The sequence below is a fragment of the Ruegeria sp. AD9 genome (genome assembly GCF_056542305.1).
Genome location: NZ_JBQFZP010000021.1, coordinates 1 through 45146, shown reverse-complemented (window position 1 = coordinate 45146; position 45146 = coordinate 1). Strand labels below are relative to the sequence as shown.

The window sequence follows — 45146 nt, the reverse complement described above, 5'->3', positions numbered from 1 at the left end:
CGCAGAGCCAATGATCCCAAACGCATGTTCAATACCATGCATCTGCAAAACCTTAACAAAGGCCTCTTCCGTCGTCATCTTCATAGGGGTGTTTCCTTATCTTCAGAACGCTAAAGCGTTGGTAAATTACAGTATTTCGTCTCTGAGGTAATAGCCGACATAGGCTATGCGCTGGCCGAGGCGGCGGAAGGGTGTCAGGATGCCATGGCTAGGCAGCGGGGACGTGAAGATCGGCAGGGCAAAGGCCTTGTCTTTCTTGCCCGCGATCAGCTGTGCCATACGACGCCCGGCCTGAGCCGAGTACATCACGCCGTTGCCACCATATCCCATCGCGTAGAACACGCGCTGTTCCGGGTCCGGTTGAAAGATACGCGGCATCATATCGTGGCTGACATCGACCCAGCCCCACCACGAGTAATCGAGGTTGATATCCGTCAGCGCCGGAAACTTTCGGGCGAGGCCCTTTTTTAAAAGCTCCAAGTGTTTTTCGTTCTCGGCGTCTCGTCCTGTTACCGCGCTGCGGCTGCCGATCTGCATCCGGTTGTCAGGCAATAAACGATAATAATGGCGCAGGGTGCGCGTGTCCGTCAGGGGCGATTTGGTCTGAATGCCACACTCATCCAGCTCGGCCTGGGTCAGCGGCCGTGTCACCATCGAGTTGGACAGGATAGGCATCAAGCGGTGCTTTGTGCGCGTGTTCAGACCCGGCGGGGTATAGCCCGCGGTTGCCAAGGCCACCGTTTTGGCGCGGACGATGCCGCCCGGTGTGCGCAGGTGATGCACGCCGTTCTTCGTCTGCCATCCCATAACCGGGCTGCCGGTGTGAATTTTCACCCCCAGACGACGCGCCATGTTGACATAACCGAACGCCAGTTTACCCGCATGGATACAGGTCCCGTCAGGTTCCCACATGGCGCCTGCGGCTTCCATATCGCGCACGTGTTTTTCATGTAGTTCTTCCCGGGAGAGGATGCGCGAACCATAGCCGAACACATCGTTGAGCAGCTTGCTCTCTTTCTTGAGGGACGGCATGACCTTGTCGCGATGCGCGATGTAGTAGTGGCCACCCGGCTGGGGGTCGCAATCGATATCGTCGGACGCAATCAGATCGTTGAACAGCTGAAACGCTTCTGTGACCTCGGCATGCATGCGCTTGGCCACGTCCGTTCCCCACCGTTCGATCCATTGCGACCGCTTGAGCCGCCCGGATGAGATCTGGGCCTGCCCGCCATTGCGGGTGGAGCAGCCCCAGGAGACGGTATTTGCTTCTAAAACAACGGCTTGAATGCCGTATTCCTTGGCAAGATGAATGGCGGTCGACAGACCGGTATACCCCGATCCGATCACCACCACATCCGCATCCATATCGCTGGACACAGGTCCATCATCGGCCGGAGGTGTTCCGGCCGTTCCAATCCAATACGTGGGCGCGTGGTCGCGATTGTGACCCGGACCCGCATCAATGATCGGGTCATATTTGGGGTCATAACTGGCCTTGGGCCAGTGACGCGGGATGCTGTTATCCACCATTCTTGTTTTTCTCCGAGGCTGCGCGCAGGGCGGCGGATCAGGCTTTGGACATTGGGCGCGCTTTGCGAAGCGCCTGTTTTACAATGATTTTACCGTCACGAACGGTGAACAGATCCGCACCTTCGGCTTCGATCCGCATTCCGTTTGCGTCGGTTCCCGAGAAGGTCCACTCGGATACGGCACGATCACCGTGGACAAAGTGGCTGTGATGGTCCCAATGGGCGTCTTTCATGCCTGCCCAGACGCCCGAAAACGCGGCGGCGATGGCTTCGGCACCTTCAACCTTGTTGCCATATTTCTCGTCACCGGCCACGGTGTAGAACACGCAGTCGTCGGCGAAGTGGGTCATCACGCCGTCGATGTCGTGGCGGTTGAACGCGTCGAACGTGTCCGCCAGGTCCTGCGCGGTCAGGGTTTTGTTCATTTTGTACTTCCTTGTCAGTGGGGTTGTTACATTTCGTCCGGGTTCGGAACGATCAGTGTCGGGATCCTGGAGCGCCGCAAAACGCGTTTTGCGACCGTGCCCAGGAAGGTGTGCGAAAAGCCGTGATCATGCGCGCCCAATACGATCAGGTCGCAACCCAGTTCGACCGAGCGGCGCAGGATCACTTCTGCCGGATGGCCGTCAGTCACCTCGACCGAGGTGACCTGATCGCGAATTTTCCCGTCGTCGCCGTCGAACTGCGCCCAGAACTTGGCTTGCCGTTCGGCCAGAACCTTGCGCACCATCTCGTGACGACGCTCAATGGCGGTCTTGCGGGTCTCTTCGTTCATGATGAAGATTTCCATCGTGATCTTGGCGTCGTCCGACAGGGGTTCATTCACGTGCAACACGTGAATCTCCGCCCCGGTGGCCTGCGCGATGCTTGCGGCATGGCGCATGGCGTGACCCGAGTTTTCGGACAGGTCGGTGGCAAACAGGATGTTGGAGACCATCTGTTTCATGTCGTCATCCTTTCAGATCAGTAGCCAAACAGCCGTGGGAGCCACAGCGACAGTTCAGGGAAGAAGGCGATTATGAAGATCGCCACCGTGTTTGCCGCCGCAAAAGGCAGCGCGCGCAACGAGATCTGTTCGATCGAGATGTTCGAGATACCCGATGCGATGAACAGGTTCTCGCCCAGCGGCGGGGTCTGGAACCCGATGCCCAGCGTACAGACCATCACCACGCCAAAGTGGATCGGATCGATACCCACCGAATAGGCCACCGGCAGCATTACCGGAACAAGGATCAGGATGGTGGCCAGTGTTTCCATGAACATGCCGACGAACAGCAGGAAGAAGATGATCAGCGCCCAGATCACATAGAGGTTGTCGGTGAAGCTGAGCATCGAATCTGCGATGATCGCCGGGATCTGGTTTTCCACCAAAAGACGTCCGAACACCGTAGCGGTGAACAGGATCAGCAGGACGCGACCGGTCAGCCATGTGGTGGCTTCAAGCGACTGGAACAGCGACTGCCAGGTCAGTTCGCGATAGATGACTACCCCCACGAACAGGGTATAGAAGATCGCGACGATTGCAGCCTCGGTCGGGGTGAAGAAGCCGGTATAGATACCGCCCAGGATCACCAGCGGCGCCATCAAAGACCAGAACCCGCGATACATTTCGCAGCCTACATGGCGGATCGACCAGCCTTCGGCGACGCCTTTGTAGCCGCGCTTTTTCGACATGAAGTAGTTCAGGATCAAAAGGCTAGTGGCGATCAGGAAGGCGGGTACGAACCCGGCAATGAACAGTTTCGAAATCGAAACCGACTGGAAGGTGCCGAATTTCTCGACCGCTTCGGGCGGCGGGGCCATACCGAGCGCGGCAATGCCGAAGATCACCATCGGGATGGAGGGAGGAATGATAATCCCGAGGCCGCCAGAGGACGCAGTGATCGCCGAGGCATAGCCGCGCTCATAGCCGCGGTCGATCATTGCCGGGATCATCAGCATCCCAACAGCCGCGGTTGTTGCCGGGCCCGAGCCCGAAATTGCACCAAAGAACAGACAGGCCATGACCGTTGCGGCCGAAATACCACCGGTGAAAGGACCGGCCAGACTTTCGGCAACGTTGATCAGGCGTTTTGAGATACCGGCAGCCTCCATCAGGGCCCCGGCGAGGATAAAGGCTGGCAGCGCCATCAGCGGGAACGAGCCCACGGATGTAAAGGCGATCTGCACGAATTTGATCGGGTTATCGCCCAGATAGAGAAACGAGATCAGCGACGCGACACCCAGCGCCACCGTGATCGGCGCGCCAATGAGCAGCAAGAACAGAAATGATCCAAACAGGACCGTGACGATTTCGGATTCCATGATTTAACCCCCTGCCCTTAGAATTTCTTTGCTGCTTCGGTCGCAGCTTTGATTTCGTCGAGGTCGATCTGATCGGGATCGTGAATGTCCTCGCCTTTGACAAGGCGGAGGTAATTCACCTGAATGATGCGGACGGTCATCAGCGCAAACGCGATGGGCAGCACCATGTAGATATACTTCATCTCGACACCCAGGGTCTGGGATTTCCAGAACTTGTTCATCTTGTTGAAGACAAAATCTGTCGCCAGATAGAGGAAGTAGACATTGAAGAAGAGCCAGAAGAGATCGGCGAAGGCTTCGATGTACTTGATCGCCCCCTCAGGCAGGAACTTGAACTGGAATGTCACGCGGTTATGCGCCCCTTTCAAGGCGGCGTAACTTGCGCCGAAATAGACGAACCATACGAACATGTAGACCGAGAGTTCTTCGATCCAGCTGACCGAAAAGCCGAAGACTTCGCGCGCGATGATCTGCACGAATAAAAGGCAGACAAAGCCGGATAAGAGTATCCGGCAGATGACACTTTCTATGTTGTCCAGAAATTTCCAGAACATGTGGTTTCACTCCTCCCTGAGATGAGAAGAGCGCCGTGGCGCTCTTCCCGGTATCGCTCTGCGGCGATTATTGCTGCACCGGCTCGCGGCCAATGGCTTCCAGAACGGTGTTCAGTTTTTCGACGCCACCGATGGAGTCGTAGAACTGGGGCCATACGGCACCTGTCGCCAGTTCGATGAACTCGGCTTCGTCGTTTTCGGGATCAATGATCTCCATACCTTTGGCGGTCAGCTCTTCCTTGATGGCGGCTTCGGAATCCCGCAGGAACTGTGCGGATGCCAGGGTGGCTTCCTGTCCCGCTTCAAGGATAATTGCCTGATCTTCTGCGGACAGGTCCTGGAAGACCGCTTCTGAAACGATGAGCGGTTCGATCGAGAAGATGTAACGCAGGTTGGTGACGTGGTCCTGAACCTCGTAGAACTTCATCGCGTTGATGGTCAGGTAAGGGTTGTCCTGCCCGTCGACCACCTTGGTTTGCAGTCCGGTGAAGGTTTCCGACCAGGCCATTGGCGTCGGGTTGATGCCCCATGCTTTGTAGGTTTCGATCATGATCTCGTTCTTGGGAACGCGGATGACCAGATCCTGAAGGTCAGCAACCGATTTGACCGGTTTTTTCGAGTTGGTCAGGCGGCGGAAACCGGTATAGGTCCAGCCGATGATGCGCACGCCGGCATCACGGATGGTGTTTTCGACCAGTTCCTGACCGATTGGGCCCTGGGTCAGCTTTTCGGCATCTTCCAGGCTGAGGATCACGTAAGGCAGCGTGAAAACACCGACCGAAGGCGAGAAGGGCGTGATGTTGTTGATTGCCAGCAGCGACATATCCAGCGTGCCGATCGCCGCCTCGTTCACGGTGTCCTGTTCGGACCCCAGCTGACCGTTCAGGAACAGCGTTGCGGTGTGGGCACCGCCCGATTTCTCTTCCAGCGCCTTGACGAAGGCGATGCCCAGAGCTTCCTGTGCGCTTCCTGCGCTATCGCCCACCGCGATCTTGAAGTTCTTCGCATCAGCCGTGCCTGCAACCATCAGTGCAGCAACGGAAACGGCGGCGCTGATGGTGCCAAGCTTTTTGATAAATGACATGGATGTCCTCCCATTTGTCGTGTTTCGAGGTGCGCGATGGCCTGGGGAGAAGGTGGCCAGTCCGATTCTGCCTCGGCCACAAGAGGCTATCTTGCCAACATGGTTTCGTCGTTGTTAATATTTGCGCGAAAGGTTTCACAAATGTCGAACTTATAATATGAGACAGAACCCACTGGCCACCCGCATCGGGGACACGGACATTCGCCTTCTTCGGGTTTTCAAAACCGTTGCGGAAAGCGGAGGGTTTTCGGCAGCAGAAATTGAGCTCAACATCGGGAAATCAACAATCTCGAAACACATATCGGATCTGGAACTTCGGCTGGATCTGAAGCTGTGCAACCGTGGCCCGGCGGGTTTTTCCCTGACTGAAGACGGCGAGAAAGTGCTGGCCGCGACAGAAGACCTGCTGATTTCGGTTTCGCAGTTCAGAACCGAAGTCAACGAGATCAAGCAGCAACTGGCAGGAAGTATCCGCGTGGCGCTGTTCGATCAATGCACCACGAACCCCGAAGCGCGCCTTGCGCGCGCCATTCACAGCTTCAACGAAGCCGCCCCTGCCATCCAGATCGAGTTGTCGATTGAACCGCCCAACGTCATTGAGACCATGGTTATCAGCGGGCAGCTGGATGTCGGGATCATCGCCCTGCACCGCCCCTCGGCAAGCCTGCATTATGCGCCGCTTTATGGGGAAAACATGTTTCTGTATTGCGGGCAGGCCAATCCGTTGTTCAGCCAGTCCGCTGACACGCTGAGCCTGCGGGACATTCAGGCGTTCAACTATGCGGGTCTGAACGTGAACTCGCCCAACCTGATCTACGGCCAGCAACTGGGGTTTCGGCGCGCCGCCAAAGTGCAGAACGAACAAGCCCTTGCAATACTTATTCTGTCGGGCAGCTATCTGGGCTTTCTTCCGGACCATCTGGCGCAGGAATTTGTTGATAAGGGGCTTATGAGGCAGGTGATGCCGCAGGACATCAAATACAGAACGCGCTTTGCGGCGGTGACGCGGAAACAGCCGGATCCGACACGCGCGGCCAAACTGTTTCTGGAAACCCTGCTGAGCGTCCATTCCGAAGTGCCCTGAGCCCGGCCTCGTCGCCTGTTTGCGCGAGGGCACCCCGTTTATTAACCGAAGACATGCGCCAGCCGGGGGCGCACGGCCGCGCTTGTCGTGTCCACTAGGGCGAAAGGCACGGGGAAAATTGGTCGAAAACGTCTGATTGAAAACAAATTTGACTTGGCAATTCCAGTTTGATTTCAATCGGCGAAGACCATCACCTCTTGCCCCCAGATAACCGGAGAGCTGCATGTCATCCGACCCTGTTGCCGCCTTGCGCAATCAAACTGATCACGAGGCGCAATCATGAGCCGCGATGCCTTGCTGCAACCTTATCAGCTAAAGCACCTGAGGCTGAAAAACCGGATCATGACAACCAGTCATGAACCCGCCTATCCCGAAGGTGGGATGCCGACGGAACGCTATCGTGCCTATCACGAGGTGCGGGCCAAAGCGGGGGTTGCGATGACCATGACGGCGGGGTCGGCCGTTGTCAGCCGCGACAGCCCGCCTGCGTTCAACAATATCCTGGCATACAAGGACGAGGTGGTCCGCTGGATGGCGGAGCTGACGGATGCCTGCCATGCCCATGGCTGTGCGGTGATGATCCAGCTGACCCATTTGGGGCGGCGCACGGGCTGGAACAAGGGTGACTGGCTGCCGTCCCTGTCGCCGTCGCACGACCGGGAACCAGCGCACCGGGCCTTTGCCAAGAAGATGGAAGATTTCGACATCGCGCGGATCGTGACCGATTACGCCGATGCCGCCGAACGGATGCAGGCCGCCGGGCTGGATGGAATTGAATTGCAGGCCTACGGTCATCTGATCGATCAGTTCTGGTCGCCGATGACCAATCGGATGGAGGCGCCCTTTGGAGGCAATCTGGACAACCGGATGCGCTTTGGTTTCATGGTTCTGGACGCAATCCGCGACCGCGTCGGGAGCGATTTCATCATAGGGGTCCGTTACACCGCCGATGAGGTGGAAAAGGGCGGCATAACCGAAGCGGAAGGGCTGGAGATTGCCCGAAGGCTGCGCGACAGCGGTCAGGTCGATTTCCTGAACATCATTCGCGGGCGTATTCATACCGACCCGGCCATGACGGACGTGATCCCGGTTCAGGGCATGAAAAGCGCACCCCATCTGGATTTTGCCGGGCGGGTTCGGGCCGAGGTTGGGATGCCGACCTTTCACGCCGCGCGCATTCCCGATGTGGCGACGGCGCGGCATGCGGTGGCCTCGGGCCTGCTGGACATGGTCGGCATGACCCGCGCGCATATGGCAGATCCGATGATCGTTGCCAAAATCCGGGCTGGACGGGAAGAGGACATCCGGCCCTGTGTCGGTGCCACTTACTGTCTTGACCGCATTTATCAGGCGGGTGAGGCGCTGTGTGTCCACAACCCGGCCACCGGGCGCGAATTGTCGATGCCGCATCTGATCCCCGCCGCTGAAACGCGCCGCCGCGCGGTGATTGTGGGCGCAGGCCCCGGCGGGCTTGAGGCGGCGCGGGTCGCGGCCGAGCGCGGGCATGACGTCACCGTTATTGAGGCCGCCCCCGCACCGGGCGGTCAGGTGCGGCTGACCGCGCAGTCCCCGCGCCGGGCCGAGATGATCGGGATCATCGACTGGCGCATGGCCCAATGCGCCGCACGCGACGTGACATTTTGTTTCAACACCTTTGCGGACGCCGATGCTGTAACTGCGCTTGCGCCGGACATGGTGGTGATCGCAACCGGCGGATTGCCCGAGGTGACGGTTCTGGAGGCGGGTAACGATCTGGCGGTTACTGCCTGGGATATCCTGACCGGTGATGTGCGCCCCGGCGACAATGTCCTTATCTATGACGATGCAGGGGATCACCCGGCCCTGATGGCGGCTGAGGCTATCGCGCAAGCGGGGGGGCGGGTAGAAATCATGACCCGAGACCGCAGTTTTGCCCCCGAAATCATGGGGATGAACCTGGTGCCCTACATGCGCGCCCTGCAAAAGACCGGTGCCGAGTTCACAGTCGCCCGGACGCTGAAATCATTGGTGCGATCAGGCAATCAGCTGGAGGCAGCCATTGGTACGGATTACTCGGACCTGATAGAAAAGCGCCTGTATGATCAGGTGGTTGTCAATCAGGGTGTTTTGCCGCTGGATGATCTGTACTTCGATCTGAAACCGCTGTCGCGAAACTTGGGCGCCGTGGATTATGAAGCGCTGGTCGGCGGGTCCGGCCCCGTGTTTCCGCAATCTGTGCCAGAGGCGGGGTTTGATCTGTACCGGATCGGCGATGCCATTTCATCGCGCAACACGCATGCCGCCATTTATGATGCGCTGCGCTTGGGGCTTCGATGGTGAGGCCATTGAAACACCCCCCGGCCAAGCACGCCACAAACAGCTTTTCACCTGACAGTCAGTCAAAGGACCGGACATGAGCAATACAGAGGTCATCGAAACCGTTTGGATTCCCATGCCGGACGGCGCTAAACTTGCGGCACGGCTTTGGCTGCCCGGCTCGGCCCGAGCAACGCCTGCTCCCTGTGTTTTGGAATACATCCCCTATCGCCGCCGGGATCGCACCCGGATGCGAGATGAAAGCATGCATCCGCATTTCGCCGCGGCGGGCTATGCGTCGATCCGGGTAGATATCCGCGGTTATGGCGACAGCGACGGGATTCCCGAAGACGAGTATTCGCATCAGGAGATTCAGGATGGGCACGACATCATCCAGTGGATTGCCGATCAGGACTGGTGCGACGGAAATGTCGGAATGTTCGGCAAAAGCTGGGGGGCGTATAACGCCTTTCAGGTGGCCGCGACCCGCCCGCCTGCGCTGAAGGCGATTGCGCCGGTGATGGGAACGGATGACCGCTGGCGCGAGGATATTCACTTTTACGGCGGCTGTCTGGCCAATGACAATTTCTGGTGGGGCTCGATCATGCAGCTGTACAATGCCATGCCGCCCGACCCCGAGATTGTGGGCGCGGATCGCTGGATCGACATGTGGCGCGCACGGTTGGAGGGGGTCGAATTCTGGCCCGCCATGTGGCTGGAACATCAGACCCATGATGACATGTGGCGGCGCGGCTCGATCTGCGAAAACTATGCGGATGTCGATGTGCCGGTGTATTTCTTTGGCGGATGGATGGACCTGTATCGCGACACGCCGTTCCGCATCGCGGAACACCTGAGCGGGCCGGTCAAGATCCTGATGGGCCCCTGGGCGCATCTGTATCCGCAAGAAGGGGTGCCGGGGCCCCGGGTCGATTTCGTCGGCGAGGTGATCCGGTTCTGGGACCATTGGCTGAAGGGGATCGACACCGGCCTGATGGACGAGCCGCCGCTGCGGTTTTTCCTGCAAGACAGTGCCGCCCCGTCCGGAACTCATGTACACCGCGAGGGGCGGTGGATCGAGGAGCCGAACTGGCCGTCGCCAAATGTCAGGGACCAGCCCTTGTGGCTGAATGACGGAACGCTGGACGCCTCCGCCGGGTCGGGCGGGGAGATGTCGGTCTGTTCGCCACAGAATTTCGGGGCCGCAGCGGGCGACATGTGTTCCTTTGCAATACCCGGAGATATGGCAGCAGATTGCCGGATCGAGGCCGCAGGGGCGCTGCAATTCAAAGCAAAGCCCTTGGAAAAGCCCGTTGATATTCTGGGCCAGCCCTCGGTAGACCTGACAGTTTCTGCCGATCGGGCGCAGGGCTTTGTTGCGGCCCTGCTGGTGGATGAGGCCCCGGACGGCGCACAGACATTGATTGCACGCGGGTTCTGCAACCTGACGCACCGGATCAGCGACACTGAACCGACACCGATTACACCCGGCGAAGATTTGCACGTGACTGTCCCGCTTTATGGAACCGGTTATCGGGTATTGGCGGGTCATCGCATCGTTCTGCAAATCGCGTCTGCCTATTGGCCGGTTCTGTGGCCAGCGCCGGAGCCGGTTACGCTGACGATCCGACCCGGCACGTCGCGGCTGATCCTGCCCACGCGCAGCCAGCGAGATGACGCGCCAGCCCCACGCCCGCTGCCGGAACCTCAGGGTTCCGACGTCGCCCCGCGGAAGACGAACGTTCGCTCCGGCTCGATGGAGCGTTCGGTTCACACCGATCTGACCAATGGCGCGGTGACACACAGGTATTTCCTTGACGGGGGTGTCTTTGGGCCGGTGGGCGATATTCGCCTCGACGATATCGGCACGGTGCTGAGCGATATGTCGGATCGACGCTATACCATCCAGCCGGGTGATCCGTTGTCGGCAGTAGCCACAATGGAGCAAACCGCCGGTTTCGACCGCGAGGGGTGGTCCGCCAAGATCTGGGCCTGTTCCGAACAAAGGGCGACTGCGACCGAGTTTCACCTGACCGCGCGCCTAAAGGCGTGGTCGGGTGACGATCTGATCTTTGAGGACGAACAGTCTTATGTCATCCCCCGCAACGGGATGTAGGTGTAGAAAGGTTTTCAGCCCTGCCGTCTTGTGATGCGTGGGCTGGTGTTCCCCTCGCGGGATCGAAACTGTTCAGGGCGCTCATCCGGGGACAACTTGCATCAATCGGAACCGATCTTTGAGCGAGATTGCAAAATCCTGTAGCAAGGGCGCAAGAAAGCAGGATGAAGGAGTGTTGCCATGACGAGTTTTTCCGAAAACCTGCGCGCCCTGCGGCATGAGTTTCACTGTAACCCCGAGCTTGGCTTTCAGGAGGACTGGACCAAGGCCCGGATCGCCGATCACCTGAGAAGCCTTGGCATCGAGGTGCATGAAGGTGTCGGCGTTGTTGGTGTTCTGCGCGCGGGCCATGGCAACCGGTCCATCGGTCTGCGCGCGGATTTCGACGCGCTGCCCATTACCGAAGCCAACAGCTTTGCCTACAAGTCTCGGAACCCGGGCGTGATGCATGCCTGCGGCCATGACGGCCATACGACGATGCTGCTGGGCGCGGCCGAGCTTTTGGCCAGGGATCAGGGCTTTGACGGCACCGTTGTCTTCCTGTTCCAGCCCAATGAGGAGCACGGGCTGGGCGCGCGGGCGATGATTGAGGAAGGCGTCCTGCGGGATTTTCCGATTGACGAAATCTATGGCGCGCACAATCTGCCGGGCGAACCCGTCGGGCGGGTTTCAACCCGCGCCGGTGTCATTTGTTGCAGCGAAAGCCTATTCGAGGTCACCATCACCGGTCAGGGCGGCCATGCCTCGATGCCCCATGTCGGGCGCGAGACAATCACGCCCGCAGCAGAGCTTGTTCTGGCCTTGCAAACCATCGTTTCGCGAAAGCTTGCCCCATTGTCTGGCGCGGTCGTTTCCGTGACCGAGTTCATCACCGATGGGCAGCGCAACGTCCTGCCGGGTCGAACAGTGTTGAAAGGGGACGCACGGGCGATGTCCCCCGATGACCGCGCGCGGATTGAACACCATATGCGGCAGATCGCGGCGGGCGTGGCGGAAAGCCACGGTGTCGCGGTGACGGTGGAATTCCGGACCGAATTCATCGAGGCAATCAACGATACCGACGCCGCAACCCATGTGGTTTCAGCAGCAAAAACGCTGGGTCTGGAGGTTGACGGCGACCGGACCGCCATGTCGTTTTCCGAGGATTTCGCGGAATTTGCGGCTGCGGTTCCGGGGTGTTTTCTGCTGATCGGCAATGGAACCGAGGGGTCGAATGGCCGCCCCCTGCACGCGGACGATTATGATTTCAACGACGCGCTGCTGCCATTGGGGGCAAACCTGTGGGCCGAACTGGTGCGGCAACGTCTGCCAGTGACCACCTGACTGCGCAGGACGATCCGTGGATGTTTCGGATCGCTTCCTCTGGTCGCCTCAAACATTCGCCCACGGATGCCGGACTTTTCCAGAATGATCAGCGTGCCGCTTCGGTGGACACGCGTGCCGAACCCGACCATTCAGCACCGGATGCGCCGGTCAGGAACCCATCGCTTAGCCTTATATCGGGATCGGCGGCGCGCAGCGCATGTTCCAGATCGCCCCGGTCAAGTTGCCCATCCAGCCGCTGTCGGTAGAGCGCGCAGAGCCTTGGGAACCCCTGAGATTGCGGCGACAGGCGCAGGGCCGCGACGCCAGCACTTTGCAGCAACTCGATCTGATGATCCGTGCAGGCATAGCTGTCTGACAGGGTCTGCACACCGTTCATGGCCATGAACGGCTGTCCATCGCCGGTCAGCACTTCCAGCCCGTCGGGATCGTTTTCGCAGGCAAACTGGCAATTATCCTTGCTGCGCCCATGCAGGCGCGCGTGGTAACACCGGCCGGAGATGGCCAGCGGCAGGCGACCGTGGCCCCAAACCTCGACCGCGACACCCAGACCGGCGGCGGCTTGTGCCAGAACCCTGACCGAGGCGATTGGCAGTTCCGGCGGCAGGCATATGCGACGCGCCCCACGTGACGCCAGCCATGCCAATGTGCCTTCGTTATAGACATTGATCAGCGGTCCGACATCGAAATCGGTGTTTTCGGGCAGATGCGCCAGCGCAGTCAGATCGTTGATCTCGACCGTGACCCCCAGATCCGCCAGATCGGCGGTCAGCTTGCGTTCACGCTTGAGCGTCACCAGTGCAAGACTGGTCAGCGCAACCTGTTTGCCTGCCTCAACCAGCCGGGCAATCGCGTCGGGAATCCGGTCCTGATAAAACGGCAGGCGCTTGGAACAAACCAGCTCGCCCAGCACGATGCGGTCGACGGGGGTTTGGGCCAAATCCTCGTAAAAGGATGTCCAGCTATCGGCGGGCCAGAAAAACTGGTTGGGGCCAACGGTCAGTTCCATCGCGCTATCTCCAGGTTTTTTTGTATGAGCCGGTTGTCATGGCCTGCCCTTCGGACAAACGGGCCAGCATCCCCTCGGGCAGAGGGCGCCCGGCCTCAAGCGCGTCGACAGCGGCACGGAAGTTCCGAACCACCTGCGCAACGTAGGATTTCGAGCGCTGGCGCCCTTCGATTTTCAGCGCGGTGACACCGGCCTTCTGCAATTGCGGGATCAGCCGTTCCGCATTCAGGCTGACGGGGTCTTCGAACAAATGGCCCGTCTTTTCACCTGCGGAAAAGCACCCTTTGCACAATGTCGGATAGGGTGCAGGCTGATTTCGTTCGACCCGGTGGATCAGGTAACCGCCCAGGCGCGTGTTCAACGCGCCCTGATCGTTCTGGTATTCGACATGGCTGGCGGGCGAACAGACGCCATTCATGTTCGGAGACAGCCCGGTGGCATAAGAGGACAGCGAACAGCGACCTTCGGCCATCACGCAGAGCCCGCCGAACACAAATACCTCGGTCTCGACTTCTGTTTCGGCGTTGATGGCGGCGATTTCGGGAACCGACAGCACGCGCGGCAGGACCACACGTTTGACGCCGAAGGTTTCGGCATAGAAGTTGATCACATCGGCATTCGCCGCCGCGGCCTGCACGGACAGGTGCCTGCGCAACCCCGGATGGTTGCGCGCGGCATAATCCAGCAGCCCGATATCGGCGAGGATCACGGCATCCGCGCCGCAGGTTTCCGCGTCGGCCACCGCGCGATGCCAGATTGCTTCGCTGCCGGCGCGGGGAAACGTGTTGATCGCAACCAGTACCTTGGCCCCGTGGTCATGGGCAAAGGCAACACCCGCGCGCATTTCGGCCCGGTCGAAGTTCAGGCCCGGAAAGTTGCGCGCGTTGGTTTCGTCATTGAAGCCGCAATAGACTGTATGCGCCCCGGCCTTGACGGCTGCGCGCAAGGCGGCGGGCGTTCCTGCCGGGCAGACGATTTCCATCACCATAGTACAGCATCTTCCGGTCGAGTCAGGTACAGGCCGGTTCGACGTTCCACCAACGCGATCAGCTGCTTCAGCGGGCGCGCAAGCGGGCCGGAGAGGGCTGCGGCCTCGTGTGCGAGGTCCAGTTCCGCGTCGTCTATTGCGTTGCGCAGGGCCAGCGCCGCGGCCGTATCGCCCTCGATCACCAGATCACGTGAGAAGAACAGTGCATCGCCGTCAAATGCACCGTGAACCAGCCCAAGAAGGGCCGCCAGAGGGCCGGAAATACGCGCAACCCCTGACCCGCTGCGCCGGGTCAGTGTCACCTTTGGGGCACCGCCATTCGGATCAAGCAGCAGGACAACAGGCAAATCCGTCGGATCAAGAACGAAAACTGATCTTCCGTATGCGCCAAGCCGTTGAAACATTTCCGGGTTTTTCTTTGCGACCCGGCGCGTGAAGACCGTCAGCGACAGCGACAAGGGGCCAAGCGGCACTATCCGAAACATGGCCGCCAAAGCCGCCGGGCAGCGCGGTATCGGGTTCTGAGGAACGGGCAATGAGACCTCCTGCTGTCACAACATTATGACCTTGGATGCCTTCCTAGGGCGATCGCGGCTGGGGTGACTTGACGGTTGTCAATTCGACCCCTCGCTTTCGTTGCTAGAGGGTGGAAACCACCGTCGGAGCAGTCCCATTCGCACCCTGCCGCAATATCCCAGCCTTCGGCATTTTCTGAAATGGTGCGAAGACACCGGACAGTTCAGGCGCATCCCTGATCCGGTTTCCGTACGCCATCAGATGACCGCTGTTCACCGCGCCGTGCTTGAGGCGGGCGGGCCGGTTCTGCAATTTGACCACCCGACAGACGTGTCCACTGATCGGTTCGATACCCCCGTCGTCGTCAACCTGTTCGGAACGGCGGAACGGGTTGCTGCCGGGCTGGGTGTCACACCCGCCGGGCTTGACGATCTGGGGGCCTTTCTGGCCGCGCTGCGGTCCCCGACGCCGCCGGACGGAGTGCGGGACGCGCTGGCCAGATGGCCGATGCTGAAGGCGGCCCTGTCGACCCGACCGAAACTGGTCAGAACCGCCCCGGTGCAAAGCCTCTGCCACAGCGGAGCGGATGTGGACCTGACCGCGCTGCCAATCCAGACCCACTGGCCCGGCGATGCGGGGCCGCTGATCACGTGGCCCGTGGTTCTTACCCGGCCCTACGGCAGCGATGCCAACGCGGCGCAAGGCTATAACGCGGGGGTTTACCGCATTCAGGTGCTGAACCGGAACCGTGTCATCATGCGCTGGCTGCCTCATCGCGGCGGCGCGGCGCATCACAGGAGCTGGGCGAGGTGCGCCGAAAAGATGCCCGTCGCCATTGTGCTGGGCGCAAACCCCGCGACTTTGTTATCGGCGGCCTTGCCCTTGCCAGAAACGGTATCCGAGCTGACATTTGCCGGTGCCCTGAACCAGAAGCGCCCACATCTGATCCCGGCCAGAACCATCCCCATGTTGGTCCCTGCTGACGCCGAGATTGTTCTGGAAGGTTGGGTTTCACCAAGCGAGACCGCCCCCGAGGGGCCTTTTGGGGATCACACCGGCTATTACAACCCGGCTGAACCCTTTCCGGTGATGCAGGTCAGCGCTGTCACCCATCGGGACGCGCCGCTGTATCTTTCGACCTATACCGGGCGGCCACCGGACGAACCGTCAATCATTGGCGAGGTGTTCAACCGCCTGGCCCTGCCGACCATCCGCGCGCAGATCCCCGAAATCCACGATCTTTGGCTGCCGCCCGCCGCCTGTTCCTATCGAATGGCAATCGTTGCCATCGACAAACGGTATCCGGGGCAGGCCCGGCGCGTGATGATGGCCCTGTGGGGAATGCTGCCGCAATTCAGCTATACGAAAATGATCATCGCGGTCGATGCCGATATCGATCCCCGAAACTGGGAGGATATTGCTTGGGCGCTTGCCACTCGCATGGACCCGGGCCGGGACGTGATGGTGCTGGACAGGACACCTATGGATTATCTGGATTTTGCATCACCCGAACCCGGTCTGGCCGGAAAAATCGGCATCGACGCGACGACGAAACTGGGCAGTGAAACGCTGCGGGAATGGGGGACTGTGATGCACACCGCGGATGGAGATCACGCCTTTGCAGAAGACCTTGTAAACCGATTGATGCCGGAGCTGAGAGCATGACAAACGCCCGTGTTGTTTTGGGGGTATCCGGTGCGTCAGGCGCGGCGTTGAGCCTTGCCGTGGCCCGGTGCCTGGCGTCATCGGATATCGAGGCCGATCTTGTGGTCAGCGCAGCCGGGATGCGGACACTTGCGCAGGAATGCGGCCCGGACGCTTTGCAAAACCTGCGGCAACTGGTGACGCGGCATCACCCGAGCGCCGATATCGGTGCCAGCATTGCGTCCGGGTCGGTTCCGGTATCCGGCATGATCGTTGCGCCCTGTTCCATGCGAACGCTTGCCGCGATTGCGCATGGGCTGGACGATAACCTGCTGACGCGCGCCGCCAGTGTTCAGCTCAAGGAACGCAGGCCGTTGGTTTTACTGACACGAGAAGCACCGCTGACCCTGGCCCATCTGCGCAACATGACGGCGGCGGCAGAAATGGGGGCCATCATCCTGCCCCCGGTTCCTGCGTTTTATCTGAAGCCTGACACCCTGATGGATATCGTGTCCCAGGTCGCTGCACGCGCGGTGGACTGCCTGCGCATTTGTGACCCGGTGGCGCAGCAATGGCGCCCGCAATGCGCAGGTGAGTGAGTTCGGACGCCTCCGGCGGGAGTATTTGGAAAAAGATGAAGTCGCCTGAAGTCCTGAGACGAGACATCTTTTGGAGCGTCTTATTGGCCTTGCCTGCCTGTAGACGGGTTTTGAGCGTTAACACCGCAGTCTGGCGCCTGTCGGGTCAAACGGTGCCTCGGCCAGTACGCGCGCCTTGTGCGGTTTGCCGATGACCTGAATGACCACCTCATCGCCCGGCTGTGCCGTGTTTGGGTTGCGGAACCCCAGCGCCAGCGATTTCCCGACCGAATAGCCGTATGCCCCTGAAGTGACACGGCCCAGGGGCGTGCCATCGGGGGTAAAGATCGGCTCACCCCCGGTTGCGTCGGCATCTTCGGTCACATCCAGTTCGAAGACGGACAGCACCTCGCGCGCGGGGTTGTCCTTGACGGACAGATAGGCGTCTTTGTGCAGGAAATCCTTGTCCAGTTTGATCAGACCCGCCAGCCCGACCTCTTGCGGCCAGTATTCCTGAGAATACTCGCGACCCCACGAGCCATAGCCCTTTTCGATCCGTAGCGCCCCCAGTGCGCGCCCGCCCACCGGACCGCCACCACAGTCTTTAGCGGCTGCAAGCAGGGCGGTGTAAAGCGCAACCTGATCCCCCTCGGCGCAGTGCAGTTCCCAGCCCAGATCGCCGGTAAAGCTGACCCGGATGGCCACGCATTCGACGCCAGCGACCGTGATTTTCTGCGACCGCATGAAGCGGAACGCCTCGTTCGACAGATCGGCATTGGTCAGGCGCGCCAGCGCTTCGCGTGATCTGGGACCTGCGATGTTGAATCCTGCGATGCGGTCGGTGGCGACTTCAAGCGTGGTGCCTTTGGGCATATCGACCATGTTGAAGAAGCGCTGATGATAGCGTTCGGCCATGCCGGAGCCAATCATCATGTATTCGTCTTCGGCCAGCTTGGTGATGGTGAAATCGCCCGCCACGCCACCGCGAACCGAGATCAGCGGCGTCAGGCAGCTGCGCCCCACTTCGGTGGGCACCCGATTGGCCACCAGACGGTCCAGCCAGTCATGGGCATCGGGGCCCTTGATCACGTAATTGGCGAAGTTCGAAATATCGATCACGCCCACGCTGTCGCGCAGCATCTGCACCTCACGGCCTACGGGCTTCCACCAGTTCTGGCGGGTAAAGCCGGTGGTCTCTTCCACCTCGGGTTCATCGGCGAACCAGAGCGGATGTTCCCAGCCGCAATTGAGGCCAAAGACGCAGCCCATCTGCTTCTGCATCTCATAGGCGGGGCGCACACGGGCCGGGCGGCCTGCACTGCGTTCTTCGTTAGGGAAATGGATCTTGAAGCGGTGGGTGTAGGCATCCTGAACGCGGGCCTTGGTGAATTTCTTGTCGGCCCAGTCGCCAAAGCGGGCCAGATCCCAGGCGAACATGTCATATTGCGGCTCGCCCTCGATCATCCATTGCGCCGCCAGCAAGCCCAAGCCCCCGGATTGCGAGAAACCGGGGATCAGGCCGCCGCAGAGGAAATAGTTCTTCAGCTCGGGCACCGGCCCCCACAGCATGTTGGCGTCGGGCGACCAGATCATCGGCCCGTTGATCACGCGTTTCACCCCGGCAGTAGCCGCGACCGGCACGCGTTCGGTGGCGCGGATCACGTTTTCCATGATCCGGTCCAGATCGTCGGGGAACAGATCATGGGCAAAATCCAGCGGCGTGCCGTCTTCGGCCCAGAATTTCATATCTTTCTCATAAGCTCCGATCAGAAGGCCGTTGCCCTCTTGCCGGAAGTAATATTCGCCGTCGCGGTCAGCGATCGAGGGCAGACGGCGCCCCAGGCTGGCGACCTCGTCGATGCTTTCGGTCACGAAATACTGATGTTCGGTCGGTTGCAGCGGCAGGGTCAGGCCCGCCAGCGCCGCCACCTCGCGTCCCCAGAGACCGGCGGCATTGACAACCCACTGGGTGTGAATGTCGCCTTTGGGTGTGCGCACGATCCAGCTGCCGTCGGGTTGTTGTTCGGTTCCCGTCACCGGGCAGAAGCGTTCGATGGTGGCCCCCATGGCGCGGGCCCCGGCGGCATAGGCGTGCGGCACGCCCGACGGATCGACATTGCCGCCATCGGGTTCATACATGATGCAGCGGATGTCATCGAACTGCGCCAGCGGGTGCAGTTCCTTGGCTTCTTCACGGCTGACTTCGTAGAAGTTCAGACCATAAAACCGGGCTTTCGCCTCTTGCAGGCGCAGCTGGTGCTCACGCTCTTCGGTCTGGGCCAGATAGAGCGAGCCGGGCTGGAATACGCCGCAGCTTTGGCCGGTTTCCTGTTCCAGCTGTTTATACAGATTCATCGTATAGTGCTGGATGCGGGTGATGTTGTTGTTGTCGTGCAGCCCGTGGATATTCGCCGCTGCGTGCCAGGTCGAGCCGGAGGTCAACTCGTTCCGTTCCAGCAAGACAACGTCGGTCCAGCCAAGCTTGGCCAGATGGTACAGGATCGAACAGCCGGCAAGGCCCCCTCCGATCACGACAGCTTGTGCATGGGTTTTCATGAGTGCTTGTCCCTTGGTCCGCCGCAGCTCAGGCGGCGATTTCTTTCATGACAGCCAGAAATCTGGCGACTTCGCCGATCGAGTTGTAGTGGCACATCGAGACCCGGACGCAGGCGTCATAACCCAGCGGTGTCAATATGTTGCCAGAGTAATGGTCGGCCTTGCGCAAATGGGTGCGAATACCCTCATCGTTCAGCCGTTTGACGACATCCGCCGAGGCCACGCCCTGCACGCGCAGCGACACCAGCCCTTCGCGAGCGGGGTTGTCGGCACCGCCCAGAATGGTGACCTTCTCCATCTCGGCCAGACCGCTCAGGTTGCCGGTGCCGTGGATCATCGCGTCGGTCAGTGCCTTTTCCTGCGCGTGGATGGCTTCGCCCGCTGCCAGAAATCTGGCACGCCGGTCGGTGGCGTCGCTGACCTGACTGCCAAGCCATTCGAAGTAAGACACAACGTCGGACATGGTCGCATAGGCCCCTGTATCGCGCGTGCCCAGTTCCCAGTTATCTGCCGGACCGTCCAACAGGGCATTGTGTTCAAGCCGCGTCAGCCGGTCGGAAATCCACGCAATGCCGTAGCCATGGCGCGAAAACACCTTGTAGGGCGAGATCACGTAGCCGTCGACGTCATACGCGCGGAGGTCGATCTGGCCATGGGCGGCGTGCTGGATGCCATCGACAATGATGAAACAGTCTGACGCCACGGCACGGATCGCCCGCGAAACTGCGGCCACATCGACGCCCATGCCCGTCACGGGTGAGGTGTGCAGGATTGTCGCCACTTTGGTGTCGGGGGTGACGGCCGCAGCATAGGCGTCGGCAGTCACGGTGCCGGTGTCGTCATCGTGGGGCACCAGCACATGGGTCTGCCCGGCAATACGGGCCCAGCGATCACAGGCTGACCGTGTGGCGGGGTGTTCCAGTGTCGACCCCAGCACAATCCCCGGACCGGTTCCCAGACAGGCGTTCATGATCAGCCGGAACAGAAGTTCGGTGCCGCTTTCACCGACAAAAAACTGACCACCGGGTGCATTCATGAAATCCCGCATATCGGCCTTGGCCGCGTTGATCGTGGCAACCAGCGCATGAGACCCCGGATTGTCGCGCCCCTGATTGTCGGGGATTGCGGCGTGACGTGCCGAGCTGTCCAGCACGGATTTCAGTGTCAAAGCCCCGCCGGCGTTTTCGAAAAATATCCGCTCGCCCTGTTCGGGGCAGTGATCGATCTGGGCAAAACGGTTGCGGATCTGGTTCAGCAGGTTTTCCGAAATTTGACTCATGAAAAGAGGCACCTTTGTGTTTTGTGAACGTATGATTTTTCAGACAAGCCTAAGATGGTTTCCCCGCAGGGCTGGCCAAATCTCCCGTAACCGTGCGGATGGTTCAACATGTGCTTCATTCCCGAGCGGCCCTTATTCCGACTATGGCGTCGAGGGCGCGGTATCTTGTTCTTTTGCGACGTAAATACAGTCACGTCTGCGACACGGCGTGTTGAGTAGGCCAGAATACCCGCCCCATGTGTCGGGGCGAACCTGCCTTTGAGGCAGGCAGCCATCCGACGTGGGTTCCATGCTTTTGCCTGATCCGCGGCTATAGCAGATCAAACAACCGCCCCGGAACATTTCTGTGCCTTGGCAGGTCAAGCGCCCGCATTAGGGCAAACATCATGGCCTGATTGGACGTCACAACAGGTTTATCAAGGGCCGCTTCGATCCGGTCTATGGCCTCGACCGCGCGCATGTCGGTGCAGCTGAGTATGATGGCCTCGGCCTTTGGGTGGTCGGCCTGCATGGCAAGGTCGAAAACCTCGTCCGGGGTCAGTTCGCCCTGCCCGTAATTGCCCAGCTCGCGGCCGATATCGGCGCATTTCACCGTTGCGATCCGGTTCTGCGTCAGAAAATCCATGGCCTGCGTGTTGATCTCGCCCAGATAGGGTGAGGAAAAACCGACCCTGGACACGCCAAGCGCATGGACCGCGCCAACCAGCGCCCCTGCCGCGGTAATACACACGGCGCCCGACGCGGCCCTGATGTCCTGCGCCAGCTTTCGATCAAAGGACGAGCCATGGGTCAGCGTGGCCGAGGTACAGCCATAGAGCACCACATCGGGCCGAACGCCCGAGATCATCTTGAGGTCATGGCTGATATCCGAGGCCCCCAGACCCGCCATTTGATCTGATCCGGGGATCTCATCCACGTCATAGCCACCCATTCGCTGAAAATGCACCGTCGTGTCCGGGCAGCGCATCAGTATCATGTCAGCTTCGAGATTGGTGTTGGTAAAGGGCACCAGCACTCCGATTTTGGCCCGTGTCCGGGTTTCAAAGGTCATGACGTCACCTCTTTCAGAACAGTCAGGCAGCGCTCCATCACTGCCGTGTCGCAGATCGTTGCGCGCAGGCAATCCGCGAGGCCATAGCCGCCCATTCCGCGCATGAGCAAACCCGCTTTGCGCAACGCGGTATCTGCATTTTGCGCCGTCGCGGCATCGGCAAAGCGGATCAGGACAAAATTGGTGTGGCTGCGCGGAACAGATAATCTCAGCGCCCGGCACTCATCGGCAAAGCGATCCCGGATGGCGGCAGTTCTGGCAACCGTGTCGCGCATGTGGGGCTGATCCTGCATCGCTGCTGTTGCCATGGCCTGAGAGGGGGTTGATACGTTGTTGGGGTTGAGCAATTTTCGCAGCTCAATCACGACCTCAGCCGGGAACAGACCCCAACCCACGCGCGCGCCCGCCAGACCGTAAGCCTTTGAGAAGGTGCGTATGACCACAGTATCCCCGCGCGCGACGAGGGCAAAGATTTCAGCCGGGTCGTGATCGTGATCGGCGAATTCGGCATAGGCCTGATCGACCACCAGCAGCACGTTCCCGGGCAGGGTGTCGCGCAGGCGGATGATCTCGGCATTCGGGATCAGGGTGCCGGTCGGGTTGCCGGGGTTGCAGACAAAGACGATCCGGGTTTCAGGCGTGACAGCCGCCAGAATGTCATCGACCGAGACGGTCAGATCAACCTCGCGGGCCTTCACATAGTCTGCCCGCACCTGCGCCGTCGCTGATGCCACATACGCATAGCCGTAATCCGTGCCCAATACATGGTCGCCCGGCCCTGAATAGGCGCGGATAAGGCAGCCGATCAACTCCATCGATCCGGCACCGCACAGGATGTTGTCGGCTGACACCCCGTGCACCTGAGCGATGGCGGCGCGTAGGTCCGACCAGTCGGGATCGGGGTAAAGCGGCATCCGGTGCAATGCCACCTTCCCCGCCGCAATTGCGGCAGGGCTGACCGGGAAAGCGCTTTCATTCTGGGCTAGAGATACAGTGTCCGGCCCGCCCAGATCGGCCAGCGCATAGGCCGCCATGGCACGAATGTGATCAACCGCGCGGATCATGAGGCACTCCCATAGGCTTTGGCCCCTTCTTCCGTGACCAGCCCGCGCCTGAGGTCCAGCGCCAGCGCCTTTGGGTCGCGCGCGGCCGGATCGCCAAAGCCGCCGCCACCGGGCGTGTCGAAGATCAGGTAATCGCCGCTTTCCACACGCAGCTCGCCCTTGCCCGGAATGTCGCCACTGCCATCGCGGAACCGGATACGTCCCGGCGCGCCGGCCAGGCCGCCCATGCGGCCCAGAGCGGGGAATTTCAGACGTTCGACCGACAGGAAGACGATGAAGGGGGCATCGTTGGCGGACGTCATCTCGATCCGCTGCCCCAATCCGCCCCTGAACTGGCCTGCGCCGCCCGAGTCGGGCAACAATTCGCGTCGCCACATGATCACCGGTGCGACACTTTCGGTTATTTCGACCTGCGAGCCGAACACCCCCGAAGGATAGGCTGTCGCAGACAGGCCGTCCGCATGGGGTCGCGCCCCGGTGCCGCCGTTGTGAACGGGTTCGATGGCAAATTCACGCCCGCCATTCGCCGCCACTTCGGGCGCGTGGCGCATTGGCAGATCGAACATGCACGAGGCCCCTTCGGCGGGCACCTGATCGGGCAGCGCCTGATGCAGGCAGCCCAAAACCAGATCCGGTGTAACCTGCCCCAGCGTATGCCGCATGGCCACAGGCACCGGATGCTGGGCGTTCAGGATGCAACCTTTGGGGCCGTCCACCGTGAAAGGTTCCAGCGAGCCCGCGTTGTTCGGGATATCCGGCCCGACGATGCAACGCAGGGCAAAGACCGTATAGGCGGTCGCATAGTTCAAAGGCACGTTGATGCCCTTCTTCGAACACCCTGACGTGCCCGTGAAATCGACATGCATCCCTTCTTTGGTCACAGTGAGCGTTGCGTGCAGCTCCAGCTCGGCCTCATAGCCGTCCATGCGCAGCACGTTCTTGTAAACGCCCTCGGGCACCTCGGCGATGGCCTGCAACGCACCTTTACGCGAGGTGTCGATGATATAGGTTCCAAGCCTGTCCAGATCATCGATCCCGAACTCGTCCATCATCGCAACAAGGCGGTTCACCCCGGCCTCGCAACAGGCGATCAGGGCGTAGATGTCGCCCTCATTCGCCACAGGCTCGCGCGAGTTGGCGCGGATGATATCCATCAGCAGCGCATTGGGCGTTCCGGCCTCGACCAGTTTGCAAGGCGGGATCAGCAGGCCTTCGTCATAGATGTCCGAGCCTTCAGGCCCCATACCCAGACCGCCCAGATCCACCAGATGCGAGGTGCAGGAGGTAAAGCCCACCACCCTGCCATCCTTGAACGCGGGCATCATCAGCAGGAAGTCGTTCAGATGCCCCGAGGCCAGCCATGGGTCGTTCGTCATGTAGATGTCGCCGAGGCGCATGTCCTGCACCGCGAAACGGGCGCGCAGGTGCAGCACGGCCTCGGCCATGGTGTTGATATGGCCCGGTGTTCCGGTCACGGCCTGCGCCAGCATCCGGCCATTCACGTCGAATATCCCCGCGGAAATGTCGCCGCATTCGCGCACGATGGGCGAGAAAGCCGCGCGGATCAGGGTCTGGCCCTGTTCTTCGACCACAGCCAGCAAGCGGTTCCACATCACTTGCAGGCGGGCGGGGGACAGATCAGCGGTCATCATGCGCCTCCTTTCTGGTCCTGTATCAGGACAAGGTTGCCGATTGCATCCATCTGGGCCGAGAAATCGGCGGAAACGAGTGTGGTTGTTTGCGGTTCATGGATCAGCGCGGGGCCTGCCACATGGTCACCGGGGCGCATATCGGCGCGGGCGAGAAAGGCGGCCTGTTTTACCGTGCCATCCAGATCACAGGTGATGGGGCGTGTTTGCGTGACCTGAAATGCGGTTTTGCCCGGCGTTTCTGACACCGTGGGCACCGCTTTGTCCGGGGTGGCAACGCGAACGGCCCAGTTGAGGATCTCGATCTTCATCCCCGGAACAGGGCGTGAGAATTGTTTGCGGTATTCCTCTTCGAATGCGGCTGTCAGCGGGGCGATATCCTGGCGTGTCAGGGCGCGGTCCGGCAAGGTAATCTCGATCTCATGCCCTTGCCCGCTATAGCGCATGAAGGCGGTGCGCAGGGTTTCGGTGGGTGCATCCCCTGCCCCTTGGGCGACGACCTCTTTTGCTTCGGCAATCATCGTATCGAACAGGGCGTTCACCCCGTCCATGTCCATGCTGTCGAGCAGGGAATAGCGCGAGCGGACGATTTCGAAGGACACCGGGGCAAACAGGAACCCAACCGCCGAACCGACGCCGGGATTGGGCGGGATCACGATATGCGAAACACCGGCGGACCGGGCGACGCGGGTGGCATGCAGCGGCCCGTTGCCACCAAAGGCAATCATGGTACGCGGGCCAAGGTCTTTGCCGCTTTCGACCGCGTGCCTCCGCCCGGCGCTGGCCATGCTTTCGACAACGATGCGGCTGACCCCATCTGCCGCACCTGTCGCATCCAGCCCCAGTTTATCCCCGATCACACGTCTCAGGGCAGCCTTGGCGCCAGCAGGGTCCAGCTGGATATGCCCCTCGGCAAAGGTGTCGGGCACGATATAGCCCAGAGTGATGTCACTGTCGGTCACGGTCGGATCGATGCCGCCGCGCATGAAGGCGACCGGTCCGGGTTCCGAGCCTGCCGACTTCGGCCCGACTGTCAGACGCCCGAGACGGTCAACACCCGCGATCGAACCACCACCAGCACCAATTTCTATCATCTCGATCACCGGAATGCGCACCGGCATTCCCGACCCCTTGATAAACCGTGCCGCGCGGGCGATTTCGAAAGAGCGGGATGTCTGAGGGCGCGCCTTGTCGATCAGGCAGAGCTTGGCCGTGGTGCCACCGACGTCAAATGACAGGACCTGATCCAACCCGGCACGCGCGGCGATGCGGGCGGACAGAATAGCCCCACCGGCAGGGCCGGATTCCACCAGACGAATGGGGAAACGCGTGGCGGTGTCGATCGTGCACATACCACCGCCTGCCGTCATCATCAGGATCGGACAGGTTACGCCCTCGGCCGTGAACTGATCCACAAACCGGGTCAGATAGCTATCCATCAGCGGCTGAATATAGGCGTTGGCCACAGTGGTGCAGAGCCGGTCAAACTCACGCGCTTCGGGGCTGACATCGGACGAGATCGAGACGGTCAAACCGGGGCGGTGTCGCGCCAGAAGATCGCGCAAACGCCGTTCGTGGGTCGGGTTGGCGTAGGAGTGCATCAGGCAGATGGCCGCCGCCTCGGCCCCGCTGGCGTCAATCTCGGCCAGCAACCGGTCTACTTTCCCTTCATCGAGTTCAATCAGCACCTCGCCTTCTGCCGACATGCGTTCGCGTATGGTCAACGAGCGTTCGCGCGGCACCAGCATATCCGGCTTTTCAAGGTTGATGTCGTATTGAGAATACCGACGTTCGTACCCGATATCGAGAATATCGCGGAACCCTTCGGTGCAGACCGTGGTCACGACCGCCCCGCGCCGTTCGATTAGCGCGTTGGTTGCCAGAGTTGTTCCGTGAATGAATCCGGTGACATCCTTCAGCAACCGGCCAGTCTGCGCCATGACGCGCCGCGCGCCTTCCAGTGCGCCTTCTGCCGGGTTCTGGTGGGTGGTCAGGGTTTTGGTGGAGGCAAGTATCGTCTCATCACCCGAGACGAGGACCGTGTCGGTAAAAGTGCCGCCAATATCGATGGCGAGGCGCAGAGCGGTTGTCATGAGGTATTCCGTTGTCGTCTGAAAGCAGGCAGGCAGAACGGCCCCGCAGGGCGGTTACCGGCGCGTCGCGACCAGATCACAGCCGGTCGCACGGCGATCAAGACGGGTGGGGATACACTGACAGGTCATACAGTTTTGTCCCCTACTGCGCCCCGCTTCACTAGCAGATTTACGACAGATTGGCCCGCAAGCGACACATTTGTCGCCGCAGAGGGTTCTGCCCTGAACCTGCCTGGTGTCAGTCTAAGGGCGCTTTAGGTGAACCGTTTCGCCGGTTTGCAGGGCCTGCTGCGCTGCCAATCCCATTCGCACCGCCCACAAACCGTCATGCACTGTCACATCCGGTTCGGCCTTGTGCCCGCGCACCAGATCCAGAAACCCCTTGTGCTGATAATAGGTCGAGCCGTTGTGATCTCCGGCAGCCAGCAAACGGGGATCGACAGGGATATCCTGCGACATTGGCCCCTTGGGGTCCCGCGGGCTGACGATGACCTGCGGCACGGGCGGCGTTCCCAGATGGTCGGGCCAGAACCGTCCCGGCCCCGGCACCAGAGCCTCGACCTTGGCCTTGGGTCCGATGGCCGAAATCTCCTCCTGATAGCGGGCGCCTTCGGCGAACATGCACAGCTCGAGCATCGCGCGCGCGCCATTGGCGAAATCGACCAGAACATAGCCATGATCCAGTATATCGGGTGTTTCACCCCCGTAGGTTTCGTCCAGATGATTCACCGCCTGCCCACCGCTTGCGGTGATCCGCACAGGGTCAGATTGCAGGATCAGCCGCATCAGATCGAAGAAGTGGCAGCATTTCTCTACAAAGGTGCCGCCGGTGTTGCGGTTGAACCGGTTCCAGTCGCCGACTTTCCGCAGAAACGGAAAGCGATGTTCGCGGATCGACAGCATCCTGACCCCGCCTGTGTTCCCGATCTTGTCGATCAGGGTCGCGATGGGCGGCATATAACGGTATTCCATCGCAACCCAGATCGGGTGTGGATAGTCACGCTGTACCTTCGCTAGCCTTGCGGCGTCCTGGGGGTTGGTGAACAGGGGCTTTTCCACCAATAGCGGCAAGGGGCGCGTTTGCGCGATTTCACAGATCTGGTCGACATGCAGGTGATTTGGGCTGGCTATGACAAGGCAGTCCAGGTCTTCGATATCCAACACCTCTTGCACCGAGCGTGCCATAACCGCCCCCGGCGCGATCGCCTGCGCGGCTTTTGCCATCCCGGGATCGGGTTCGAATATCGCCGCGACACGCGTGCCGTCCAGCAGGGCGATGTTGTGCAGGTGTTCCTGCCCCATCATGCCACATCCGATCAGCCCGTAATTGATGGTCCGGGTCATGCGCGTTTCCTTTTACTTCAGACGTTGGACATAGGTGGCCCGGTCCGGGTCGAACCAGGTCTTTGAAAATTCGACAGGTTCGGCCTTGTCCGACCAGCTGAACCGTTCGATATAGCCCACCGTTTCACCGGCGGCTTTGGTGAACGCCGCGGGCGTCCAATCGGGCAGCTGGCCAATCGATACGCGATCTTCGGCCCGTGATATCCAGAAACCCAGCTGGTGCTGATAATAGCGGTAGAGCGAGTCCGACAGCAGGCTTCGCTTGATCAGGCCGGCTGATTCGTCCAGCCAGATTTCCTCGACCGCGATGATTGTGTCATTCAGATAGCGCATCCGACGTACGCGCGATCCGGTGTCTGAAGTGCCAAAATCCGGCAGATCGGAAGGTTTCTTCAGATGATCGACGGACAGGATATCCGCACGCGGCAACCCGCCCCCTTGGGGCAATTCCAGCCGGAACATCGCGTAGACGCTGTTCTGAGTTCCGGTCTCGCGGATGTAATTTCCTGACCCCTGAATACGCTCCAACATGCCTTTTTTCTCAAGCTCTGCGAGAGATTTTCGCAGCGTGCCGACCGACACGTTCAGCTCGGCCGCCATGTCGCGTTCTGGGGGCAGACGCTCACCATCGATCAAGCGGCCCGCAGCGACATCGCGGATCAGCAGCTCGGCAATCTGAACGTAGATAGGCAGGGCATTGGGGTTTCGGGTGTTGGGGGGCATTTCAGGCGCTTCATTCGGTCGCAGGAAAAATTGATACACTATTGATCTACATCAATGTGATTGCTACGCAAGAGGAAAGTAAAAGATGCACGGAGCGTGAATCAAATGACCATCGTCCCCATCACATCCCCTGATCTGGATGCGGCCGAGGTTTCGTGGTTCGCCGCCTTATGTTCGGACGATTATCAGTTCCTGGGTGTGCCCGATGGTGATCTGCGGTCCAGCTGGGAGCATTGCTCGGCCATCGTGAAAGAGGCCGAGGCACAGGGGTTCCGCAACATCCTGTGCCCGTCATCGTATCAGGTTGGGCAGGACACGCTGAGCTTTGTCGCCGGGTGTGCGCCTATCACGCAGAAGATCAACCTTTTGGCCGCCGTGCGCTGCGGCGAGATGCAGCCGATCATGCTGGCCCGCACGATCGCGACTTTGGATCACATGTTGAAGGGGCGGCTGACCGTCAACATCATTTCATCCGATTTTCCCGGCGAAAAGGCCGACAGTGCCTATCGTTATCAACGGTCGCGCGAAGTGGTCGAGATCCTGAAACAGGCCTGGACGCAGGAGGAGATCAACCATGCGGGCGAGGTCTACAACTTTACAGGTCTGACAACGGACCCGGCGCGGCCCTATCAGACTGGCGGGCCGCTGCTGTATTTCGGCGGTTATTCGCCCGCGGCGCTGGAGCTGTGCGGCGAGCATTGCGATGTGTACCTGATGTGGCCGGAAACCAAGGATCAACTGGCCGAGCGGATGAAAGCTGTTCATGCAGTGGCCGAAAACTATGACCGCACACTCGACTATGGCCTGCGGGTTCACATGATCGTTCGCGATACCGAAGCCGAGGCGCAGGAATACGCAGATTACATCGTCTCGAAACTGGATGACGACTATGGCCGCGCGATCCGCGAGCGGGCGTTGGATGCGACCTCGCTGGGGGTGGCGCATCAGACCAGGAACCGTGATCTGGCGGATGAGTATGGCTATGTGGAACCTGGTCTGTGGACAGGTGTCGGCCGCGCCCGTTCGGGCTGTGGTGCGGCACTGGTGGGATCAACCGATCAGGTCATGTCAAAGATCGAAGACTACCGGAAGATGGGCATTCGCGCCTTCATCTTCTCGGGTTATCCGCACATGGATGAGGCCAAGCATTTCGGTGCTCGTGTGATGCCGCATCTGAAAACGTGCTCGCTGCCCGAAGCGTACGGGCGTGTGCCCAAGACACCCCCGGCCACGCCGCTGGGCAATGGAGTGCGCCGCTGATGCAACGTGTGAAACTATCCCCGACGCTGGAAATGAGCCGCCTTGTCTATGGCATGTGGCGGCTGGGTGACGATAGCGACACCTCGGCAGGGCATGTCGAGGCCAAGATTCAAGCCTGTCTTGATCAGGGCATCACCACCTTCGATCAGGCCGACATATATGGCGGATACGCGGCCGAAGCCGTTCTGGGCAACGCCTTGCGCGCCAATCCCGGCCTGCGCCAGAAGATGGAGATCGTCACCAAATGTGACATCGTCGCGCCCGTGGGGCGGCATTCCGATGCGAAGGTCAAATACTATGACACCTCGCGCGCGCATATCCTGAAGTCCATCGACACGTCCCTGTCGGAAATGGCCATCGACCACATCGATCTGTTGCTGATCCACCGCCCTGATCCGTTCATGGACCACCACGAAACCGGGGCTGCGCTGGATGAGGCAGTCGCCAGCGGCAAGGTGGGCGCGGTTGGTGTTTCGAACTTCCGTCCGTGGGACTGGACCTTGCTGCAATCGGCGATGAAAACCCGGCTGGTCACCAACCAGATCGAGATTTCACTGGGCGAGATCACCCCTTTCACCAACGGAGATCTGGCGTTTCACCAACAGCACGGGCACCACCTTATGGCGTGGTCGCCGCTGGGGGGTGGGCTGTTGATGGCCGGAAACCCGCCCGTTGGGGTTGTCGCTGATGAAATCGCAGAAGAGTTCGGTGTAGACCGGGCCGCTGTGGCCGTGGCCTTCCTGCTGGCTCATCCGGCGGGCATTCTGCCGGTTCTGGGCACCAACAACCTGAACCGTATCAAACGCATCTCGGACGCGCTGAAAGTCACAATTGATCGCGAAACCTGGTTCCGCCTGTACGAGGCGGCGCTGGGGCATGAGGTAGCATGATGAACGCAATCTCAAGGAACATGACCCACACCTTTGTGCCACATAAGGACGACACCCGGACCCTGCGGGATGCTTTTGGGCGGTTTGCAACTGGCGTTACCATTGTGACATGCGACAGCGGTGACGGCCCGATCTGCATCACAGCCAACAGCTTTTCTTCACTGTCGCTGGACCCGCCACTGATCATGTGGGCCGGCGACCGCAACTCGCGCCGGTTCCCCTATTTTCGCGCGGCACCGCATTTCACGGTGCATGTGTTATCGTCGGCGCAGGCCGAGCTGTGTTTTGGCTGCTCGAAAGATGCCCATGCCCTGCGCGACATCCGGCACGAGCGCTGTGCAAACGGCACCCCGCTGCTGTCGGATTGCCTGGCACGATTTGAATGCGAACAACATGCCTATCACGACGCGGGCGATCACGTGATCGTGGTGGGCAAAGTCCTGAAGGCCAGCATGAGCGACGGCGACGCGCTGACGTTCTACGCCGGGAAAATGGGCCAATTCGCGCAGCACTAAGCGCGATCTGACGACCGCGGGACACACCTGCGGCTGAACAAGGGAGGATCCGCATGGGCGGACTGGCATCGGTGCTTGCGCCGATTGCATTCGTGAACGAAACCGCGCTGCGTCTGGGCCGCGCGGTTGGCGTTGTTGCGATTGCTTTCATGGTCATCGCAATCCTGATTCAGGTGTTCTTCCGATACGTTCTGGGCAACGCCCTGCCCTGGCCGGATGAGGCCGCGCGGTTCTGCATGTTGTGGATGACCGGGTTGATGGCACCGACGGCCTTTCGGCGCGGCGGTTTTGTAGCTATCGACATGCTGCAACGGTTTCTGCCGCGTATGCTCGGCCTGTCACTCAATCTGTTCCTCCTACTGATATCGCTGGCCGTGCTTTTGGTTGCGGTCAAAATCGGCTGGTCCGAGGTCACGGGCTTTGGCGGCAGGTTTGCAACCGCCGCCCTGTACCTGCCGACATCGCTTGGGTTTGACGAGTGGTACCGCATTCCGCGCAGCTGGATGATGGCCTCGCTGCTGGTGGGGATCATTCTGCTGATCTCGGTCAATATCGAGCTTATCCTGCGTTCCGTGGTCACCTTGCTTGGCGGCGCGCATCTGTTGCCGGACATTCCCGACGCAGCCGTGGGGGCCGAATAGATGCTGATCTGGTTCCTCCCTACGTTCCTGATTTTCCTGCTGATTGGCCTGCCGGTCTTTTTCGCGCTTCTAGCGGCACCCGGCATCTTGCTGTGGCTGAACGGACAGACGAACGACATCACCCTGCTTTATCGTAATGTCTACAACGGCATGGACAGTTTCCCGCTGATGGCCATCCCGTTCTTCATGCTGGCCGGTGAAATGATGAACCGCGGCGGCATCACCATCCGCCTTGTCGAATTCAGCCAGGCCCTGATGGGCCACCTGCGCGGCGGACTAGCGCATGTAAACGTTCTGAGCTCGATCCTGTTCGCGGGCCTTTCGGGATCTGCGGTGGCTGACACATCCGCCCTGGGGTCGATGCTGATCCCGGCGATGGAAAAACAGGGCTACACCCGCAAATTCGCCGCCGCCATCACAGCCGCGAGTTCGGTGATCGGGCCGATCATCCCGCCCTCGGGCATTATGATCATCTATGCCTATGTCATGGGTGAAAGCGTGGCCGCCTTGTTCCTTGCGGGGATCGTGCCCGGAATCATGGTGGGTGTCGGCCTGATGGTGATGATCAAGTTCATGGCCGACAAGTACGATTTTCCCGTCGCCAGCCGGAAATACACATGGGATGAGCGGCGCAAAGCCAGCCTCAAGGCGTTCTTCCCGCTGATGACGCCTGTGATCATTCTGGGCGGCATTCTGGGGGGCATCTTTACTCCGACCGAGGCCGCCGCTGTTGCTGTGGGCTACGCCTTTATCATCGGATTTTTCGTTCTGCGTACACTGACCCTGAGGGAAATTCCGGATGTTCTGAGCAATGCAGGTATGACGTCGGCTGTGGTGCTGCTGCTGGTTGGCGCAGCAATGGCGTTCAAGACCGTGGTCAGCCTGAGCCACGCCCCGGAACAATTGGCCTCGTTGATCCTCAGCCTGTCGGAAAATCCGCTGATCCTGTTGTTTCTGATCAACCTGTTGTTGTTTATCGTCGGTATGTTTCTGGACGCAGGCCCCGCGATCATCATCCTTGGCCCGATCCTTGGTCCCATTTTCACTGGCCTCGGCGTAGACCCGATCCATTTCGCCATCATCATGAGCGTCAATCTGACCGTCGGCCTTGCAACGCCCCCCATGGGGCTGGTGCTGTTCGTGGCCGCCGCCGTGTCGCGGGAGCGGGTCGAGACGATCGCCAAGGCGATCCTGCCGTTTCTGGCGGTCGAAATCATCGTGATCTTTCTGATCACCTACATTCCCGCATTATCCATGACGATCCCGAGGATAACGGGATTTGCAAACTGACTGAGTATCACAGGGAGGAAACGCATGCTCGGAAACTTCATCAAAACAGCGGCGATTGCCACATCGCTTGTGGCCGCGTCTGCGGTCGCTGCGGTGGCTGCGGACTATACGCTGCGCGCCACTGCCAATTCGAACGAAAATGACGAGGATTACGACGGTCTGATCGTTTTCAAGAACTATGTCGAGGCGGCGTCGAACGGCGCCATCGAGGTTGAGCTGTTCATCGGCACCCAGCTGTGTTCGAACGGTGCAGAATGCCTACAAGGCGTGGCGGATGGCACCATCGATATCTATATCTCTACCTCGGGCGGGGCCTCGGGCATCTTCCCCTATGTGCAGGTTCTGGACCTGCCCTATCTGATGGCCGATGACCGGATCGCCGAGCATGTTCTGTCGGGCGATTTCACCCGCAAGATGCGCGACATGGCGCTGGAGGATTCAGGTGGCGCGATCCGCCTGATGACCATCGGCAACACCGGCGGCTGGCGCAACTTCGCCAATACAAAACACCGGGTGGCCGAGCCTGCCGACATGGAAGGTCTGAAAATCCGCACCGTTGTCGCCGACCTGCCACAGGAACTGGTCAAGGCACTGGGCGCGTCACCTACACCGATCCCGTGGCCGGAACTTTTCACCAGCTTCCAGACCGGCGTTGTCGAGGGGTCAAAGAACGGCATCACCGACATCATGGGCATGAAGTTCCCGGATGCCGGCCTGCAATATGTCACGCTGGACGGGCACGCCTATATGGGTGCGCTGTGGTGGATGAACAACGCCAAGTTCCAGGCGATGCCCGAAGATATGCGCCGGGTCGTTGTCGATGGGTTCTACGCCCTGCAACAGGCCACTTTTGCCTCGCCCAAGCGCAAATCGATTCAGGCCTATGAGGACTTCGTCGCAGGTGGCGGCGACCTGTATGTCCCGACACCCGAGCAGAAGGCTGCGTTCAAAGCCGCAGCTTCACCTGTCTATGACTGGTTCCAGACCAATGTTGCCCGTGGTGATGAAATCTTTGCCGCGCTGACCGAAGCGGTCGCGGCGGCTGAGGCGGACGTGAACGCCTCGCGCAATGCGGACCTGAACTGAACGGACGGGTCGGGCCTTGTGGCCCGGCCCTTATCGAAACGGGTACATCCACCCTTTGTAGTCGTTGACCAGAACATGCGCCTTCTCGATCTGCTCCGGCGACATTTTCTTGATCACTTCCTCAAGGCTGATCGCCGCATCGGGATCGCCGCCAATGGCGCTGAGCGTGTACCACATATAGGCCCGCACCAGATCGGGGGCGGGCAATCCCAGACCCAGTTCGTAGTACCAGCCGACCCCCGACTGCGCCCCCGGATGCCCCTTCATCGAGGCACGCAGATACCATTCAAACGCCCTTTCGTGGTCCTGCTCGACCCCAAGACCCAGCCCGTACATCACACCAATCAGTTCCTCGGCCTCGGCATTGCCCGACCGGGCGGCGGGCAGCAGTTCCGCGCGCGCGGCTTCAAACTCTCCGGCCTCCATCATGTCACGGGCCTGTTCCAGCTCAGCCAGAGCCGGGGTCGCAAGAAAACAAAGGGTAAAGAGAAACTGGCGCATTGGGCGATTGTCCTCGTTTGGGCGGGGGCCGCGGTGGCGCAGGACCTGCCGCGCCCGCTGACAGATGATGACTTTATCCCATTTGATATGGAACAGGCCACTATCGGTCATCAACTGTTTTACGATCCGATCCTGTCAGGCAATCAGAACATTTCGTGCGCCCATTGCCATCACCCCGATTTCGGCACCTCTGACGGGTTGTCCCTGGGGATCGGCGAAGGCGGACAGGGTCTTGGACCGGAGCGCACACCGGGTACCGGGGCGGACAAGATCCGCAAACGCATTCCCCGAAATGCGCCGGGGTTGTGGAACCTCGGGGCCAAGGACATCCGTACCGTTTTCCACGATGGCCGCCTGAGCATCTCGGACCTCTATGGCAACGGGTTCAATTCGCCTGCACAGGAATGGCTGCCCGGGGGATTGAACTCGCTTCTGGCGGCGCAGGCCTTGTTCCCGCTGACCGCGCAATTCGAGATGGCCGGTAATGTCGCTGAAAATCAGGTGACCGGCGCGGTTCACGACAGGATCGACAAGGGCTGGCCGATCCTTGCCAAACGCGTGCGGACCGATCCGCGCTATGGCCCTGCCATAGTCGCGGCTTTTGACAACATCGAGACCACCGAAGACATCACGATCACCCAGATCGCCAACGCGCTGGCGGCCTTCATGGCCATCGAGTGGCGCAGCACCGACAGCCCATTCGACCAGTACTTGGCCGGGGACAAGGATGCGCTGTCAGACATCCAGAAAGACGGGATGAACCTGTTTTATGGCAATGCGCGATGCGCGACCTGCCATGCGGGTCCGTTGATGTCGGACCAAGAGTTTCACGCGCTAGGTTTGCCCCCTTTCGGGCCGGGCCGGACCCGGCAATGGGACCCATATGCGCGGGACGTTGGACGGATGGCGGAAAGCAACCGTCTGGAAGACGCCTATCGCTTTCGCACGCCGATGCTGCGCAATGTCGCCCTGACCGCGCCCTACGGGCATAACGGTGCTTTTGCGGACCTCGAAAGCATGATCCGTCACCATCTTGACCCACAGACCAGCCTTGCCAAATGGAAACCCGACATGGCTGCGTTGCCCAAGGTTCCCTGGCTGCAAAAAGCGGATTTCGTGGTGTGGGAAGACCGGTTCGAAATGGAACGCCAGCGCAGCAGGATCGACATTGCGCCAGTGACGCTTTCGGATGTGGAAATCGCCGCCCTTGTCGCATTTCTGCATTCCCTGACGGGCACTGGTATTGGCTCTCCTCCTTTCGGGGTGCCTGCCGATTTCAACCCCTGACGGCGGTTACGCCATAATGACAATTGATCCGGCAAAATGTCGGATTAGTCGATCACTTCGTCAAATTGCGGCCTATGAAATGTCTGGCCAGCCCTGCACCATAATATCAGGAACAGAAATTTACGGAGACGTTGATGTCCTGGAATATTTGCGTAATCGGGGCAGGCAAGATCGGTCAGATGATCGCGACGCTGCTGAGGGCCTCGCCAAACTATACAGTGACCGTGGCCGACCATGACCTGAAAGCACTGGGTGATATCACAAGGCTTGGTATTGGCACGAAACAGATTGATGCCCGGGATGCGGACAGTCTGGCAAAGGAACTGACCGGGTTTAACGCCGTGGTTTCAGCGGCACCGTTCTTTCTGACCCCGAACATTGCCAAGGCCGCCAAAGAGGCGGGCGCGCATTATTTCGACCTGACCGAAGACGTTGCGGCCACCGAGGCCGTACGCCAACTGGCCGAAGGCAGTGAGACAGCTTTCATGCCGCAATGTGGTCTGGCACCTGGTTTTGTGGGTATCTCCGGAGCCGCGCTTGCAGCGGAGTTCGATGAGCTGGACAGCCTGCATATGCGGGTGGGCGCGCTGCCGCTTTATCCGACCAACGCGCTGAAGTACAATCTGACCTGGTCGACCGATGGGTTGATCAACGAGTACTGCAATCCATGCGACGCCATTGTGAACGGCAAACTGGTCAAGACCGCGCCGCTGGAAGATTACGAGATTCTGGGTCACGATGGTGTGGAATATGAGTGTTTCAACACCTCGGGCGGATTGGGCACGCTGCCGGAAACACTGGAAGGCAAGGCGCGGGCCGTGTCTTATCGCACGATCCGGTATCCCGGCCATTGTGAAATCCTGAAACTGCTGCTGCACGATCTGGGGCTGGAACGCCGCCGCGATCTGCTGAAAGAGATCTTCGAGACCGCCCTGCCCCGCACCGATCAGGACGTGGTGCTGGTCTATTGTACGGCCAAGGGTATGATCAATGGCGTTCTGCGCGAGAAATCCCTGATCAACAAAAGCTTTGCCCGCACCATCAACGGACAGGTCTGGAGTGCCATTCAGGTCACCACAGCTGCGGGTATTCTGGGCGTCGTTGACCTGATGCGTACCGGCACGCTGCCTTCGAAAGGGTTTGTCCGGCAGGAACAGGTCAAACTGAACGACTTCCTGAAAACAGAATTTGGCCAGCTGTATCGTGCTGGTGACGTGACCCGGCAAAACAAGGCGGCCTGAGATATGAAAGACATCGTAATGACAGCCCAAACCACGCTTGCAAATCTGGATCTGACGGGTGCCGCATTGAAGGGCGGCACCCTGAAAGTGACGTCGCCGATTGACGGTAGCCTGCTGGCCGACGTGCATGAAACTCCGGCCACCGAAATGGACGCGATCATTGCCCGCGCCAAAACCGCGTTCAAGGCGTGGCGCGTTGTGCCGGCCCCGCGTCGGGGCGAGCTGATCCGCCTGTTGGGCGAAGAGCTGCGCGCCGCCAAGGACGATCTGGGCGCGCTTGTCAGCTGGGAGGCCGGCAAGATCACGTCCGAAGGTCTGGGCGAAGTGCAGGAGATGATCGACATCTGCGACTTTGCCGTTGGTCTGTCGCGTCAGCTTTACGGTCTGACCATCGCATCGGAACGTCCGGGGCACCGGATGATGGAAACCTGGCATCCGGCGGGCCCAGTCGGGGTGATCTCGGCCTTCAATTTCCCGGTTGCCGTCTGGTCGTGGAACGCCGCTTTGGCACTGGTTTGTGGCGATCCGGTGGTCTGGAAACCGTCCGAGAAGACCCCGCTGACAGCGATGGCCTGCCAGAAGATCTTTGAACGCGCGCTGGTGCGGTTTGGCGATGCCCCCGAAGGGTTACTTCAGGTCCTGATCGGTGGCGCGGAGTTGGGCGAGGCGCTGGTGGCCAGCGAAGATGTTCCGATCATCTCGGCCACGGGTTCGACACGTATGGGTCGTGCAGTTGCGCCCATTGTAGCGGCACGCTTTGGCAAGTGCATTCTGGAACTGGGTGGCAACAACGCGATGATCGTTGGCCCTTCGGCGGATCTGGAAATGGCCGTGCGCGCCATTGTCTTCTCGGCCGTTGGGACCGCCGGTCAGCGCTGTACCACGCTGCGCCGTCTGATCGTGCACAACTCGATCCGCGAGGAACTGGTGGGCCGCCTGAAAAAGGCTTATGCCGGTTTGCCCATCGGCAATCCGCTGTCTGAGGGCACGTTGATCGGGCCACTGGTAGATGAGGCATCGGGTGCCGCCATGACAGCCGCACTGGAAACCGCAAGGGCCGAAGGCGGCACCGTGTTTGGCGGCGCGCGCGTGACCGCAGGGCTTCCTGCGGGTGTCTATATGCAGCCCGCAATCGTCGAAATGCCCGGCCAAAGTGCGGTCGTGAAAACCGAGACATTCGCACCGATCCTTTATGTCATGGGCTATGACGATTTTGACGATGCGATCCAGATTCAAAACGATGTGCCGCAAGGGCTGTCATCCTGTGTGTTCACGCTGAACATGCGCGAGGCCGAGCAATTCCTGACTGCGGCGGGGTCGGATTGCGGTATTGCCAACGTCAACATCGGCCCCTCGGGCGCCGAGATCGGTGGCGCATTCGGAGGCGAGAAAGAAACCGGTGGCGGACGCGAAAGCGGCTCGGACGCGTGGAAGGCCTATATGCGCCGCCAGACCAACACCGTGAACTACTCGGCAGAGCTCCCGCTGGCGCAGGGTGTCAAATTCGACATCTGAACCAGCGCGCAAACTGACGGACATTCTGATCCCCCCGGAGCTTTGATGTTTCGGGGGGATTGCTTTTGTCGCGCAGGGTTTGGCACTGGCAGGCTGAAGCAGGCACAAAACCGGTGGTTCTTGACGAAATCCCTGCCGTGCGGCATGTGATGTCGCTGGGGGGAACGGCATGTCCGATAAGGTCAGATGGCCCGACACGGCATGTATGAACAGGTTAAGCGTCCGAGTGGCCCCGATGGCTGGCTGCTTTTATACCGGAAGGTAAGTAAGATATGTGCCCTGCACCCGTTGATGCAGAGACCCCGCGCGGGTTCATCATCCCGATCGGCGGCGGCGAAGACCGCGTCAAGGAAATGCAGATCCACCGTAAGTTCGTAGAGCTTTCAGGTGGTGAGAATGCCGATATTGTCGTGATCCCGACAGCCTCGATGCTGGAAGAGACCGGACCGGATTACAATCGCATCTTTTCCGAACTGGGTGCGGGCAAGGTCGAATTTCTGCCCATCTCACGTCGTGCCGATTGCGATAATCCCGATTATGCCGAGATGCTAGACCGCGCCACAGGGGTTTTCATGACCGGTGGCAATCAGCTGCGGCTGTCGGCGATTCTGGGTGGCACGCTTGTGGCACAGAAAATTCGCCGTCGGAATGCGGCTGGTGTGCCGGTTGCCGGCACTTCAGCCGGGGCATCGATCATGTCCGAACACATGGTGGCCGGGGGCAGCAGCAACTCGGCCCCGGCTGAGGGCAATATCACGCTGGCTCCGGGCATGGGCTTGACCAACGCCGTCATCATCGACCAGCATTTCACACAGCGCAATCGGCTGGGACGTTTGTTAACTGCTTCATCTTTCAACCCTTTTTTGATCGGACTGGGTATCGACGAAGACACGGCAGCCTTCATCGGACCCGATAATGTCCTTGAAGTCGTGGGCAGTGGATCAGTTACCGTCGTTGACGCCAGTCATCTGACTCATTCGTCGATGTGGGACGCGCGCCGCGGTGAAGCACTGAGCCTGCTTGGACTTCGGCTTGACGTTCTGGGCGAAGGGTGCCGTTATGATCTGACGGCTCGCCAGGCTTTTCCGCCGGATGAGCATATGGCGTTCTGCACATTGCCGGACATGTCCGGTCAAGAGGCCGCCAGCGGGGGGAATAATAGCTAACCAACGGGGAGCCTCATGAAAATAATCTCGACCAATGTCTTTGTCGGCCCAAATGTCTGGGCAAGTTTTCCGGTCATTCGCCACGTCATCGATCTAGGTGTTCTGGAAGAGTGGCCTTCGGCAAGGATTGGTTCCGAGTTTATTGACGCCTTGATCAAGGCGCTTCCCGGTCTGGCGGAACATGGCTGCTCCTATCGCGAACCCGGCGGCTTCATCCGCCGCCTGCGCGAGGATGAAGGCACCTGGTTGGGGCATGTGCTGGAACATTGCGCCATCGAAGTGCAGAACGTGGCCGGGTCCGACGTGACCTTTGGCCGTACGCGCGGCACAGGTGAGCCGGGCCAGTACAATATGGTCTATGAATACCGCCAGCGTGACGTCGGTCTGGATGCGGGCAATTTGGCGATGCGGTTGCTGATGCACCTGCTGCCGCAATCCCTGAAAGATCAGGTGGATTACGAATTCGACCCGGACTTCAACTGGGATGAAGAACTGCGCAGCTTTGTGCTGAGGGCGCAACGCAAGGAATTTGGCCCGTCGACCGGATCGCTGGTCAAGGCGGCGCAGGAACGCGACATCCCGTGGATCAGGCTGAATTCCGGCTCGCTTGTGCAATTTGGGCACGGCAAGTTTCAGAAACGCATTCAGGCGACAATTACATCCGAGACCAAGCATATCTCGGTCGAGATTTCCTGTGACAAGGAAGACACCCATAATCTGCTGAACGATCTTGGCCTGCCGGTACCGCAGCAACGCATGGTCTATTCGGCCCGCGAGGCCGTGCGTGCGGCAGCGCGGATCGGGTTTCCGGTGGTGGTCAAACCGTTGGACGCCAACCATGGGCGCGGCGTGTCGATCAATCTGAATTCCGATGCCGAGGTCGAGGCGGGCTTTGCCGAGGCCAAGGAGCATTCACGCAGCCGCGCCATTCTGGTTGAAAGCTTCATCACCGGCTTTGATCACCGGATGCTGGTCGTGAACGACAAACTGGTTGCGGTGGCCAAACGCGTCCCCGGCCATGTAATAGGCGACGGCACCCATACGATTGCCGAATTGGTCGACATCGTGAACCAAGACCCGCGTCGGGGCATCGGGCACGAAAAAGTACTGACCAGACTCGAGCTGGACAATCAGGCTAATCGCTTGATGGAGAATGCAGGCGTGACGGAAGACACTGTCTTGCCCGAGGGCGAGGTTTTCTATCTGCGCTCGACCGCGAACCTGTCAACGGGTGGCACCGCCATCGACCTGACCGACGTGGTGCATCCCGACAACCGAGACATGGCCGAACGCGCCATCATGGCCGTCGGGCTGGATGTGGGCGGTGTCGATTTCCTGATCGACGATATTACCAAATCCTACAAGGATATCGGTGGCGCGATTGTCGAAGTAAACGCCGCCCCCGGTTTCCGGATGCATGTGGCCCCGTCCGAAGGTCAGCCGCGCGATGTGGCGGGCAAGGTCATCGACATGCTGTTCCCCCCCAATGAACAGACCCGCATCCCGATTGCGGCCATAACCGGCACCAACGGCAAGACGACCACGTCGCGGATGCTGGGTCACATCATGAAAACCAGCGGCAAGATCGTTGGCATGACCTCGACCGACGGCGTCTATGTGGATGGCAAGCTGAGCGTCAAGGGGGACATGACCGGCCCGAAATCGGCACAGATCGTCCTGCGTGATCCGATGGTCGATTTTGCGGTGATGGAAACCGCGCGGGGCGGGCTGGTGCGCTCGGGTCTGGGCTATCAACGCTCGAACGTGGCGGCCTGTCTGAACGTCTCGGCAGATCATCTGGGTCTGGGCGGGATCAACACGGTAGAGGAGCTGGCCGTCGTCAAACGGGTGGTGGTGGAAAGCGCGACCGATACGGCCGTGCTGAACGCCGACGACATCAATTGTCTGAAAATGGCCGATTATGCCGGGGCGGATCAGATCTTCTATGTCACGACCAACCCCGGTCACAGTCTGGTCAAGGAACATATCAAGACAGGGGGCAAAGCCATCGTGCTGGAAAAAGGCATGAATGGCGACATGCTGACCATCTATGACAAAGGGCTTCACATCCCGGTTCTGTGGTCGCATCTGATCCCCGCCACCCTTGAGGGCAAGGCGATCTTCAACGTGCAAAACGCCATGGTCGCGGCGGCAATGGCCTATAGTTTTGGGGTCGATCTGGACAATATCCGGCATGGTCTGCGCACTTTCGACACCAGTTATTTCCAAGCGCCGGGGCGGATGAACGTCTATGATGAACATCCCTTCAAAGTGATTCTTGATTACGGCCACAACCCAGCCGCGCTGAAAGCGATGGCCGCATTGGCCGATCAGTTGGACGTCAAGGGCCGCAGGCTGTGCGTTGTTGCGATGCCCGGCGACCGCCGCGATGAAGACATCGTTGATGGAGCCGCAGCGCTCGCCGGGCATTTTGATCATTTCATCTGCAAGGCCGATGACCGCCGCCGGGGTCGCGGGCATGACGAAGTGCCGCAAATGATGCGGCAGGCCCTGATCGATTGCGGGACGCCAGATGAGGCGATCACGATCATCCCGGATGAGGTTGAGGCCGTGACCGCCGCGCTGGAAATGGCGGCACCGGGCGATCTGCTGGTGATCTTTGGCGATGACACCACACGGTGCTGGAAACAGATCATCTACTTCAATTCCGATGGCGAAACCTCTGAAACCGAGGCGGCATCCAGGACCAGCCCCGCCGACACCACGTTCGAGGACATGTTCGACAGCGACCAGAACCTGATCCGGGACGAACGCGGCGTAAGACTGGCGCGTGAAGTCAGCGAAGACGCGGATTGAGCGAGGGCACCGGAATGGACCGGATCGAAGAGCTTGAAACCGCGCTGACCATCGAATGCGCGACCGCTGATCATATTCAGGTGGATGACGCGCGGCGTCTGACCGGCCCCGGCCTGTTATGGGATCACCCCGGCGCGGTGATGGATGTGTTTTTCACGGATATCGACCCCGCGCAGGTCATTGCACTGTGGGAAAAACATGCCCGGCGCGTTCTTGATGCGCTTGGCTGGCAGGATCAGGCACTGACCCACCGTACCTTCACCGATGGTGTCAATCTGGCAATCTCGGCACCGATGGATCAGCTTTATTCCGCGATCTTTGCAGCGCAGACCGCCTGGCATTTCTGTGCGGCAGAGTTGTTGGCGACGACGCCGGGCGATTTTGATCAGATGATCCGGAACGTCAAAGGCGTCATGGCGAAGGAGGCCAATCCTGCGCTGATCGCCCTGATCGCGGCAGCCGAGGCGCATGGCGTGGATATCCTGTGCGACGATGACGAAATTTCCATCGGGCATGGCACCGGCAGTCAAACCTGGCCTGTCGACGCATTGCCCGCCCCGGATGACGTGGACTGGCCCGCCCTTCACAACATCCCCGTCGCCTTCATCACCGGAACAAATGGCAAGACCACGACGACCCGGTTGCTGGAGGCCATCGCCCGCGCCTCGGGCAAGGTCGCGGGATTGACCTCGACCGAGTTTGTGCGGGTGGGTGATGATATTCTGGATCGCGGCGATTATTCCGGCCCCGGCGGAGGGCGGATGTTGCTACGCGACAAGCGGCTTGAAATCGGCTGCCTCGAAGTGGCCCGTGGGGGTATCCTGCGCCGCGGCCTGCCGACACGTGCCGCCATGGCCGCCACTGTCACCAACGTGGCGAACGATCATCTGGGGCAATACGGCGTCAACACGGTGCCCGAGCTGGCTCAGGCGAAATTCGCCGTGCACCGGACACTGACCAAGGGCGGCGTTCTGGCCCTGAATGCCGATGATCCTTTTGTCCGTGCCGAGGCCGAAAACACTACGGCAAATATCTGGTGGTTTTCTCTGGATGCCGGGAGTGATCTGATCCGTCGGGCGCGGGACGCGGGAACATGCTGCGCTTATGTTTCGCAGGGCAATATCGTCTTTTTCGACGGCCGGTCCGAGCAGGTGGTCATAGCTGTGTCCGACGTGCCCCTGACCATGGGCGGGGCCGCGAAATACAACATCCTGAACGCTCTGGCGGCTATGTGCCTTGCGCTGGCTTTGAAGCTGACGCTTGAGGCGGTGCGGCATGGGTTGGCCGGGTTCAAACCGGATGCCAGGGACAATCCGGGTCGCTGTAACGAATTCCTATACAACGGCGCTCAGGTTTTCGTGGATTTCGCGCATAACCCGCATTCGATTTCTGCCGTGTGCGATGCGCTGTCGGCCCTGCCAGCAAAACGGCGGTTCATCATGCTCAGCCATGCCGGAGATCGCTCGGATCAGGACATTCGGGACGTCACTGCAACCGCGTTGAATTTCCAACCCGACGTGGTCGTTGCTGCTGAACTGGAAGGGTATCTACGGGGCCGCTCATTGGGAGAGATACCGGACCTGATCGAAAAGTCTGCCCTGGAACAGGGATATGACAAGACCCAGATCCAAAGGGCCGCATCCCCGTCCGAGGCTGCCGCGATGATCCTGAAACAGGTGGAACCGGGCGATCTAGCACTGCTGCTGGTTCTGTCGGAACGCGACGCCGTGCTTGAGATGCTGGACCAGCAGGTGACGTAGTGGGGTGAGGGAGCAGGAAGGCAGCGAGCCGCCATCTCCGGCTGCGGTCATCTAAGCAGCAAATTGCGCAACACCCTTGCATTGAAACCCAGCCTGACAATACTCGCCCAACACAGGCAACAGGTTGTTGAGGTTAGGTGTTATGGAGATTGAGCAGACGGGGTTGTCGGGTGTGTTGGTTATTCGCCCGCAGCGGCATGGGGATTTGCGCGGGTTTTTTTCCGAAAGCTGGAACAAGGCGCGGCTGGAGGAGGCTGGGGTTGTGTTGCCGGAATTTGTGCAGGACAACCATTCGCTGTCGTCCGCGGTGGGGACATTGCGCGGCCTGCATTTTCAGGCGCCCCCGCATGCGCAGGGCAAATTGGTGCGGGCGGGCCGGGGCGCGCTTTATGAT

The 45146-nt window shown here is 60.1% G+C and carries 37 protein-coding genes; 19 read left to right on the top strand and 18 right to left on the bottom strand.

From position 1 onward, the window contains the following. Positions 1 to 126: 126 nt before the first annotated feature. The 6 genes from ACR0AM_RS19640 to ACR0AM_RS19615 all read right to left on the bottom strand — a co-directional run bounded on the left by ACR0AM_RS19640 (position 127) and on the right by ACR0AM_RS19615 (position 5471). Entirely contained in the window at positions 127 to 1530 is a 1404-nt protein-coding gene (locus ACR0AM_RS19640; protein WP_480623777.1) for an NAD(P)/FAD-dependent oxidoreductase, read from the bottom strand. A gap of 37 nt (positions 1531 to 1567) precedes the next feature. After that, on the bottom strand, positions 1568 to 1954 hold the full coding sequence (locus ACR0AM_RS19635) for a nuclear transport factor 2 family protein (RefSeq protein ID WP_480623776.1): 387 nt from the start codon (positions 1952 to 1954) through the stop codon (positions 1568 to 1570). A gap of 26 nt (positions 1955 to 1980) precedes the next feature. Further along, a complete protein-coding gene (locus tag ACR0AM_RS19630; RefSeq protein ID WP_480496051.1) occupies positions 1981 to 2475 on the bottom strand; it encodes a universal stress protein in 495 nt (164 codons plus the stop codon). A gap of 17 nt (positions 2476 to 2492) precedes the next feature. Further along, on the bottom strand, positions 2493 to 3833 hold the full coding sequence (locus tag ACR0AM_RS19625) for a TRAP transporter large permease (RefSeq protein WP_480496053.1): 1341 nt from the start codon (positions 3831 to 3833) through the stop codon (positions 2493 to 2495). A gap of 17 nt (positions 3834 to 3850) precedes the next feature. Next, positions 3851 to 4387 (bottom strand): TRAP transporter small permease, encoded by a 537-nt coding sequence (locus ACR0AM_RS19620; RefSeq protein ID WP_480623775.1) that lies wholly within the window; start codon positions 4385 to 4387, stop codon positions 3851 to 3853. Positions 4388 to 4454: 67 nt separating this feature from the next. After that, on the bottom strand, positions 4455 to 5471 hold the full coding sequence (locus tag ACR0AM_RS19615) for a TRAP transporter substrate-binding protein (RefSeq protein ID WP_480496057.1): 1017 nt from the start codon (positions 5469 to 5471) through the stop codon (positions 4455 to 4457). 157 nt (positions 5472 to 5628) lie between these two features. On the opposite strand from ACR0AM_RS19615, the gene ACR0AM_RS19610 reads away from it, so the two are divergent. The 4 genes from ACR0AM_RS19610 (at position 5629) to ACR0AM_RS19595 (ending at position 12289) form a co-directional block, all read left to right on the top strand. Continuing rightward, on the top strand, positions 5629 to 6555 hold the full coding sequence (locus ACR0AM_RS19610) for a LysR family transcriptional regulator (protein WP_480623774.1): 927 nt from the start codon (positions 5629 to 5631) through the stop codon (positions 6553 to 6555). A 279-nt stretch (positions 6556 to 6834) separates the two neighbouring features. Continuing rightward, positions 6835 to 8874 (top strand): oxidoreductase, encoded by a 2040-nt coding sequence (locus tag ACR0AM_RS19605; RefSeq protein ID WP_480623773.1) that lies wholly within the window; start codon positions 6835 to 6837, stop codon positions 8872 to 8874. A 73-nt stretch (positions 8875 to 8947) separates the two neighbouring features. Beyond that, on the top strand, positions 8948 to 10966 hold the full coding sequence (locus ACR0AM_RS19600; protein ID WP_480623772.1) for a CocE/NonD family hydrolase: 2019 nt from the start codon (positions 8948 to 8950) through the stop codon (positions 10964 to 10966). A 180-nt stretch (positions 10967 to 11146) separates the two neighbouring features. After that, positions 11147 to 12289, top strand: a complete 1143-nt coding sequence (locus tag ACR0AM_RS19595; protein WP_480623771.1) for an amidohydrolase — start codon at positions 11147 to 11149, stop codon at positions 12287 to 12289. An 88-nt stretch (positions 12290 to 12377) separates the two neighbouring features. On the opposite strand, the gene ubiV is transcribed toward ACR0AM_RS19595, so the two are convergent. Genes ubiV through ubiT form a run of 3 tightly spaced genes read right to left on the bottom strand, consistent with a single transcriptional unit; the run spans position 12378 to position 14822 of the window. Beyond that, the gene (ubiV, locus tag ACR0AM_RS19590) at positions 12378 to 13298 is read right to left on the bottom strand and encodes a ubiquinone anaerobic biosynthesis protein UbiV (protein WP_480623770.1); all 921 of its coding nucleotides are present in this window, start codon (positions 13296 to 13298) and stop codon (positions 12378 to 12380) included. A gap of 4 nt (positions 13299 to 13302) precedes the next feature. Then, positions 13303 to 14280 (bottom strand): ubiquinone anaerobic biosynthesis protein UbiU, encoded by a 978-nt coding sequence (gene ubiU / locus ACR0AM_RS19585; protein WP_480623779.1) that lies wholly within the window; start codon positions 14278 to 14280, stop codon positions 13303 to 13305. Next, complete coding sequence (ubiT, locus tag ACR0AM_RS19580; RefSeq protein ID WP_480496068.1) at positions 14280 to 14822, bottom strand: ubiquinone anaerobic biosynthesis accessory factor UbiT; 543 nt, start codon at positions 14820 to 14822, stop codon at positions 14280 to 14282. Before ubiT ends, ubiU begins: the two co-directional genes overlap by 1 nt. 136 nt (positions 14823 to 14958) lie before the next feature. On the opposite strand from ubiT, the gene ACR0AM_RS19575 reads away from it, so the two are divergent. Together ACR0AM_RS19575 and ACR0AM_RS19570 are read left to right on the top strand one after the other, a co-directional pair. Then, entirely contained in the window at positions 14959 to 16467 is a 1509-nt protein-coding gene (locus ACR0AM_RS19575) for a UbiD family decarboxylase (protein WP_480623778.1), read from the top strand. Then, entirely contained in the window at positions 16464 to 17045 is a 582-nt protein-coding gene (locus ACR0AM_RS19570) for a UbiX family flavin prenyltransferase (protein WP_480477519.1), read from the top strand. Before ACR0AM_RS19575 ends, ACR0AM_RS19570 begins: the two co-directional genes overlap by 4 nt. Before the next feature lie 117 nt (positions 17046 to 17162). Here ACR0AM_RS19570 and ACR0AM_RS19565 read toward each other — a convergent pair whose 3' ends face one another. The 8 genes from ACR0AM_RS19565 to ACR0AM_RS19530 form a co-directional block, all read right to left on the bottom strand. Then, positions 17163 to 19580 (bottom strand): GcvT family protein, encoded by a 2418-nt coding sequence (locus tag ACR0AM_RS19565; RefSeq protein WP_480623769.1) that lies wholly within the window; start codon positions 19578 to 19580, stop codon positions 17163 to 17165. 28 nt (positions 19581 to 19608) lie between these two features. After that, positions 19609 to 20859 carry an aminotransferase class V-fold PLP-dependent enzyme gene (locus ACR0AM_RS19560; protein WP_480623768.1) on the bottom strand — a complete coding sequence of 417 codons (1251 nt, stop codon included), beginning with the start codon at positions 20857 to 20859 and terminating at the stop codon, positions 19609 to 19611. A 310-nt stretch (positions 20860 to 21169) separates the two neighbouring features. Further along, the gene (locus ACR0AM_RS19555; protein ID WP_480623767.1) at positions 21170 to 21910 is read right to left on the bottom strand and encodes a maleate cis-trans isomerase family protein; all 741 of its coding nucleotides are present in this window, start codon (positions 21908 to 21910) and stop codon (positions 21170 to 21172) included. Further along, positions 21907 to 22974 (bottom strand): pyridoxal phosphate-dependent aminotransferase, encoded by a 1068-nt coding sequence (locus tag ACR0AM_RS19550; RefSeq protein ID WP_480623766.1) that lies wholly within the window; start codon positions 22972 to 22974, stop codon positions 21907 to 21909. Before ACR0AM_RS19550 ends, ACR0AM_RS19555 begins: the two co-directional genes overlap by 4 nt. After that, entirely contained in the window at positions 22971 to 24623 is a 1653-nt protein-coding gene (locus tag ACR0AM_RS19545; RefSeq protein WP_480623765.1) for a hydantoinase B/oxoprolinase family protein, read from the bottom strand. Before ACR0AM_RS19545 ends, ACR0AM_RS19550 begins: the two co-directional genes overlap by 4 nt. Then, positions 24623 to 26716, bottom strand: a complete 2094-nt coding sequence (locus tag ACR0AM_RS19540) for a hydantoinase/oxoprolinase family protein (protein WP_480623764.1) — start codon at positions 26714 to 26716, stop codon at positions 24623 to 24625. The genes ACR0AM_RS19545 and ACR0AM_RS19540 overlap by 1 nt, the downstream gene beginning before the upstream one ends. 243 nt (positions 26717 to 26959) lie before the next feature. Beyond that, positions 26960 to 28060 carry a Gfo/Idh/MocA family protein gene (locus tag ACR0AM_RS19535; protein ID WP_480623763.1) on the bottom strand — a complete coding sequence of 367 codons (1101 nt, stop codon included), beginning with the start codon at positions 28058 to 28060 and terminating at the stop codon, positions 26960 to 26962. Positions 28061 to 28072: 12 nt separating this feature from the next. Further along, positions 28073 to 28783 carry a GntR family transcriptional regulator gene (locus tag ACR0AM_RS19530; protein ID WP_480477535.1) on the bottom strand — a complete coding sequence of 237 codons (711 nt, stop codon included), beginning with the start codon at positions 28781 to 28783 and terminating at the stop codon, positions 28073 to 28075. 105 nt (positions 28784 to 28888) lie between these two features. On the opposite strand from ACR0AM_RS19530, the gene ACR0AM_RS19525 reads away from it, so the two are divergent. The 6 genes from ACR0AM_RS19525 to ACR0AM_RS19500 are packed head-to-tail and all read left to right on the top strand — an operon-like array spanning position 28889 to position 34465. Next, positions 28889 to 30043 carry an LLM class flavin-dependent oxidoreductase gene (locus tag ACR0AM_RS19525; protein ID WP_480588882.1) on the top strand — a complete coding sequence of 385 codons (1155 nt, stop codon included), beginning with the start codon at positions 28889 to 28891 and terminating at the stop codon, positions 30041 to 30043. Continuing rightward, positions 30043 to 30933: an aldo/keto reductase gene (locus ACR0AM_RS19520; RefSeq protein WP_480588879.1), complete on the top strand. Its 891-nt coding sequence runs from the start codon at positions 30043 to 30045 to the stop codon at positions 30931 to 30933. Before ACR0AM_RS19525 ends, ACR0AM_RS19520 begins: the two co-directional genes overlap by 1 nt. Continuing rightward, entirely contained in the window at positions 30933 to 31448 is a 516-nt protein-coding gene (locus ACR0AM_RS19515) for a flavin reductase family protein (protein ID WP_480484813.1), read from the top strand. The genes ACR0AM_RS19520 and ACR0AM_RS19515 overlap by 1 nt, the downstream gene beginning before the upstream one ends. 53 nt (positions 31449 to 31501) lie before the next feature. Beyond that, on the top strand, positions 31502 to 32089 hold the full coding sequence (locus ACR0AM_RS19510; protein ID WP_480477543.1) for a TRAP transporter small permease: 588 nt from the start codon (positions 31502 to 31504) through the stop codon (positions 32087 to 32089). Then, entirely contained in the window at positions 32090 to 33379 is a 1290-nt protein-coding gene (locus tag ACR0AM_RS19505) for a TRAP transporter large permease (protein ID WP_480477545.1), read from the top strand. A 24-nt stretch (positions 33380 to 33403) separates the two neighbouring features. Continuing rightward, positions 33404 to 34465, top strand: coding sequence for a TRAP transporter substrate-binding protein (locus ACR0AM_RS19500; protein WP_480560636.1), 1062 nt, complete (start codon positions 33404 to 33406; stop codon positions 34463 to 34465). A 30-nt stretch (positions 34466 to 34495) separates the two neighbouring features. Here ACR0AM_RS19500 and ACR0AM_RS19495 read toward each other — a convergent pair whose 3' ends face one another. Further along, positions 34496 to 34966 (bottom strand): tetratricopeptide repeat protein, encoded by a 471-nt coding sequence (locus ACR0AM_RS19495; protein ID WP_480477549.1) that lies wholly within the window; start codon positions 34964 to 34966, stop codon positions 34496 to 34498. A 33-nt stretch (positions 34967 to 34999) separates the two neighbouring features. On the opposite strand from ACR0AM_RS19495, the gene ACR0AM_RS19490 reads away from it, so the two are divergent. The 7 genes from ACR0AM_RS19490 to ACR0AM_RS19460 all read left to right on the top strand — a co-directional run. Further along, positions 35000 to 36253: a cytochrome-c peroxidase gene (locus ACR0AM_RS19490; RefSeq protein ID WP_480521094.1), complete on the top strand. Its 1254-nt coding sequence runs from the start codon at positions 35000 to 35002 to the stop codon at positions 36251 to 36253. 134 nt (positions 36254 to 36387) lie between these two features. Next, positions 36388 to 37494 carry a saccharopine dehydrogenase family protein gene (locus ACR0AM_RS19485; RefSeq protein WP_480496091.1) on the top strand — a complete coding sequence of 369 codons (1107 nt, stop codon included), beginning with the start codon at positions 36388 to 36390 and terminating at the stop codon, positions 37492 to 37494. A gap of 3 nt (positions 37495 to 37497) precedes the next feature. Continuing rightward, complete coding sequence (gene amaB, locus ACR0AM_RS19480; RefSeq protein WP_480496093.1) at positions 37498 to 39009, top strand: L-piperidine-6-carboxylate dehydrogenase; 1512 nt, start codon at positions 37498 to 37500, stop codon at positions 39007 to 39009. Positions 39010 to 39281: 272 nt separating this feature from the next. Next, a complete protein-coding gene (locus ACR0AM_RS19475) occupies positions 39282 to 40175 on the top strand; it encodes a cyanophycinase (protein ID WP_480477557.1) in 894 nt (297 codons plus the stop codon). A 15-nt stretch (positions 40176 to 40190) separates the two neighbouring features. Next, a complete protein-coding gene (cphA, locus tag ACR0AM_RS19470) occupies positions 40191 to 42992 on the top strand; it encodes a cyanophycin synthetase (RefSeq protein WP_480623762.1) in 2802 nt (933 codons plus the stop codon). Further along, positions 42989 to 44752, top strand: a complete 1764-nt coding sequence (locus ACR0AM_RS19465) for a Mur ligase family protein (RefSeq protein WP_480623761.1) — start codon at positions 42989 to 42991, stop codon at positions 44750 to 44752. Before cphA ends, ACR0AM_RS19465 begins: the two co-directional genes overlap by 4 nt. A gap of 142 nt (positions 44753 to 44894) precedes the next feature. Next, a partial coding sequence (locus tag ACR0AM_RS19460) for a dTDP-4-dehydrorhamnose 3,5-epimerase family protein (protein WP_480623760.1) occupies positions 44895 to 45146 on the top strand: 252 nt, incomplete at its 3' end.

What these genes read in the sequence shown, in the direction of transcription:
- ACR0AM_RS19640 (WP_480623777.1), bottom strand. Translation starts at nt 1,530, where the DNA reads ATGGTGGATAACAGCATCCCGCGTCACTGGCCCAAGGCCAGTTATGAC.
- ACR0AM_RS19635 (WP_480623776.1), bottom strand. Translation starts at nt 1,954, where the DNA reads ATGAACAAAACCCTGACCGCGCAGGACCTGGCGGACACGTTCGACGCG.
- ACR0AM_RS19630 (WP_480496051.1), bottom strand. Translation starts at nt 2,475, where the DNA reads ATGAAACAGATGGTCTCCAACATCCTGTTTGCCACCGACCTGTCCGAA.
- ACR0AM_RS19625 (WP_480496053.1), bottom strand. Translation starts at nt 3,833, where the DNA reads ATGGAATCCGAAATCGTCACGGTCCTGTTTGGATCATTTCTGTTCTTG.
- ACR0AM_RS19620 (WP_480623775.1), bottom strand. Translation starts at nt 4,387, where the DNA reads ATGTTCTGGAAATTTCTGGACAACATAGAAAGTGTCATCTGCCGGATA.
- ACR0AM_RS19615 (WP_480496057.1), bottom strand. Translation starts at nt 5,471, where the DNA reads ATGTCATTTATCAAAAAGCTTGGCACCATCAGCGCCGCCGTTTCCGTT.
- ACR0AM_RS19610 (WP_480623774.1), top strand. Translation starts at nt 5,629, where the DNA reads ATGAGACAGAACCCACTGGCCACCCGCATCGGGGACACGGACATTCGC.
- ACR0AM_RS19605 (WP_480623773.1), top strand. Translation starts at nt 6,835, where the DNA reads ATGAGCCGCGATGCCTTGCTGCAACCTTATCAGCTAAAGCACCTGAGG.
- ACR0AM_RS19600 (WP_480623772.1), top strand. Translation starts at nt 8,948, where the DNA reads ATGAGCAATACAGAGGTCATCGAAACCGTTTGGATTCCCATGCCGGAC.
- ACR0AM_RS19595 (WP_480623771.1), top strand. Translation starts at nt 11,147, where the DNA reads ATGACGAGTTTTTCCGAAAACCTGCGCGCCCTGCGGCATGAGTTTCAC.
- ubiV (WP_480623770.1), bottom strand. Translation starts at nt 13,298, where the DNA reads ATGGAACTGACCGTTGGCCCCAACCAGTTTTTCTGGCCCGCCGATAGC.
- ubiU (WP_480623779.1), bottom strand. Translation starts at nt 14,280, where the DNA reads ATGGAAATCGTCTGCCCGGCAGGAACGCCCGCCGCCTTGCGCGCAGCC.
- ACR0AM_RS19570 (WP_480477519.1), top strand. Translation starts at nt 16,464, where the DNA reads ATGACAAACGCCCGTGTTGTTTTGGGGGTATCCGGTGCGTCAGGCGCG.
- ACR0AM_RS19565 (WP_480623769.1), bottom strand. Translation starts at nt 19,580, where the DNA reads ATGAAAACCCATGCACAAGCTGTCGTGATCGGAGGGGGCCTTGCCGGC.
- ACR0AM_RS19560 (WP_480623768.1), bottom strand. Translation starts at nt 20,859, where the DNA reads ATGAGTCAAATTTCGGAAAACCTGCTGAACCAGATCCGCAACCGTTTT.
- ACR0AM_RS19555 (WP_480623767.1), bottom strand. Translation starts at nt 21,910, where the DNA reads ATGACCTTTGAAACCCGGACACGGGCCAAAATCGGAGTGCTGGTGCCC.
- ACR0AM_RS19550 (WP_480623766.1), bottom strand. Translation starts at nt 22,974, where the DNA reads ATGATCCGCGCGGTTGATCACATTCGTGCCATGGCGGCCTATGCGCTG.
- ACR0AM_RS19545 (WP_480623765.1), bottom strand. Translation starts at nt 24,623, where the DNA reads ATGACCGCTGATCTGTCCCCCGCCCGCCTGCAAGTGATGTGGAACCGC.
- ACR0AM_RS19540 (WP_480623764.1), bottom strand. Translation starts at nt 26,716, where the DNA reads ATGACAACCGCTCTGCGCCTCGCCATCGATATTGGCGGCACTTTTACC.
- ACR0AM_RS19535 (WP_480623763.1), bottom strand. Translation starts at nt 28,060, where the DNA reads ATGACCCGGACCATCAATTACGGGCTGATCGGATGTGGCATGATGGGG.
- ACR0AM_RS19530 (WP_480477535.1), bottom strand. Translation starts at nt 28,783, where the DNA reads ATGCCCCCCAACACCCGAAACCCCAATGCCCTGCCTATCTACGTTCAG.
- ACR0AM_RS19525 (WP_480588882.1), top strand. Translation starts at nt 28,889, where the DNA reads ATGACCATCGTCCCCATCACATCCCCTGATCTGGATGCGGCCGAGGTT.
- ACR0AM_RS19520 (WP_480588879.1), top strand. Translation starts at nt 30,043, where the DNA reads ATGCAACGTGTGAAACTATCCCCGACGCTGGAAATGAGCCGCCTTGTC.
- ACR0AM_RS19515 (WP_480484813.1), top strand. Translation starts at nt 30,933, where the DNA reads ATGAACGCAATCTCAAGGAACATGACCCACACCTTTGTGCCACATAAG.
- ACR0AM_RS19510 (WP_480477543.1), top strand. Translation starts at nt 31,502, where the DNA reads ATGGGCGGACTGGCATCGGTGCTTGCGCCGATTGCATTCGTGAACGAA.
- ACR0AM_RS19505 (WP_480477545.1), top strand. Translation starts at nt 32,090, where the DNA reads ATGCTGATCTGGTTCCTCCCTACGTTCCTGATTTTCCTGCTGATTGGC.
- ACR0AM_RS19500 (WP_480560636.1), top strand. Translation starts at nt 33,404, where the DNA reads ATGCTCGGAAACTTCATCAAAACAGCGGCGATTGCCACATCGCTTGTG.
- ACR0AM_RS19495 (WP_480477549.1), bottom strand. Translation starts at nt 34,966, where the DNA reads ATGCGCCAGTTTCTCTTTACCCTTTGTTTTCTTGCGACCCCGGCTCTG.
- ACR0AM_RS19485 (WP_480496091.1), top strand. Translation starts at nt 36,388, where the DNA reads ATGTCCTGGAATATTTGCGTAATCGGGGCAGGCAAGATCGGTCAGATG.
- amaB (WP_480496093.1), top strand. Translation starts at nt 37,498, where the DNA reads ATGAAAGACATCGTAATGACAGCCCAAACCACGCTTGCAAATCTGGAT.
- ACR0AM_RS19475 (WP_480477557.1), top strand. Translation starts at nt 39,282, where the DNA reads ATGTGCCCTGCACCCGTTGATGCAGAGACCCCGCGCGGGTTCATCATC.
- cphA (WP_480623762.1), top strand. Translation starts at nt 40,191, where the DNA reads ATGAAAATAATCTCGACCAATGTCTTTGTCGGCCCAAATGTCTGGGCA.